This window comes from Synergistaceae bacterium (genome assembly GCA_031267575.1).
Taxonomy (GTDB): Bacteria; Synergistota; Synergistia; order Synergistales; family Aminobacteriaceae; genus JAIRYN01.
In genome coordinates, this window is the sequence record JAIRYN010000001.1 from 1 (window position 1) to 48,546 (window position 48,546).

Sequence of the window (48,546 nt, forward strand, 5' to 3'; positions counted from 1 at the left end):
TCGTTACTCATTGAAAATCGGTCATGGACACCTTTTTTACGAAAAGTCGGATAACGGGCACACCCGGTAAAAAAATTTCGAAATGCCGCGCCTAATTGCATGATAGCCATCTGCGGAGCGCACTTGGTGACCTCCAGCATCCATGGAAAGTCTGTTCGTTTGATACTGTTCAGTTTGCGCCGTAGTGCCATCTGGTTAGGTTTTGGGTTTGCAGAGTCGGCTTTCCACGCCTCGTACTGCCGCTTCCATTCAGCCAACGCCTCAGCCAATGCCCAATTGTACGCAAACCGGGCGCAACCTGCCGCACGGGCAAAATATGTTGCTTGCTTGTTATTCGGATTGAGGACTATCCGAGGACTATCCGAGGACTATCCTATGCGCTATCAACATGATGGCCGCCTACTATAATGTTCTGTTTTAATTCGTCCGATTTTTTCCCAACGCCGTAGCGCCGTAGCATTGTGATTGAAACCCCTAATGTTTCAAATGCTTCACCTATGCTTAACAATCTATTCATAATTACTATATTAACATAGATTTAATTATATTTCTATCGTACTGTTCACACCCTTTTCTCGAATCTGTATCCCTTCCATCTGTAAACCATAAAGCGAGTGCTCAAGATCGTTTTCTATCAGCGAGGAAACGCCCCGTAACTGTAATCTCAGCGTCACAAGGCGCATTTCGTCCCTAAAACTATCTTCCATGAGTTGTCTCGGGATCAAGAACGTTCCCGTCGATGCTTCTCCATCGATCTCCCAGATTCCGATTTGCCGATGATTGATAAAAACCTCAATGGACAGTTTGCGCGCCGCCTTTCCCGTCCTTTCTCTTTCCTCGTCGAACACGAGGCCCCTCAACAACACTTCCCAGTCGTTCACCGACTCTCGGTCCAAGGACATGTAAAACTTCACTTTGTTAGCATAAGTTCTCCAAACGATAAAACGGGAAAAATCTTTTGAAGAGGTCTCCTCAGCAGGAACCAGTCCCTCCGACATTCTGAGCCAGGGCAGCGCATCCTCTTGGGCAAAAATAAGGGGCGTCTCCGGCACGGGTAAAAGATCATCCGCAAAGGAGATGTTAACGCCCCCAGCGGTACGGGCTTTCGAGAGGCTGCCCAGCTCCGCGGCCGTTCTGCCGAAAAACGTTTCTTCTGGATTGGCGTATTTTTGTTTGAGGTCAAAACGGTCAAAAATACCATCCCATTCGAATACACTCTGGTCCAAAAGTACCATTTCCCCGACATGGGGAGCGCAGACTTGTTGTATTGTCTGTGTCATCACCCATTGATTCCCCGTAAAAAGGCAAAAAACACCTATGGTGTTGAGAAGAGCTACAGAAAAGGGAATCCAAAGGAGATATCCTCTTTGATCAGGAATGGGTAAAAGGAATGCCAGAGGGAGAATCCACAGAAACGGCGCGTAGCGCATTTGCCAGGCATAGGGTTGTATGAACAACAGAAGCAGCAACAGGAATAGAAGCCAAGCAATCTCGCGAAAGTAAAAAATAGGCAGCAACAAGAGGGAGATAACTAAGAAGAGAAAAAATAGCGGCCCCAATCCCGCCGCGTGCGTATTCGCGGCTACTACAAACGGTTCCCAATCCTTAAAAGGAGCGTCGAAAGGATTTTTGAGTCTGACGGGAGTCAATATCTCCGCGTTAGATTCCTGCGTGTGCGAGATGATCGACCACAACAATCTCGTATAGCGATTGTGTGCATTGGGGAAGATTGTTTGAGCTCTTCTCTCCAAAGTGTCACCAATGGCTCCCATCTCCTCGCTTTGGATCAGAGGATAAAAAATATGCCGGCCGTTCAAAAGATTTGTGACATAGGGAGCAAACCCCAAGATAAATACCACTAGGAAAACGGGTAATCCCAACTTCAAACTCAAACGAAACGCGGACCGTATTCCGGCAGCAAGGCGTCCCGCGAAAGTTGGCGTTCGTGTCTCTCGGCAAGTTCTGATAAAACGGTGAAGAACGACGCAAAACAAAATGATGCTACCATAAGCGAACCCCGTAGTTTTGACGCAAAACAACAAAGATATGGAGATAAGACAAAAAAAGTGTGTTAAGCGCGATATGGGCCTGCCGTCGAAAAAAAGGTAAGCATAAAAGATACCCACAAGGCAAAGAGTCCCCAACGCTCCATCCACGACGTAACCCGTAAACTGAGTCAGGGCAATGGGGTTCAAACAAGCGACAATCCATAAAAACCTCTTGGAAAACGACTCCCCTTTTGTAGCGTCCCAAAGGAAAAACATGACCGCAAAGAGTAGAAGCAGATGATAAACCGTCCCCAATTGAAGATCACCCCAGGCGGCGGTGACCGTGGCCGCGAAGTACCATGTTGCCTTAGGGAAATAGGTGGCTTGGTTGCTCCAGAGATCCGTCGGACGCCCAAAATCCATATAACCGTCGTAGATTGGGTTGAATCCTTGGACTATACGCGCAACGGCCGGCTGATGATAGGCCAATCCGTCGTAAAAGGAGTCGAAAATACTGTAGGCAACAACGTGACAAAAAACGAGCGACGTCAAAAGAAGGAGGATATCCCCCACGCCGAATTTCTTTCGGTTATAAAAAACGAAACCAGCCAATAAAAACAGTGAAGACCAGTACGCCAGCTCAGGAGAACCGATCCGCAAAAGGAGAAAAATGGAAAGGACAAACGAAGGCAAAAAAACGTAAAGCAGGAGAAACAGGGCGGAATAAGACAACGATTGCGGCCGAATTTTCAATATTTAAACACTCCTTTTTTTCGCGAAACTTGATTTTTGCCGATTCTCCGCTCATCGTCAATATAAAGCACAGTTATCCGGGCGTCACAAAACAAAGTTATACTTTTTTGCACAGTGCCATTGTCCAAGGCAAAGGTGTCAGAACTTCAAGCACCGTGTATCTTGCCCTTAGAAACGACAAAAAAGCGTTTTCACTCCAATGATTGACATGGCCGGGAGTGTTGCCCAGACTACGCCAATACTTTAGCCGGCAGAAGTTCAAAAAACACCATAAAGGCTCACGCGGAACGCTGAAAATGGCGTATTCAGCGGAGAGCTCGGCGAGACGCTTCAAAGCGGCCTCGGGACAATCGAGATGTTCTAAAACCTCGCAACAAATGAGAAGTTCTTGCTGGAAAGGTTCTAAAGGAAAAGTATAGAGATCCCCCACCTCAAAATGAAGGCGAGACTCCAGACGCGTTTCGCGCGCGTGTCGAGACGCTAAATCTATCGCGTTCGCCCTCACGTCGAGTCCATGTACAGAGTATCCTTCTTGAGCTAAGGCAAAAGCCAAATGGCCTTCGCCGCATCCAATTTCGAGAAGGCTACGAGGCGCGACTTTCCTCACCAAAGAGGACAATGACTTGATAAAATGAGAAATCAGGTAACGAGAGATTGGATTGTTAGAGGCGTATTTTTCGGCGAAAGGAAGTTTTTCCATTACAATCTCTCTCCTTTCCCATTTTTTCCCCCATTTTTTTGTCTTCTTTATCGTAAAAAAGCTGCCGTACACGATATTGTACATCTTCTATAATTTTCCGATTGGCAGCGATCAAGTCCGCCTGAAGTCCCAAAATCATTGTCTGAACGCCTATCAAAATAAGGGCGATCGCAAGCAACAAAGACTGCACATGGCCTGCCGAGTCATTGTACACGAACATCAATACTAGAAAGCGCAACCCGATTAAAAATCCCACTCCGAAAAAACAAAGTCCCAAGGACAGGAAAAAACGCAGAGGGCTGTACATAACGAAAACGCGCAAGATGGTAAAAATCGAACGCTTGATGTACTGTCCTATGCTCTTGAACAATCGAGACTCTCTCAAGCTGGGGTTGGTCCTGATCGGCACCGAGATTATCGCCATGTTTTTGCGCCCGGCCTGAATGATAGTTTCCAAAGTGTAGGTGTACTCCGACACCACGTTCATCTTCATGGCAGCTTCGCGGGAAAACGCTCGAAAACCGCTGGGGGCGTCGGGAATATCCGTGTTCGAGGCCACTCTTACGACCCAACTCCCTAGGCGCTGTAACTTTTTTTTGAGCCAAGAAAAATGCTCAATATTGTCGATGGGACGCTCTCCGATGACGATATCCGCTCTCCCCTCCAAGATGGGGCGCACCAGGACATCCACATCCGCCCCGCAATACTGGTTGTCCGCGTCGGTATTGACGATAATGTCGGCACCTAGTTTTAGACAGGCGTCGAGCCCCACCATGAAGCCTACAGCCAAGCCCTGATTTTTGGTCAAGTTGACAATATGGTGCGCGCCACACCGCCGAGCGACCTCCACCGTTTTGTCTCGGCTGCCGTCGTTGACGATAAGATATTCAACCGTCTCGATTTCTGAAATTGTTCTCGGCAAGGCGGTCAAGGCGATGGGAAGAGCGTTTTCTTCGTTATAACAAGGGATTTGGATGATCAATTTCATGAGATTCCTCCATAGAAATTCCTCAGAAATTCTTTTATAGAAATTCTTTTATAGAAATTCCTCTATAAAAATTCTTACATAAAAATTCTTACATCAGACAACCGTCATAGCGCTTGTTTTAGCGAAGCCCACAAAGAGCCTGATAAATTCATAAATCCCCTCGGCCTTCCAGAAGCCAACGCATCAATTTGGACTCTTGTTCCACTGTTCTGGGGTTGACAAGGTTCTCTGGAGGATAAGCGAGATACATTTTCCCTAAACACATTCTTGCCCTCATATAGTACGACGAAGAGAAAATACTTCGCGAGGGATCGTATAAATACGTTTTCAAACCAGCGATGTCCATAATGGAATAAATGATATCATCCAAACGGTAGGGCCTGTCCAAGTAGGTTTGATACAAGTCGGTTTCCCTCACGCGTTTGTATTCTTCTGAAAACCAGACGATAAAAGGAACATCCAACATATATTTATTGACTTTCTCCAGGTCACGGCCAGAGATTTCGTTATAATCGAAAACATCCTCCCCGTGGTCGCTGAAATATAAAACCCAGGATCGTTCCTTTCTGGATTCCAAGGATTTTATAACATAATCGATGATAAAATCCGTATAGCGAATTGAATTATCGTAATAATTGACGATCTCGACTTTGTTGGACTGAGATCGAATGTCGGAGCTCTCGATACCCAGCGCGGTATCAAAATAGTTAAAAGACGCGGGATAACGATATTGATAAAGACCATGACTTCCTTTCAAATGCAAAAAGATCGCTTTTTTCGTTATGTTTTCGTCAAGAGCCTCTTCCAACCAAGGCAATAGAACCGAGTCGTACTGCAGATCGTTTGGGTTTGTTATAAAACCACCTTGCATACTTCTCAAATCAACGTCTCGATTTTCTGAAAATTTTCGGGAAGAAGCGTTGCGCGAAAGGACCTGCAATAAAGTGTCGCACATTCCCATAACAGCGTTATTGGAAAACCAATACGTAGTGAACCCCGCTCCATTGAGGATATCGATAATTGAATAACGATAATATTCCCAACCCTTATTTTGATCCATAAAGCTCAAAGCGCATAATAGAGAATTCATTGTGCTGATCTCCGTGGCGTTTACGTTATTGAAACAAAATATTTCGTTTTTCGATAGGCGATCCATTATGAAGGGCGTGGTTTCCCTAGGATAACCATAGACTCTCCAATGATACCGCGACGCGCTTTCGCCGATAATCACGATGTAAGTTTCTTTGACGTCGGCCGGAGCGGACGCCTCGACATCTTCTTCCATAATTCGGGTTCTATTGGCGTCACTGATGCCGATAATGAGATTTCTTTCACTCCGATAACGAAAATAGCTCTTATAAAACTGGAATCCATAATTGAACAACCGTATGTTCGAGCAGAACAGGAAAGAGGCGCTAATAACCATAAAGATGCCCCACACGCTCCATCTGTATTTGATGGGAATTTTTTTCAGATTCCGAACTTCCCGCGACATTCCCCTCACAGCTGGCAACGGAACGAAGATGTAAGCGAGACACCATAGTGGGAGCGACGGGAAACGTTCGAGGCATTCCTGCAGAAACTCCCCTGACTCCGCTATATTGGTTCCCCAGATGAAATAGAAAGTATTAAAATTGAGAGGGTTTTTATAAATTTGGACGTAAGAGGCGACGATGATCGTGGGAACCCATAATATGAGACAGCACAGGAACAAATATAGCCGAGAGGGACCAGGGGCCGTCGAGATGGTGAAGATCAATAAAGAAAAAAACAACACGTTCACAAAAGGATAATAAAATTCCCAAACGTATTCCTTCGCTGAACAAAACATGGCGAGATAAAAGCAAAATAGATAGCTCGACGCGAGACAAACGCTCCAGAGGCAGCTTCGATAATAGCTTTTCATTAATAGCAACATTTTAGCGAATACCTTTCTGAAAATATAAAAATTTAAAATCAATGTGAGTTCACATTTGCCGGTACATAAGCTTTGTTAACAATACTTTTGTCAGGTCTGAAACCGTCGAAAGTCAAATCATAAAGATCAATCATTGTCCAAAAGAGGTCGTCTAGCACAAAATCTTTGTGCTGATTCGTCCTCGCCGTCTCCGCAATCTCTGGAAAACGTGTCTTGTATTCATCGGAAAGCCAAAGAATCAAAGGAATTTTCATAATCGAAGGTGTTTTCTCTACCCTTTTATCGACGCGTCCGAAAAAATCCTGGGTGTCGTAAACCTCTTCTCCATGATCAGAGAAATACAGAACGAAAGAAGCTCCGCCTCGATCCTTTATCGCTTCTATGAACTCGGCGATAATGTAGTCGGTATACAGTATCGAATTATCGTATTGGTCTATAAGGTTTTTCTTAGCCGGAGAGAGCCAAGGGCGTCGAGGATCGTCAGGGTAATCTCTGAAACGCGAAAATTCCGAGGGATAACGATTAACGTAATGCATGTGGCTACCGTTGAAGTGGACAAAAATTCCCTTATTGGAGCGCGAAGACGCTAAAATATCCCTGAATAAGGGCAGAGTGGCGCCATCCAGATATTTCCCTTTTTCATCAGCAATGTTCACGTCTTCGTATCGTTGTACATTGGAGTTTATTAGCCGGACAAAAGCGTCCGCTCCCGAAAAAGCGATGATGCTTTCTATAACAGAATTCGTCAACCAGAACGTTTTGAAATTCGCCTCGTTCAAAATATCGAAAATCGAACAAGTATAGTCTATTAAATAACCTCGCTGATTGTCCAGAAAACTGAAAGCTCCGAGTAAAGCGCGCGTAGTAGCCGACGCGACAGCTTCGGCTTTATCGAAGATCAGCAAGTCCGAGCTGATGGCCTGGAGCCTTGGCGTCGTATCGCGAAAATAACCATAAATTCCATGATGAATTCTCGTGGCGGACTCGCCCACCAGAACAAGCCCGACAATTTCTCCATCGAACTCTCTATCTGAGGTGCGTTTGAGGCCCGTCAAAGGGAAGTGTTCTTTGGGTTGCTGCGTCATGAGCCGCAACAGGGATTTTTCATAATCATCCATGTTTTTATATTTATAAAATTCTCTGGCGTAGTATCTAAAAAAATAAACGCGCACATTGTTATCCAGCCAAGTTCGCGTCTTTTCCTGCGGATGAAGCCGCATAAAATATCCCTCATAAAAAACGACGCCCAAAACCAGAGGAAGCAAACAGAACATCCGTTTTGCGGTGTTGGCTGGCTTTGGAGCGCGCAATACCCAAACCATGAGAACGAATGGGAAAAATACGACAAACAAAAGCGCTCCCCAGGCAAAAAAGGGGAGACGAGCCGCCAAAAATTCATAGGCCTCATTCCAGTTGGTATTCCAGACGAACTTGGAAACCTCGTAGTCGAAAAGCGACCTGAATGTGATCATGTATCCGCTGTAAATCAAGGTAGGAAGCACGACACCTCCATAAAGAAGAAGCATACAGGGGAGAATCAATATGGGAAGAATCATGCCGGGCAATAAAAATAGCGCGTTAATCGAGCCGCCTATCAATAAATCCTGAAACATATCTTTGTCAATAAGACCCGGAAGGCGGGGAAACGCCACGTAATTGCAGATGAAGACAACGATGGGAAAGAAAAAAGAGAACAAAAGACACCTACCGTAAAAAACGTTTTTTTTTGAAATATTGGACACTATAAATACATCCTCCTGGGTCTATTCGAGGTTTTTCATAATCCATTATAGTTTTTCACGTCGTTCAAGAGCAATAAAAAAGGCCCCCGAAGGAGCCAGGGCCTTTTTGAATTACTTTTTAACTAACGCGCCACTACCCAAATCATTTTATCAGACACTTCGAAAGCGCTGGTCAGCCCTGGAAGGCTCGATACCCCAGCACTCCCCAAAAGCCCCGTGGATTTCGCCTTACCCTGCAGTTTCTCCTTCAGCTCGCTCGTGGCGTTCGTCAGATCGAAACCCACAAACCATTTTTTCGCGCCGCCTGAAGTCCCTTGCTTAAACATATAAAGATCACTGATTTTTTCGGGATTATCCATGTACTTACCCAAAAGAGTCTTCGCACTGCCGGAGGCATTGATAACCGTGTCCGCGTCTCCCCTGTTCACAGCGTCCATACTATCTGCGAAAAACATCATCGTCGCTGCCTTCAAGTTACGAAGCTCACTGATGATATTGGCCGCTTCCGCAGAGGCCGTTGCTGAAGAGCTAGAGAGCAACATTGCAGCCGCCAAAATTCCAATAATAACGATAACGATTAATAACTCCACCAATGTAAAACCTTTACGCACTTTCATCATAATCTTATACCTCCCTTGATTTCTGCTCTCTATATTGGAGCTTGTACTAACAGTATAAGACTATCTTACCCTTATTCAATAGGTCTTTAGATCTAAACATATCCTCTTTATTGAACTTGCTTCTCAGTGATTTTCAACTGGGTATGTTCGGTGTGTTTTGCTAACGGGCTACCACCCATACGACCTTATCGCTCACTTTAAAAATGCCACTGCCACCAAGGTCTGTAGGGCATGAAGTACCACTTGTGCCATAAAGTCCCGTCGCCGCCGCCCGACCCTGTAGTTTTTCCTTGAGTTCGCTCGTAGCGTTTGTCAGATCAAAACCCACAAACCACTTGCTTCCAGTACTCACATTAGTTTGCCTGAATAAATAGAGCGTCGAAATTTTTTCGGGATTATCTATGTACTTTCCCAAAAGTATCTTTGCACTGTTGCCGGAATTGATAACCGAATTCGCCTCTCCTCTGTTCACCGCGTCCATGCTATCCGCGAAAAACATCATGGTTGCCGCCTTCAGGTTACGAAGCTCGCTGACGATGTTGGCCGCTTCCGCCGAAGCGGTAGCCGAGCTGCTGGAGAGCAACATCGACGAAGCCAAAATACCGATAATCACGATCACGATCAACAACTCCACCAACGTAAAACCCTTATGTTTCTTCACTGTAATCCCCTCTCTCTCTCTGTATTTAGTATGTACTATATATAGAAGTATAGTAGAAGTATAAAAGTATTGCTGCCTTGTTACAATAGGACTTATAGATTATCCCATCTGAGACATAGCGGAAGTAATAGGTCCAAAGATAGCCATAGCGATTAGAGCCACGATACCGCCCACAAAGATGATCATGATGGGTTCCATCAAGGAGGTCATGGCCTTGATTTGTTCGTCTAACTCCTGATCGTACCACGTGGCCACCTTCTCCAGCATCCCGTCCAAATGTCCCGTTTCCTCTCCAATGCGGATCATTTGACAGACCAGGATGGGGAATATCTTGGCGCCTCGGGCGGCGTCTCCCAGGTTGCTTCCCCGTTTAGCCGCCTCCAGAAGTTCCCCGAACCCTCTGGAGATCAGGATGTTTCCCGCCACTTCCTTTGCCATCTCCAAGCCGCGCAGGATAGGAACGCCGGCCGAGACCAATGAGGCCAGGGTCTGGGTCGATCGCGCCATAACGGATTTGAACACCAAGCCTTTAATGACAGGCATTTTCAGTTTGAAAGCGTCCATCATCGGCTTTGTCGTTTTGCTTGTGCACATCCAAATGAAGGAAATAATCACAATAAAAGTAAACCCCAAGATCATGGGCCATTCTTCTCCGCAGAAATCCCCGAAGTCGAACATCATCTGGGTCAGCATGGGTAGTTCGATCCCCATGCCACCGAAAACCTCTTTGAATTTGGGCAAAATGAAAGCGATGAACACCACCACGACGCTGACGGCGAAGGTCATTACGAAAGCGGGATAGAACATCGCCGATTTGATCTTGCTTGTCAACGCCGCCTGTTTCTCCAGCAACCCCGCCACCCGATCCAGGGCGCTGTCTAAAATACCACCTTCTTCCCCCGCCTGGACCAGAGAGACCATCATCTGGTTGAAAACCGGCTGCTGTCTCATCACCTGGCTCATTGGCAATCCCTGATCGATACCGTTTTTGACGGCGTTGACAGTGTCGCGGAAGATCAGGTTCTTCTCCTGTTCTGACACGATATCGAGGGCCATGGTCAAACTGAGTCCCGCTTGAATCATCGTCGCCAACTGGCGGAAGAAGACCATCTTCGTTTTGGACGGAACGGTGCCGATGCGCTGCATTTTGTCGAATAAGGTCATTGTCCGCTTGTTGGCGGTCACCGCCGCCCCCCCTCGCCCAGCCTGGTTGACGGACAAGGGCAGCATCCCTTTCTGTCTCAGGGAATCCAAGGCGACCCCTTGGTTGTCAGCTTCCAAAAGTCCCTCTACAATCTTACCGTCCGCAGCACGTGCTTTATATCTGAAATTCATAACAGCAGCCTCCTATCTCAAAAGTCGAAATTCACGGACGCCGGCAAAATCAACGTCCACCCTGCTGTTCTAGTAAAATGCGCTGTAAATCTTTTGGATCATAGGCATAGGTCAAGGCGGCATCCAAGGACAAAATCTTGTTCTTGACAAACACGGCCAAACTTTGTTCCATGGTGTGCATCCCTACATTGACCCCTGTTTGAATCAAAGTCTTGATCTGGTTGGTCTTGCCCTCCCGGATACAGTTTCGGACCGCCGGATTCGCGATCAGCAGTTCCGTGGAACAAATGCGCCCCCCTCCGCTTTCCTTTCCCTTCGGAATCAACTGTTGCGAACAAATCCCCGCCAGAACGGTGGATAATTGGATCCGAATCTGCGTTTGGTGGTGAGGAGGAAAAACATCGATGATACGGTCGATGGACTGGGCCGCGTCTTGGGTGTGCAGCGTGCCGAAAACCAAATGTCCCGTCTCCGAAGCGGTAATGGCGGCGCTGATGGTGTCCAAGTCGCGCAACTCCCCTATCAGAAGGACATCCGGGTCCTGGCGCAGCGCGCGCCTCAGACCCTCGGAGAAGCTTTCCGTGTCGGTGCCAATCTCCCTCTGGTGCACCAGACACTTCGCCGACCGGTATACGTATTCAATGGGGTCCTCTATGGTAATGATGTGATCGTAACGAGTATTGTTGATCTCGTTCAGGATCGCCGCCAAAGTTGTGCTCTTGCCATGTCCTGTGGGTCCCGTCACCAAAAAAAGCCCTCTGCGGCGCTTGCTGATCTCTTTTAAGACGGGAGGCAGGCTCAGATCGTCGATGGATCGAATGTTCAAGGGAATCAGACGAAAGGCCGCCGCCATATTGCGCGACTCGAAATAAGCGTTGCCTCTGAAACGGGCTTCAAGATCCCCCAACGCTTTGTAGGTAAAGCTGAAATCCAGCTCGTTAGATTCTCTATACTTCTCCATTTGTTCGCTGGTCAGGATCGTTTGTAAGGCTTGCTCTACGTCATAGGCCGTCAGAGGCCCTACTTCTTCCTCGTAGCGTAACCCCCCGTCCATGCGCATCGCGGGCGGCACTCCCACGCTAATATGCAAATCACTGGCGTTTCTTTTAATGACCTCACCCAACAAGGCTCTCAAATCCGCTGGCAAATTAGACCCCTCCCATATGCGACATGCGACTTTATAATTCAATTCTTTTTCATTTCACGGCTTCATTTCACGGCTTCATTTCACGGCCTCTAGAGAGTCGTCGCGAAGACCTCTTCTATGCTGGTCAAGCCAACCAAAGCGTTGTTGATGCCCGATCTTCGGAGCGTCTTCATTCCTTTGGCAATAGCCTCGGCGCGAATAGCGATATTGCTAGCCCCTTCCAAAATCATCTTTCTCAGGTCGTCATCTACCATCATAATCTCGTAAATACCCTTTCTCCCCTTATAACCTTGCCGGCATTCGTTGCATCCCTTGGCTTTCCAAGCGTGGGAACCGTGAGGAACCTCCAGAGCGTCGCACATGTTGAGGTCCATCTCATACTCCTCCTTACAGAATGGACAGAGCTTTCGGACCAACCTTTGAGCGACGACGCCGGAAAGCGAGGCCGAAACCAGGAAGTTAGCCACCCCCATATCCACCATACGCGTGGCGGCGCTGGGCGCGTCGTTCGTGTGCAGGGTGGAAAGAACGAAGTGTCCCGTGAGAGCTGCCCTGATGGCGATTTGGGCGGTCTTCTGGTCACGGATTTCCCCCACCATGACCTTGTCGGGGTCTTGACGCAAAATGGAACGCAACGCGGACTCGAAGGTCAAGCCCGCCTTCTCGTTGACGTGTACCTGGTTGATGCCGGCCACTGTGAACTCCACGGGGTCCTCCACCGTGACGATATTCACGTCGGGCTGATTGATTTTTTCGAGTATGGAATAGAGGGTCGTGGACTTGCCGCTCCCCGTCGGTCCCGTAACCAGCATGATTCCCCAAGGAGTCCCGCAGAAAATATCGATTTTCTCCATATCGTCGGGCTCCAGCCCCAACCTTTCGAGTCCCACCGCCGAGCTTTCCTGGTCCAGAATACGTAAAACCATTTTTTCGCCGTTCATCGTGGGCAGCGAACTGACGCGAAGGTCTATCCGCCGACCTGATACTTTTATCAAAATACGCCCATCCTGGGGTTTTCTTCTCTCGGCGATGTCCATGCCTGCCATGATTTTCATGCGGGCGGAAACGGCTGGGTGTAGTGCCACTGGATAATCGAAGGCTGTGTACAAAGCTCCGTCCACGCGATAACGTATACGGGCTGTTTTTTCATAGGGTTCTACGTGAATGTCCGAAGCTCCCTCCCGGACCGCCTGGTCCAGGACGTTGCTGACCAACTGAATGACCGGCGCGTCGTCGACGTTAGCCTCCGCCACGTTCTCCTGAGGCAGGTCGCTGTCACCGTAAATTTCCACAATGGCGTCTTCCAGGTTGCCCTGAAGGTTGTAGAGTCTGTCTAGGTTGTCGCGAATCTCCGTAGGTGTTGTGATGCCCACTTTCACGTCGCGTCCCGTGAGTATACGAACCTCGTCCTGGGCCAAAAGATCCAAAGGATTGGTCATAGCGACTAGCAATATATCCCCCTCAACGATGGAGAGCGGTATCAACTGCAAGCGCTCGGACACGTGACGGGGAACGGATTTGATGGCCTCCGGCATAGGACGATAACGCGTGAGGGTAAACATGGGCAGCTTGAGCTGCTTCGACAAGGCCTCCGCCAATTTGATCTCTGTGATGATGCCGTCAGTGATTAAAAGTTCCCCTAAACGCTTGCCTGTATATTTTTGCTTTTTAAGCGCTTCCATCAACTGGGACTCGGTGATGACCCCCGCTTGCAGCAAAATATCGCCTAGCTTGGGTTGAGAACGCATCATGTCCAAAATAGTTGTTTTTGGGGTTACCACTACAGGCACCGGAGGTGGAGATGACAATAGAGGTGAAGGTGAAGTCTGAACCGCTTCTGTTTTTTCTGGGTCCGCTGTCACGGAAGACACGGGAGGCGGTAACGAGGGCGTCTGCGCGATGGGAATCTCCGGATCCGGTGCAGGCGTCGGAAGGACTTCCACCACCGTATCTGACACCGTATCTGACACCGTATCTGAAAAAGAGGCGACAGGCAACTCCAGTGAAGTGGTTTCCGTAATCGACTCGGCGGCAAGCTTCGACTGCGATCCCACCCCCAATGCCTCCAACGAAGGAAGGGAAGAAGACGAAAACATTTGAAGTCCTGGGGCGTCCGGCGAAGGCGAAAAATTCGGAGGCTCCAAGACCGGCGAGTCAAGCGACTGAAGTGCGGTCGGAGGTTCTGGTTTCTTGACTTCCATTCCGTTTTCCTCTCTGTTTTCCTTTCTGTTTTCCTCCGAGGGCAACGGAACGATGGTTTCCATGTCTAAATTTTGCGCGTCCAGAGGTTGAAAAAAATTAGAGGACTCCGGTACTTGAGCTCCACTGCTGATCGCGGCTAGAGCCGCGCCGATATCCCGTTTCGTCGCGAGTGCAAATTTGATCTTGAGCGTCGTTGCCATGCGCAGCTCGTCTTGCACCACAAAGTTCAAGGGATCGGAGATGGCCACCAAAAGAGTGTTGCCGTTATTTTGCAGCTCCAAGGGGAAAATTCCCAGGCGTTCTATTAAGGACCTGGGCAGAGAATTGATGGCGGAGATATTGGAGAAGTACCCACCAACATTGACGACAGGTAACATAAACTGAAGCCCCAGCGCCTCCGTCACCTGCAGAGCCGTCAAAACACCCTTCTCGAGCAGCAATTCCCCTAATTTATTATTGGAACTCACCTGGTCCCTCAGAGCCTCATCCAACTGAGACTTGCTAATGCTCCCCGCGTCAAGAAGAATTTCCCCTATTTTTTTCCGTACATCCATACAAATTGCCTCCTGTCAAGGCACGTGCTTTCCGTCTTTACGTTTCTCAGCGATAATACACCATTACTTTTACAATATTTATGATATTTTACTGAATAATTTCGTAATACATAAAAGTAATAATAAAGTAATATCCTTCAGTTTCTCTTTTGCTCATCCTAGGGATTATACAAAGCATTGCTTGTTCTTTGACCAGTAAATTTTCCCTTTGCGCGGATCGTTTACTCACTGGAATCGAATGCTTGTAATTGCGCAAGCTCAGGGGAGCAGAGCTTGTTAGTAAAGAAACTAAGCGATCGACATGATTTACTTCGCTCGTCGGTCGCCTGCTTATTGACCAAAAGTGGCCTCGCTAACCCCTCTGAAATACCCAATGGAAACCCCTGCCAGACGGGAATCGAGTTGAATATACTTAAATTTTTACAAATACCTATTTCATATTAAATAGTGTTCGCCAAAATCTCTTCTATACTAGTTAAACCTGTAAAAACACTGTCGATACCCGATTGCCGAAGCGTTTTCATTCCCTTTCCAATCGCCGCGTCTCGAAGTTGGAGGTTATTTGCCCCCTCCAAAACCATTTGTCTCAAATCGGCATCCATAGTTAAAATCTCGAAAATACCACTTCTTCCTTTGTAGCCTTGGCGGCACTCGTTACACCCCTTGGCCTTCCATGCCCGAGAGCCTCGAGGAATTTGAAGCGCGTCGCAGACGTGGAGGTCCACCGTGTATTCTTCTCTGCAAAACGGGCATAACTTCCTGACAAGCCTCTGTGCAATGATCCCGGAAAAGGTCGCCGAAACCAGGTATGGAGGGACTCCCATATGAATCATACGCGTCAAGGCGCTGGGGGCGTCGTTCGTGTGAAGGGTCGAAAGAACAAAATGTCCTGTTAAAGCCGCCCTTATGGTGATTTGCGCGGTCTCGTGGTCCCGGATCTCCCCCACCATGATCTTATCTGGATCTTGTCGCAAAATGGAACGCAAAATGGTGTCGAAGCCCAGACCTGCCTTTTCGTTGACGTGAATCTGACTGACTCCGTCTAGAGAATACTCCACGGGATCCTCAACCGTGACGATATTGATCCCTGTCCGGTTTATTTTTTCGAGGATGGAGTATAGCGTCGTCGATTTGCCGCTTCCTGTAGGGCCAGTTACTAAAAGCACACCCCACGGGGACTCGCAGAGCCTGTTGATTTTTTCCATGTCGTCCGCTTCTAAACCCAAGTGCTCGATCCCTACGGCCGAGTTTTCTTGGTCCAGGATACGCAAAACGATTTTTTCTCCTCGAGTGGTGGGGACAGAACTGGCGCGGATATCGATGAAACGCCCTCCTATTTTGAGCGGAATACGTCCATCTTGAGGTTTCCTCCTTTCGGCGATATCCATACCCGCCATGATCTTGACCCGCGTGGAGACCGCTGGATGGAGCCGCAAGGGATAATCGAAAGATTCATAAAGGATGCCATCCACCCTAAAACGGACGCGAGCGCTGTTTTTGCAGGGTTCGATATGGACATCCGATGCCTCTTCCCGTACTGCTTGTTTTAGTACGCTACTGACCATCTGAATCACCGGTGCGTCGTTCGCCTGGTCCTCCGTAAAACGATCCGAGGACAAGTCCAGCTCCCGGGCCTCTACAATAGCCTCCTCTAGGCTGCTCTGAAGGTCGTAAAGCCTGTCCAAGTTATTTCGTATCTCCGTGAATGTCGTGACGCACAACTTGAGGTCGCGCCCCGTGAGTAAGTGCACTTCATCCTGAGCCAAAAGGTCTAGGGGATTGGCCATAGCCACAAGCAAAATGTTCTCGTTGAGAGAAAGCGGCACGAGACGCAGCCGTTCGGCAACGTACCGGGGAATCGTCTTGATAGCCTCCGGCATGGGGTTGTAGCGCGTCAATATTAAAAAGGGTATCCCTAGATGAGTCGACAGTGCCTCCGCCAATTTTATTTCCGTAATAACCCCTTCCGCCACAAGAGCGTCACCCAGGCTTTTACTCATATGGGTTTGTTTTTGCAGAAACTCCATAATCCGCTGTTTGTCGACAACCCCACTTTCTACGAGGATATCTCCCAGCTTGGGCATATGTACCCGCAATTTTCCAAAATCGGAAACAGGCTCGTCAGGTTGGTCCAAAATATCTACGACGGCTTCCTCTTCTGGAATCTTTTCCACTTCTTCTTCTTCCTGTTCTTCTTCCTGTTCTTCCTCCTGTTCTTCCGGTGGGAGCGTTGCGTCGAAAGGCAAGAACTTCTTGCTCGCCGGCTCGGCCTTGTCCGTTTTTTGGGGTCTGTCCTCTAGCGTTGCCAACGCGGAATCCATCTCTTCTTCAGTAACCAAGGCGAACCTGATTTCATAGGAAGTCAACGTTCGCAGCTCCTCCTGAACCACGTAGTTCAAGGGGTCCGCAATCGCGATCAAAAGCTCGTTGCCTCGCAGTTCCAAAGGGAAAACTCTCTGGCGTTTCATCAGGCTTCTGGATAACAACCTTATAGCGACCGGGTCGACGGGATAATCACCGATATTGACGATGGGGAGGTTGAATTGGACGCTTAAAGCATCCGTTACCTCTCGCTCCTCAAGGACACCTTTCGCGACAAGTATTTCGCCCAACAAACTAGAGGAATCAACCTGGCTCCTCAAGGCGTCCCGCAATTGCTCAGCCGTGATACGCCCCATTTCTAAAAGGATCGTGCCTATTCTTTTTTTCATCAACGACCTCCTTAGCAATTGCGGTGACCGCTTCTATAGCGTTCAAAATAAAAAGCCCAAGACATTATAAAGATCCTTTTATATTCAGTCCAGATAAGGATTCAAAGATTGACAAATTATCGGCCAATCGAGTTTTCGCGTTTTCCCTGACGACGGAAATGGGCACTTCTAGCTATCCAGGTCTGGAGCAGAATGAAAACGAAAAGCAGCGCGCCGATAATGATTTTGGTCCACCAGGAGTTGAGCGTGCCCTCGAAGCTGATAAAGGTCTGGATGACGCCCTGAATCAAAACTCCCAGAAGCGTCCCCGGCAGGTACCCCACGCCTCCGGAAAGCAAGGTGCCCCCGATCACCACGGAGGCGATGGCGTCCAACTCCAGCCCTATTCCAGACAAAGAGTACCCCGAAAACGTGTACAGCGTGTAGACGACTCCGCCCAATGTCGCGAAAAAACCCGAAAACGCATAGATCCCGATTTTTGTTCTACGCACCGGCAAGCCCATCATCGAGGCCGATTGCTCGTTGCCCCCGATGGCATAGATATTGCGACCGAACGGGGTGTATTGGGCGATCCACGTTCCCACCGCCACCACACCCACCAGGAGGATGGCGATGAAGGGGAAATCCACCCGGTTCGAGAGGGTAATCCCAAAGTTCGCTATCGAGGTCAAGAGGGGAGACCTCAGCGGAATCGACTCTAAGCTGATGATCTGACTTGTCCCTCGGGCAAGAAACATTCCCGCCAGAGTGACGATGAAAGGTGGGAGATCGTAAAATGCGATGAAAAAACCCATCGCCGCTCCAAAGGCCGTACCTGCCACCAGAACGAAGAGAATCACGAGAACGGGATGCCATCCGTGCTGGGTGATGAGCTTTGACATGACGATGCCCGTGCAAGCCACCACGGACCCCACAGAAAGGTCGATGCCCCCCGACAGGATAGCGAAGGTCATACCCACCGCCACGATTCCCAGAAAAGCGTTGTCGATGAAGAGGTTTACGAATACACGCAGGGTGAAGAAGTGCGGGAAGCAAAAAGACGCGGCGGCATAAAGCAATCCGAAAACCACGACTGTAGCCAGGATCGGAATGTGTCGCGCTTTCAGTCTCGATCTTGTCATGCCCGGATCTCCTTTCGTCCACGTCTACTAAAAATCTGCGCGCGGAAAGAAGGGGATTGGACAAGGCTGATCAAGATGACAACGAAAGCCTTGACCACCAGAGTGGCCGGGCGGGCCACCCCTCGGGCCAGAATTGTGGTGGTGAGAGTCTGGATAATGAGAGCCCCCACGACGGACCCCGCTAGGTAGAACCGACCTCCGCTCATGGCTGTGCCCCCCAGAACCGTAGCTAAAATAGCGTCTAACTCTAAGTTGAGTCCTACGTTATTAGCGTCGGCTCCCCGTATCTCCGTCGTCAGCACCAACCCCGCCATGCCCGCGCAAAAACCTGAGAACATATAAACTAGCAGCTTGATGCGGGTCTCGCTGATGCCCACGTAGCGGCTGGCTACGGGATTGACACCAATGGACTCGATAAAGAGCCCAAGAGCCGTCCGCCGCGTCAGAAACCACACCATTAGTAGCATTCCCGCGGCCAGATAGAGGCCGAAAGGTAAGCCCAAAATGAAGCCGGCGGACAAGAACTCGAAATTCGGACGGGAAAACTTGATGATCTGACCACCGCAGAGCAATTGGGCGATGCCGCGTCCGGACACCATCAAAATCAACGTCGCGACAAAGGGCTGAATCCCCACTTTCGCCACAAGAAAACCGTTCCAGAACCCAGCCGCCGTCGTAGCCAAAAGCGGTAAGACCACCGTAATGACAAGAGGCGCGTCACTTCGAGCCAAAAGAGCCGAGATCGCCCCGGCTACAGCGATCAACGCCCCCACGGACAAGTCTATTCCTCCCGTCGCGATGACCAGGGTCATGCCGGCGCTCAAAAGTATCGTGGGCACGGAGCGGCGCAGGATGTCGATCATGCTGCCGTAAAAGTGCCCGTCTTTGATTTCTATGACACCGAACCGCTCCGTAAAAGCGATGTTGAAGGCCAGCAGCAGCGCCAGAAAAGTCAAGGACCAGAAATAGGGACTGCGGACCACTCCTCGAACAAATTTTTTCATACTCTTCCCTCCGTTTGGCCTGTCTGGGCCGTTTGGGTCGTCTGAGCGGAGCAATCGCGCCCCTGAGCTATGGCGCTCATAATGTTTTCGACCCGAACCTCGCCTTCCGAGAGTTCGCCAATTTTGCGGCGATCACGCAGCACCGCGACTCGCTCGCAACATCGCACTACCTCGTCCAGCTCCGAGGAGATGAACAGTACCGCCAGTCCCTCGTCGGCCAGGGATAGGATCAGTTTTTGTATTTCCGTCTTCGCCGCCACGTCGATACCGCGGGTGGGTTCGTCCAGAATCAGGAGACGGAGGTTCGACGCCAACCACCGGGCGATGATGACCTTCTGTTGGTTCCCCCCCGAAAGGTTTCGGACTGGCTGCTCGCTCCCTGGTGTCTTGATCGAAAGGGACTCAATGAACTTCTCGGCGATACGTTCCTGCTCGGCCCGGCTCAACCTCTTGAAGACGCCTCGGTTTGCCTGAAGCGCTAAAATGATATTCTCCCGCACCGAAAGGCTACCAATGACCCCGTCCGTCTTCCGGTCCTCAGGGCAAAAGCCCATACCCGCCGCGATGGCGTCTTGAGGGGAGGAGGGTCTGAGGGAAGTCCCCTCTACCTTGATCTCTCCTTGATCGAAGCCGTCGATTCCAAAGAGCAGCCTTGCCACTTCGCTGCGTCCGGAGCCCAGTAGACCGGCGAGGCCCAACACCTCGCCCTGCCCCAGTCGCAGATCGAAGGGCTCTACGACGCCGAAGCGCGCTATTCCAGAGACCTCCAAAAGAGGCCTCACCTCTTGGGCCGCGCGAGTGGGACGGCGCTCGAACTTTTCCTCAGCTTTACGGGCACTGGTCTCCTCGCCTACCATAGCTGTGATTAAGTTAATTCGCGACAGGTTCGCCATCTCAAATTCTCCCACCAGCTCCCCGTTGCGTAAGATGGTGGCCCGGTCCGAGATATCGTACATCTGATCCAGAAAGTGGGTGACGAAAACAATGCCCAGCCCCTCGGACTTTAGTCCTCTCATGACGTGGAACAAACGGGCGACTTCCTCCTTGTCCAGGCTGGATGTGGGCTCGTCCAGAATCAGGATGTCAGCGGAAAAGAGGAGCGCTCTGGCGATGGCCACCAGTTGTTGTATGGCCACGGAGTAAGAGTTCAACTGTTCCGTGACGTCTATTTTCAAGTTCAGACGCTCCAGAATTTTCTCGGAGCCTTGACTCATCTTTTTCCAATTCAGTAGCCCCAGCCTGGTTCGTGGCTGAATCCCCAAAAACAGGTTTTCGGCCACCGACAGAGTCGGTATCAGGTTGAGTTCCTGGTGGACGGTGCTGATCCCCGCTCTCTGAGCCTCCGTGGAGGAGGCGAAACGCGTCTCTTGCCCCTTCAGATAGACACTGCCCTCGTCCTGTCTGTAGACGCCGCTCAAAATTTTGAGCAACGTGGATTTTCCCGCGCCGTTTTGTCCCATTAGCGCGTGGATCTCTCCCTTGCGCAATTTGAAATCAACGCTCGAAAGCGCCCTCACGCCGGGGAAGGAAATACCGACATTCCTGGTCTCCAATAGATATTCCAACTCTCCACCTCCCGAAAATTTACGGACCCTGGCGCTGAGGAGTTTTTTCCTGAAGCAACGCGAAGGGCCCGTAAAATAGTTTTTTCGTCCGAAACAAAGTAGCCTAAATCTGGCTTATCGGGTTTCGGCTTCCGTCAGTACTTGCGAGATCCAATAACGGTGGCCGCTTGGTCCTTGGTGAAGACTTCGTCCTTCTGAATAATCCATTTATCCAGTGTCTCGCCGGCGATGGCTTTCTTCAGGGTTTCGTAGGCCAAGGGTCCAAGCAGTGGGTTACACTCCACAACAGCGTCCACCTCGCCGGCCACCATAGCCTCGAAGGCCGCTTTCGTGGCGTCGACGGTGATGATCTTGATGTCCTCGCCGGGTTTGAGGCCAGCCTCTTTGATGGCCTGAACGGCGCCAAGCCCCATGTCGTCGTTATGGGCGTAAACTACATTGATGTCGCTGCCATATTTTTTCAGGAACGCCTCCATGACCTGCTTACCCAGTTCCATCGTGAAGTCGCCCGTCTGGGACTCTAGGATCTTCACGTCCGGGGTCTTCGCCAGCTCTTCTTCAAAGCCCTTCTGACGCTCGGTGGCCGCGGAGGCCCCTGGGGTTCCCTGGAGCTGCACCACGTTACCCTTGCCATCCAGCGTCTGGACGACCCATTTAGCGGCCTCGCATCCCTCAAAGACGAAATCCGACGTGATCTTGCAGACGTAGAGAGATTCATCATCGACGGTAATGCCCCGGTCCAGCAGGATAACGGGAATGTTCGCCTTTTTAACCTCGTTCAGGATAGGTTCCCAGCCGGTCTCCACCACGGGGGCCAGAAGGATACCGTCGACGCCCTGGGCGACAAAGGAGCGGATCGCCCGGATCTGGTTTTCCTGCTTCTGCTGGGCATCGTTGAACTTCAGCTCAATTCCCAGCTCTTTGGCCGCGCTGATGACGGATTCCGTTTCCGCCGTGCGCCAGCCGCTCTCCGCCCCGATCTGGGCGAATCCGACCACCAGGGGCCTGTCTGCCGCCAAGGCGGAACCCGCAAACACGAAAACCAGCAACGCCAAAAGCCACAATTTCTTCACCACAAAACACCTCCATTTTTTCCGCGCTTCAGCGCGGATATACATACCGATCTTTTGGACACTTCTTTTGGACACTTCTCTTGGACACTTTGATCACCTTCGTACTTTATTAAACAAGTTTATTATGGACTTACGTATAAAAGCAATACTATTATAATTAATTTTAACTAAAGAAGGGTTTTTTGCTATCACAGATACAGGGTAAACGCATCAGACTACAAGTTATTGCTATAACTAATTTTACCCAAACAATATGCCTGTGGAGAACTATACTAACTGAATATTACTGAATATTTGGGAAGGCATTCTTGAAAGTTCAGAGTTCTGGGAAGCAGGAAGTCTAATTTGCAAATATTTAGATACTAAAACATAGGAATTATAATGTTTTTTTGCATCGAAACAAAGTCATTCTGTCGCCTTGTAGTAATTCCCTTCGTTGACCTATAATGTCCTCGTCGACTATGACGACGGCTTCAAATCTCGAATAAGAGAGGGTACTTCCTTGGAATCTCAGGCGAAAATTGCGGGCAGCGAAACGCGGAATTTTTTGAGAGAAGGCTTCGGAATCGACGATTTAAAGGCACTGCCGCCCAACAGCCTGAAACCCTTAGCGGCGGAAGTGCGGAAGCTGATTGTGGAGGTGGTTGAGGAAAACGGCGGACACCTGGGATCGTCTCTGGGCTCCGTGGAGTTGTGTATTGCACTCTTGCGGAAGTTTGACCCCCTCCAAGACCGCATCGTGTTCGACGTGGGACATCAAAGCTATCCCTACAAGATTTTGACTGATCGCGCGGACCGCTTTCACACTCTTCGCACCATGAATGGAGTCTGCGGATTTCCGCGGCGCTCCGAAAGTCCCTTCGACCACTTTGACACGGGACACAGCAGCACCTCTATCTCCGCCTCCTTGGGATACGCGAAGGCGCGGGACCTGTTAGGGCAGAAGCACCACGTGGTGGCTGTCATCGGCGACGCGTCCCTGATCAACGGACTGGCTTTCGAGGCCCTGAACCACATCAAGGAGACACAAACCCGGCTGATCATTGTCCTAAACGACAACAAACACTCCATCGGCTCGCAAGTCGGGGGCTTCGCCACGATGTTGGCCCGCCTCTCCGCCAGCACCTCCTACAACAAGATCAAGTCAGCCATTAAAGATTGCTGCCGGGCGCTTCCCAAGGGCGACGCCCTGGAAAAAAGGCTGGAGGGCATCCGCGATCAGATCAAGGCCCTCATGAAGCCCCAGAACATCTTCGATGAGTTGGAAATCAACTACTGGGGTCCCTTCGACGGGCACAACATCGAGGAATCCGAGATGATCTTCGAACTGGCCAAGAGCTACGACCGGCCCGTACTGCTCCACTTCAGCACCATCAAGGGCAAAGACTTGCCGGAAGCGGAGTTGGACCCCACAAAATACCATCAGATGAGCCCTCGATTGGAGCGTGAAGCGCCCAAAACCCGAACCTGGAGTGACGCCGCCTCCGGGGTGATGAACCAACTGGCCCATGCTGACGAGCGCGTCGTTTGCTTGACCGCCGCTATGGCCACAGGGGTAAGACTTGAAAACTTTCGAACCCATTTTCCTGCCCGTTTTTTTGACGTGGGCATCGCCGAGAGCCACATGCTCACCTTGGCCGCGGGGATGGCCGCGGGGGGGTTGCGTCCTTGGGTGTTTATTTACTCGACGTTTTTGCAGCGGGCAATGGACCAATTGACCCACGACATCGCGCTTCAGAACTTGCCGGTGGTGCTGATGATCGACCGGGCCGGTCTGGTGGGGTCGGACGGGGAGACCCATCAGGGGCTTCTGGACGTGTCTTGGACTCGATCCATCCCCAACCTGGAGGTCTACTCTCCGGCCGACGAGGTCTCGCTGCGGCAGATGATGGCCTACGCCGCCGACCGCGGAGGCCCCACCGTTATCCGTTACCCACGGGGGTCGCTTCCCATCCGCAACAACCTGTTTAGCGGACAGGAAACCTTGGGCTCCGCGCTGATCCGTCAGGGCGAGGACTGGGCGTTGCTGGGACACGGGGTTACCGTCCATATCCTGCTTGAAGCGCGGGATCGGGCGGGGGAATCGGGTCTGCCCACGCCAGCCGTGGTGGACCTGCGCCGTTTGAAGCCTCTGGACCTGGATGTTCTCGACGGGGTTTTGAGAAACTACTCCACCGTAGTCGTGGCCGAGGAAAACTATCTGAACGGCGGCATAGGCGAAGCGATAGCCTGCCGCGCGGCGGAGCTGGGAACCTTGACCTGCGTCAAACGTTTGGGCGTTTCGGACCGGTTTATTCAGCATGCGACAATCGACCAACAGAGGTCGTTCTGCGACCTGACCGTGAAAAGCGTCCTAAGCGCGGCCGGGCCGAGAGCTTGCGCTTACACGGCATAAAATGGTGAGTCACACGGACGATCCAAGAAATATTCCCAAAAAATCTAAAATAGCAAAAGAACGCCTCGATAAACTTTTGGTGGATCGGAAGTTCGTGGAAAGCCGGACAAAAGCCCAGGCTTTGATTATGGCCGGCAAGGTCAAGGTGGATGGAGAGCGTGTGGAGAAAGCAGGCGCGCCCACGGCCGTCGATTGTGTTTTAGAGGTAGACCAAGGACCGCGGTGGGTCAGTCGCGGAGCGTTCAAGCTGTTGAAGGCGCTGGATGTCTTTGAAATCGACGCGTCGGGCCGCGTTTGTGTGGATATTGGGGCCTCGACGGGAGGCTTTACGGATGTATTGCTAAACGCCGGGGCGAAAAAAATCTACGCTGTGGACGTGGGGTATGGTCAGCTTCACTCTCGGCTCGCCGCCGATCCCCGAGTGCTGATTATGGACCGAACCAACGCCCGTTTTTTGACGCCCGACCGGTTTGACCAGAGGATAGAGCTCCTGGTCTGCGACGCTTCGTTCATTTCCTTGCGCCTTTTGCTTCCGGCGATGGACGCGATCTTGTTCCAAGAACCCGAAAATCCAGAGAAAGAGAAAGGGGACATTGTCCCTCTGAACGCCGTCCTTCTGATAAAACCTCAATTCGAGGCGGGGCGGGAACGCTTGGGGCGGGGCGGGGTGGTGCGCGACCCGAAAGTGCACGTGGCCGTCGTGGAGGAAGTGCTGGATTTTGTCGTCCGTGAGACCCGTTTGTGTCCAGCGGGACTGTCTTGGTCGCCGGTTCTGGGGCCAGAGGGAAATCTGGAGTTTTTGTGCCACTTGATTCGCGCCGCCCCCAACATCGATGTCAACATTGACGCCAGCTTCGACATAAACGCCGTGATAGACGCGGCTCACCAGGAACTACTGAGGAAAGAATAAAAGCAAAGAAGATGAATTTTATAATGAAGAACTTGGGAATGATCATTAACGCGCACAAACCTGAGGCCCTGGAGATGGGGCGCCGCCTCGTACACCGCTGCAAAGAGGAGGGGATCCCTCTTCTTTTGCCCCATCATGAGGCCTCGATGTTGACAATAGAGGGAACCTCCGACGAAGAATGGCTTAAAACCGTCGATATCGCTTTGGTAATAGGCGGCGACGGGACTTTCTTGCGGGCGAGCCGCTACATCATGGAGGCGGGAATCCCCCTTTATGGTATCAACCTGGGACACCTGGGCTTTTTGGCCTCCGGCAAACCGGAGGAAGCCGAGCGGGATCTGAAACGCATCGTAAACGGGGAATACGAATTGCTCGAACGGCCTCTTTTGCACTGTACGCTTTTCCGGGACGATAGGCCCCTCCATGAGATGTACGCTTTAAACGACGTGGTGTTGACCAAAAACGCCATCGCACGTCTCTTGCACATCGAAGTGCGTTTCAACGACAAATTCTTCGGAGTCCTGCCTGCGGATGGGGTTATTATTTCATCGCCAACTGGTTCTACGGCCTATGCTCTTTCAGCCGGAGGACCCATCATCCCTCCTCACATGAAGAGCATGTTATTGGTTCCAATCTGCGCCCACACTCTCTACTCCCGTCCTCTTCTGGCCGCCGCAGAGGACACGATCACCTTGACCCCTCGAGGGAGCGGGGTGCGGGAGATCACTTTGACTCAAGACGGACAGTTAGCCTATGAGATTCTTCCGGGCGAATACGTGGAGATTTCCCTGGCGCGAGACCGAACGCTTCGCACGGTCACCATGACCGACAGGACTTTCCTTGATCTGGTGCAAGAAAAATTGGGCTGGGGTCAGAGTATTGCCATGACGGACAAGGAGTGAAGCGCTCGCCGTGCTGAAGCGACTTTCCATCCGAAACGTGGGAGGCATCAGCCACTGCGAACTCTCCTTCGAGAAAGGCTTCACTGTTATCACCGGTGAAAGCGGCGCGGGGAAGAGCAGCATCGTCCGTGCTATCGAGCTGGCGTCGGGAAAACGCGGACAGTCCGCCCTCATTCGCGCCGGAGAAGAAGAGGCCGCGGTGGACGTGGTTTTTCAGACGGACTGTCGATTATCAGGCCTGGATGAAGAACAGCAGCCCGCCGAAGGAACGTTTTTCGCGAAACGCAACTTGTCACGCAGTGGTCGAGGACGCGCGATCCTCCAGGGAAGTCAGGTGCCCGTCGTTCTCTATGCGTCGTCGGTCGCCCAGTTGGTTCACATTCAAAGCCAGTTCGCACAACTGGAACTCCTGGACGCCGGGTGTCAGTTGACTATGGTGGATTCCTGCGGGCGCCAGGAACTGCGCGACGCTCTGAGCGAACTTCGAAACGTCTTTGAACAAGCCAGAATCAAAGAACGCGAGTTGAAAGACATCGCCACCCGCCGAGCGGAAATCGAGCAACGATACTCCAACGCCGCCGAAGTCGTTCCTCTGGTGAAAAAAGTCGATCCCACGACCGGACTGGAGGCCTCCTTAGAAAAAGACATTAGCGAACTCTCCAGCCGATTGACCGGCTTGGGCAAGATTGCCCAAGCTCTTGACCATCTGACCGGCGGCCGGTCCGAACAGGGGCTTCTGGACGCTATGAACAACGTGGGCGGAACCCTGATCGAGTGCTTGCCCTCCGAGGAGGGAGAGATGGCGGCGCGCCTCTTGCGGGAAGGGCTGCAAAGTTTTCAGGACATCGCCGACCTCGCGCGAAGCCAGGCAGGGTCCCCCGATGCCTTAAGGCGGGAGATCGAGGCTTTGGAACAACGATTGGGGGCGCTTCGCAAACTAAAGCGCCTAGCCGGGGCAAAGAGCGAAGAAGACCTGTTAGCCTACTGCCAGGGGTCCACAGAGGGTATGTCCTGGTTGGAAGAAAGTTATGACCGATTGGAGAAAGTCGCTCAGGAGGCTCGAGAGCTGCGTCGCCGCGCCAACCAAGCGGCTATGACTCTGCGCGAGGAACGCAAAAAAGCCGCTGAGACCTTGGAGGAACGGGTCAACGCGCTCTTTGAGGACTTGGCGATGGATGGCGTCGGCTTCGTGATACGTTTCGTCGAGCTGCCCAAGCTCCGGCGGGACGGAGCGGATGGAGTAGAGTTCACCCTCTTTACGGATAAACGCAGTGGAAAGGTGGACAAAATCGCCTCTGGAGGAGAATTGAGTCGCTTGCTTCTGGCCTTGCAACTTTCACTGCCCGACGAGTGGCTGCCTCCCACTCTGGTCTTCGACGAGGTGGAAGCAGGTTTGGGAGGGCGAGCTGCCGTGCTTTCCGGCCTCAAGCTCCAGGAGCTTTCACACCGGTGTCAGGTGCTGCTGGTAACCCACGAAGCCTCTATCGCCGCTTTAGGAGACCGGCATTTCGTCGTGCGCAAAGAGGACGGTGAGTCCCACTCCCATGAGGTAGAGGGCGAAGAGCGTGTCCGAGAGGTGGCCCGTATGCTCTCCGGCGACCCTGATCTTCCAGAGGCCCAAGAACACGCCCGTCGCCTACTGCGTTTGCCATAAATTTGAGACGTCTGAATTTTGCGCCAGCCGCTCTATAAATTACCCTCTCCCTTCATTGGCTGAACATCTAAACACGGCGGGTCGTGTCTTAGTGTCTTTCTTAGTGTCTTTCTTAGTGTCTTGCTTAGTGTCTTTCTTAGTGTCTTGCTTTGTGTCTTTCTTTGTGTCTTGCTTTGTGTCTTGCTTTTTTTTGACATACTCCCACGATTAAAGTTGTGGGATTCTAAGATCGACAAAAACAGCCCACTGAAACCGGTCTTACGTCTTCTCCTTTAAAAGTGGATGTCCCCACTCTGAGAATATTTACAGCCACATTAATATCCCGGTCGTGTTCCGCCCCGCATCTCACGTTGATAAGCCATAAAAGGAGTTTAATATGAAAAAGGAGGTTAATATGAAAGTAGACATATGACAAGAAACCAAATACAAAACAAACGCCGCCATTGGCGGCGTTGCGGTTTTCATCCAATCTCAGCCAACGGCTAAGCCGTTGGCTTTCTCATCACTTTATTGTAAGCTGTCTTTATTTTAACAAAAATCATTTCGGAGATACAGAAGATCGAAGGCGTTTAAAGCGCCGATATGTCCAATAAAATTGTCTTTCAAGAGTTTAAACGTATTTTTATGACACGAAATTTGAGTTATGATTGCACGAGTGCTTTGAAGTAGTTTGAGGAACTTGCGAGGGAGTAAAGTGGAAAAAATTTTAAAATATCTCGGCAATGCCACGGAAAAATTTTTGGCCGTGTTGGGTATGCGTTTAGGACTTCGGACAAGACTTATCGTCGTTTTTCTGGTCATTAAGGTCATTCCTCTCATTACCCTATCCATTATCGCGTGGCAGCAAATTATTACACTAGGACAGATGCTACGAACCAAGGCTATGAACGACTCTACTGTAGCTCTGAACGCCAACGCTATCGAAAATGTCGAACGCATGACGACAGATATGGCATCAAGGGTCGCCGAGTTTCTTTACGGGCGCGACGACGACATTCTTTTTCTCTCTGGCATGAAACCGTCGGAGGAACTCTACCGCCAATTCATCGACAGCAACACCAGGAGGCTCGTCAAAGAGAGCAAATGGAAACTCGCCCCCGATGGTATGTCCTGGGTTCCCGCCCTCTCGGTGTTTCCCCAAGAGGGCGGAGGCGTGTCCACCAACCCCGAAAACAACGATGTCGTGGACGGGGCGAGTTATCACTATCGCCCGCCAGAGAGCTTCGAATATAAAGACATTCCCCTTTACGACGAGATAACATTCGTCGCCCTCGACGGAATGGAGAAAATCAAACTGCTCTCATCGTCGCCGCGCAAAATTTCTTACCCTATGAGCCCGGAGCTGGGGAATATCGCCGAAAGCAAGAACACTTATGTGGGTGGAGAAGTCTATTTCGAGGAGTTGAAAAAGCTCAGACCCGGTGAGATATACGTGTCGGATGTGGTCGGCGCTTATGTGAGATCGCATTTTATCGGCATGTATACGCCCAAGCAGATGATCGTAAACCTGATCAACGTGGAAATCGCGGGGCTGAACGGCATGGAAGCTCCCAATCGCGCCACTGGCCTCATACAAAGCCTGACGAATCTGAAAAACAGTGAGATACCGGCATTGTCCATTCCAGAAAATGACTATCAAGAAGTGAATAATCTAACCCAAAAAGCCGTGAGGGATCGACTTGAGGCCATAAAAAACACCGCGAAGGCCAAAGGATTCGAGGACAGGCTAGAGGCGTTGATCCAGCGGGTGGAGGCGGTCCGCTTCTACCCCGAACAGGAAGCCTACGCCGGCAAGGAAAATCCGAACGGAAGGCGTTTCGAGGGCATCGTCCGCTGGGCTACTCCGGTGACGGACGACGGATCCAAGACGGGCAATATCATCGGCTATGTCACGTTTGCCCTGAATCACGACCACATCATGGAGATAACGGACCACGTTACCCCCATGAGCAATCGCTATACGGAACTGCCCAGCGCTTACGACGGAAATTACGCCTTCATCTGGGACTATCAATGCCGCAACATCTGCCATCCCAGACATCACTCGATCGTAGGGTTGGACCCGGAGACCGGGACTCCTGAAATTCCGTGGCTCGAATCTTCGATCTATGAGGATCTGCTCAAAAAAATCGGGGGAAATGATTTGAAGGACCTGGAGGAAAACTGGCCTACGCTCCTCAACCAGCGGCCCACCTCTGAACTCATCAAAGGGCAAAAAACCTTCGACGGGCAATCAAGAACAAAGAGGCCGGCTTTGCCTCTGACTCAGGCGGGACTGGTGGGACTCGATGGACGTTACCTCAATACGGCTCCTCAGTGCACGGGTTGGATGGACCTGACGAAAGATGGAGGGTCCGGTTCCTTTTACATCCTCTGGAGCGGTCTGTATAAGCTCACCACCGCTGCCGCGATTCCTTACTACACCGGACAGTACGCTCCGTCGGAGGCCAATGGATTCTCCAAACGCGGTTTCGCCATCGTGACCATTGGCGCGGGACTCGAAGACTTCCAGGCTCCGGTTAGGGCGACGGAAACGGCACTTGAATCGGTCGTCGAGGATAACCTCAAAAGTACGTTCGCGCGGCTCATGGCAACCACCTTGATTCTGATCGCTGCAGTGATGTTCGTGGCGATATGGATCGCGTCGTTCCTAACGGACAACATCACCCGGCTTATCGAAGGTATCTCCCGTTTCAGAGCTGGCGAAAGACAATTCCGTTTTAACACCACGATGAAAGACGAGTTCGACATCTTGGCAAACTCCTTCGACGATATGGCCGACAGCATTGTGGACAGCATGAACAGCCCTCTAACCATCACCGATATGAACCTCAAAATCATCTACATGAACGAATACGGGCTTACGTACCGGGAGAAGACCTTGGACCAGGTCGTGGGTTCTCCTTACATCGAGAACAACATCTATCCCTTCGGCTCAAAATACTGCCCACTGACGGCGCTCCAGGAAGGACGCGAGGCGGAAGTTTACTACCACGAAAATGCCAACCAATATATCCATGGCACTGCCTATTATTTATTGGATAAAAATGGTGAAAGGATTGGCTATATCGTGGTGACCACCGATGTTACCGAGATGCAACAGGCGAGGGAGAAAGCAGAACAAGCCAGCCGCGCGAAGAGCGATTTCCTTTCAAACATGAGCCATGAGATGAGGACCCCAATGAACGCCATCATCGGAATGACCTCCATCGGCAGGTCGGCGTCAAACATCGAGAAAAAGGATTACGCCTTCGCGAAAATCGGAGACGCCTCGGCACATCTTTTAGGGGTTATTAACGATATTCTCGACATGTCGAAAATAGAGGCAAACAAATTCGAGCTTTCTCTGGTGGAGTTTTCTTTTGAAAAGATGCTCCAAAAGGTGGTGAACGTCATCAACTTCCGCGTGGAGGAAAAGGGGCTGAACTTCTCCGCCCACCTAGATGGCGCCATTCCCCGCACACTGATTGGGGACGATCAGCGTTTGGCTCAGGTGCTGGCAAACCTGCTTTCCAACGCCGTAAAGTTCACACCGGAAGGAGGATCTATTCGACTCGACGCCTGCCTCCTCAAAGAGGAAAACGGCAAGTGCGCCATCCAAATGAAGGTCATAGATAGCGGCATAGGAATCAGCTCGGAACAACAGCGCCGATTATTCCGCTCCTTCGAGCAGGCCGAAAGCAGCACATCCCGCAAGTTCGGCGGAACGGGGCTCGGACTCGCGATTTCCAAGCGCATTGTCGATATGATGGGCGGCAGAATATGGGTAGAATCCAAGCAAGGAAAAGGTTCCACGTTTGCCTTCACCATGGAAGCCGCTCGAGGCGCCGAAAAATACGCCAGCCTATTGCGCCCAGGGGTGAACTGGGAAAATATCCGGGTATTGGTGGTCGATGACGACTTAGAGGTTTGCCAATACTTCTCCGAGATCGCGAATCAATTGGAGGTCGCTTGTGACACGGCCACCGGAGGCAAGGAAGCCCTTACCTTCATTGAAAAGAACGGTCCTTATGACATTTATTTCGTGGATTGGAAAATGCCCGACATGGACGGGATCGCTTTTTCCAGGCGAGTCAAGGAGAAATGGAAGGATAAGTCTGTGGTGGTGATGATCTCCGCCGCAGAGTGGAACGCTATAGAAGACGAGGCGAAAAGCGTAGGAGTGAATAAATTTTTACCGAAACCCATCTTTTCCTCAGACATCGCCGACTGTATCAACGAATGTTTGGAGGCGGTTGGCTCGGAAAGTACGCCGGCGGGGGAAAAAGGGGAAGACGGCGACGATTTTAAAAATCGCCGCGTTTTGCTGGTGGAGGATGTGGAGATTAATCGCGAGATCGTCTTGGCCCTCCTTGAACCGGTGAATTTGATGATCGACTGCGCGGAAAACGGTGTCGAAGCGGTGAAAATGTTTGCCGACGCGCCGGGAAAATACGAGATGATCTTCATGGACATGCAGATGCCAGAGATGAACGGTCTGGAGGCCACTCGGCGCATACGAGCTATGGACGCGCTCAACGCGAAGACAATCCCCGTCGTGGCCATGACCGCCAACGTTTTCCGCGAGGACATTGAAAATTGCATAGAGGCGGGCATGAACGATCACATCGGCAAACCCTTTAATCTGGAAGAAGTTTTGATCAAATTGCGCAAATATCTCTCTTGAGCGGGGTGTAAGATGGGATTTTTCGAGAAGGTGATCGACGCCGCGCATAAATGTGAAAACGCTTCGGTGTCGAAGTTGGTTTTAGGTTGGCACGCCAGCGTCGTCGTTGCCGACGACGGTCGATGGGGCGTTGGGTGCGTACCCAACTCTCTGAAAGAAGCCCACACGGCCCGGGAGTCTCATACGACCCAATTGCTCGAAGGCTCCCTTGTCCAACTGGCGGAATTGATCGTCTCTCCCTTCCCCCAAGAATTTGCGGCGGCCACGGCGGCTTGTTCGGCGCTTCTGCCGTTTCCCGACGGCGGGTTCCGTCTGGACGTCATTATGCCCTGCGCCCGGGGAGATAGAGTGGCCGTACTGGGGTACGAGCGGGAACTGGTTTCCCTGATGCGGGACTGGGGTTGGAAGCTGGCCATCTTCGACGACAACCGTCAGGGACCGGACTGTTTCCCGCAAAAGGATTTTCCATCGGCAATCCAGGAAGCGGAGTGGGTATGGCTTTCACCCGAGGCCATACGCGACCGTTGGTTAATCTCCACAGCGGACGTCTTGATGGGGAAAAAAGGCTGTTTTCTCCAGGGGCCCGGATTGCCCTGGTTGCGCGAGTGTTTCGCCTCTATGAACGTTACCCACCTCATTGCCCCTCAAGCGGCAGGTGACGTAGAAGCCATCTGCGCCCGTCTCTCCGCCGGAGGGGATCCTTGGCTTTGCCCCGACCTGGAATGGCGCGTTCATTTCACCTACACAAGCTGAATAGGAGACGCCCGTCAACCGAGCGCCCCCTGTCCTGAGAAGAGCTCTTTAGCTCTTTAAGGGCGAGAACTCCGCCTTGCAGACAGACTTGAACATATCAAGGGACATGCTGCCCAGGTCGCCTTTGACACGCTCGCGGACCGCGACCTGACGCGACTCCACTTCTTTGTCCCCGACCACGATCATGTAGGGTACTTTTTGCAGTTGAGCGTCTCGTATTCGCTTACCCAGTTTCTCGTCTCGACCGTCGATCTCCACCCGCAGACCCCAGCCTTTGAAGATCTCGGCCAGCTCTTGGACAAACTTTTCGTGGGATACGCAGTTCTCAGGGGAGGCGGACCCTGAGGTTTGGATGGGAATGAGCTTGACCTGCACTGGCGCGATCCAGAACGGGAATGCTCCTGCGTAGTGCTCGATCAGGATACCCAGGAACCGCTCGACGCTGCCCAAGACCGTCCGGTGCAGCATGACGGGACGGTGCTCTTTCCCATCCGCCCCCACGTAGGTCAGGTCGAAGCGCTCCGGCATTTGGAAATCGAGCTGGATGGTGCCGCACTGCCAGGTCCTGCCGATGCAGTCCTCCAGATGGAAGTCGATTTTTGGCCCGTAGAAGGCGCCATCGCCCTCGTTGACGCGATAGGGTATTTCGGAGGACTCCAGGGCCTCTCTCAGAGCATCCTCCGCCGCCTCCCATTGTGCGGCCTCCCCCATAGAATTTTCTGGGCGGGTGGAAAGCTCAACCCTGTAGTTGAAACCGAACACGTCCTTGTAAATGTAGTCGCACAGGGCCATGATTCCGATCACCCCTTGTTTGACCTGATCGGGCGTGCAGTACAGGTGAGCGTCGTCCTGGGTGAAACAACGCACGCGCATCAGTCCGTGCAAAGCACCGCTGCGCTCGTGGCGGTGCACAATGCCCAGCTCCGCCATCTTGAGGGGCAGGTCCCGGTAGCTATGGATCTGAGATTTGTAAACCAACATTCCGCCGGGGCAGTTCATCGGCTTTATGGCGAAGGGCTTTTCGTCGATCTCCGTGAAGTACATGTTTTCCTTGTAATGATCCCAGTGCCCAGATTGGAGCCAGAGGGAACGGTCTAGGATGAGAGGAGTGCGGATTTCATCGTAACCTCGTTTCGTGTGTTCGCGGCGCCAGAAGTCCAGCAAACAGTTGATGATGACCATTCCCTTGGGGTGGAAGAAGGGAAACCCCTGCCCTTCGTCGTGGAGGCTGAAGAGATCCAGTTCCTTACCCAGCTTCCGATGGTCGCGGAGCTTTGCCTCTTCCAGCCGCCGCAGATGTTCCTTCAATTCCTCCGGCGTGGCGAAGGCCGTCCCGTAAATTCGGGTCAACATGACGTTCTTTTCGTTGCCGCGCCAGTACGCGCCGGCCAGGGAGAGCAGTTTGAAGTTCCGAAGCCAGGACGTGTCCGGTACGTGGGGCCCTCGACAGAGGTCTACATAGTCTCCTTGTTTGTAGATCGACACGGTAGGGACATCCAGCTCCGAAATCAGCTCCACCTTATAAAGATCCCCGCGCTTCTGGAAAAATGTCAAGGCCTCGTCTTTTGCCATATCGACCCTTTCGATTTTCTCCCCTGAGCCGGCCAATTTGCGCATCTCCTCCTCGATCGCGGGCAAGTCCTGATCCGTCAAGGGAGTTGGAAGGTCGATGTCGTAGTAAAATCCATCTTTAACGCAGGGGCCGATTCCGAACTTGGCTCCTGGATGGAGCCTTTCGACCGCCTGAGCCATTAGGTGCGCCGTGGAGTGGCGCAAAATTTCGAGCCCTTCTTCCGAAGTCGCCAGTACGGGCTCGATAGCAAGAGCGGAATGAACGCCCTCGTTCTTCGGAAAAATCTCCCGACTGAGGTCCAACAACTCCCCTTCCACCTTACCCGCCAGAGCTTTTTTCAAGAGCCCCAACTCGGCCAAGATTTCGGACACCCTCACCGATTCCTTCCGCAACTCGCAGGACTTCCCCTTGTTCTCGAACTTCAACATCTCCATTATCCCCCAATCCAAATATGAAACAATCCAAATATGAAAGTATAAAAATATCCCCGCCGCCTCCACTTATGGAGACGACGGGGATACCCATCTGTCGCGGTTCCACTCCATTTCCATTCCCTCGGTCCCGTCAGAAACGACTTCACGGGGCAGGGAATAGCTCTCAAATCCGCTGTAAGGGGCGGATCCCCGGCGTTTTATCCGGTCTTATAATGTGAGATTCAACCTGGCCTCAACGTCCGCTCGGAGGGGGTCTTCGCTTCTTTTACGCGGCAAGAACTCTCAGCCTCTGGTTCTCGCCTCTCTGTGCGTAAATTTAAAATAACTTGCAAGCTACTCGTCCTCTTCATCGCGCCTATTTCAGATCATTCTCGATCATGCGAGACAGAATAACACCGAAACTTTTTTTGTCAATCACAAAAATCCACAACTTATTAAGAAAAAAATATTAAGAAAAAAACAGGATTAGAGGACGAGTCCCTTGTGGGTTTTTTAGGTTGAGGGGCAAAGCCTCATGGTTTTTCTTATGCCATAAACTCGTTTTTCGGCGGCTCCTTGGTGTCAGGTTTTTGTTCTGCTGGCGCTTCTCCTTCCGTTTCTTTTTTCTCAGATTTTTCTTGGGCCGGAAGTTCTTCTCCGTTCATCAGCGCCTCAAATTCCTTGCCGTCTAAGGTTTCTCGTTCCAGCAAAATGACCGCGATTCTATCGACCAACGGCCTGTTTTCCGACAAAATCTCCCGCGCTTTAGTGTAACAGGAGTCGATGATCGCCTTGACCTCTTGGTCGATGGCGTAGGCCACCTCTTCGCTATAATCACGGTCCTCGGAGATGTCGCGCCCCAAGAAAATCTCCTCTCGCTTACGTCCCAGTTTCACCAATCCCAGCCGATCACTCATACCCAGCTCCGTCACCATCTGGCGGGCCGTTTTTGTCGCGCGGTCCAGGTCGTTAGCTGCACCGCTGGTCACGTCGCCGAAGATTAACTCCTCCGTCACGCGTCCGCTGAGCAAAATGCTGATACGGTTCAACATCTCCGACCTGGACACCAAGAAACGGTCCTCTTCGGGTAGTTGCAACGTATATCCCAAAGCCGCGTGTCCTCGGGGAACGATGGAAATCTTATGGAGGGGATCGCTCTCAGGCAGTTTCTTCGCTACCAACGCGTGACCTACTTCATGGTAGGCGATAATCTTCTTTTCTTTGTCGCTGATTAATCGGCTCCTGCGTTCCGGGCCAGTCATGACGCGCTCAATACCCTCCTCGAACTCGTCCATGCCGATTTTATTCTTGTTGCGGCGCGCGGCTAGAAGTGCCGCCTCGTTGACCAAGTTCGCCAAGTCTGCCCCCACGAAACCAGGAGTCCGGCGGGCCAATATACCCAGTACCACGCTGTCGTCGATTTGTTTGCCCTTGCTGTGTACCTTGAGAATGGCCTCGCGCCCGTTGACGTCGGGGCGGTCCACCACAATATGACGATCAAAGCGACCGGGGCGCAACAGAGCCGGGTCCAAAATGTCCGGACGGTTTGTCGCCGCGATCAAAATCGTGCTGCTTGCGTCGTCAAAACCGTCTAGCTCCACCAGAAGCTGGTTCAAAGTCTGCTCACGCTCGTCATGACCGCCTCCGAGGCCCGCTCCTCTATGGCGCCCTACGGCATCTATCTCATCCACAAAGATGAGGCAAGGCTGATACCTCTTGGCCTGATCGAAAAGGTCGCGAACACGGGCGGCGCCCACACCCACAAACATTTCGACGAAATCGGATCCGCTGACGCTGAAAAACGGCACGTCCGCCTCTCCCGCCGCGGCGCGAGCCAAAAGCGTTTTCCCCGTGCCAGGAGGTCCCAGCAGCAAAACGCCCCTCGGCACCTTCGCCCCTAAACGGGTAAACTTCGCGGGATCTTTCAAGAAATGAATAACTTCCTGTAACTCTTCTTTCGACTCGTCGCAACCAGCCACGTCCGCGAAGGTGACTTTGGGTCGATTGTCCAGGAATAGCTTGGCCTTGCTCTTCGCGAAGGACATGACCTTTCCGCCGCCACCCTGCATATTGTAAAGAAAGAAGATCCACACCCCGATCAACAGGAGCGTCGGAAAGAGCGAAGACAGAATCGTCACCCACCATGAGGTCTTTTGTGGAGCCTCAATAGTGACCTCGGCACCTTTTTTCGCCGCCTGGGCCGCCAGATCGCTAGCTTCCACGCTATAGGTCAAAAACCTGTTTCCGTCTCTCAACTCACCACGTAACGTCGCGGAACTCGATTCGCCCGGCAACGTGTTGTTTCTAATTGAAAGCGCAACGACCCGTCCAGCCTCTAGTTCCGACAAAAACGTACTGTAGCTGATTTCAATATACTGTGGTTGAGTCTGAGCTGGCGTCAAAAACATGTTCACCAGGCTGACCACCAAAACAATAAGAATCAGGTACAGACCCAGATTCTTCACTACCCGCCCCAAAACATCGCCGCCTCTCCTACCTTATCTTAATCTTAAACCCCATCTTAATCTTAAACCTTATCTTACGCGTAAAATTCAACTTCGTGATTCTAACATAAACAGATGGAACATGAACAAGGAATTAGAACTCTACCGCGCAGATAGATGGTAAATGCCTCCATTTTCCGGCACAATCCAAGCCGTATCCCACCACGAAAACGTCGGGAATCGTAAACCCGCAGTAATCGACGTTCACTGCGACCTCGCGTTTTTCGCGCTTGTCCAACAACACGCAGGTTCTGAGGCTGGATGGCCTTCGCGCGCGTAGAATATCCAAAAGGTAAGATAACGTCAATCCCGTGTCGATAATGTCCTCCACGATTAAAACGTTTTTACCCTCAATGTCGCTACCCAGGTCCTTGAGAATGCGCACAACGCCGCTGCTTTTTGCCGCGTCCCCATAAGAGGAAACCGACATGAAGTCCATTCTCACATCCAAGTCCGGGGACATACAGCGTAGCAGGTCCGACAGAAAAATCACGGCCCCGTTCAAAATCCCCACGGCCAATAATTCCCCTCCTCGCGTCTCGGACACGATTTTCTTCGCCAAAATTCGGACTCGCTCGGTAATCGCTTCTTCGGAAAACAATACTTCGCTTCTCCTGTAGCCGGAAATTTCTTTAGAATTGCCCATCCCGTCACTCTCCGATCAATTCTTTGCCCTAACGCCACACCCAATTGATCCGGTCTCGGCTTCCCAGTACGGATAGCCTTCCATTCCATTGAAACTCGAAACGCTTCTTTCCTCCCATCAAAAACGCCAGCTTCTCGCCGCGCTCGCGGGAAAGCGTCGGAATTTCCAAGCGGCGTCCCATCGCCCGAACCAGAAGAACCCTCTCTCGCAGAGAGAGGGCCCGTACTTTTTCGCGATCAAGGTTACCGCTTTTTTCGTCATTTCCGGTCTTTTTATGGGTGTCGCAAACAATAACAGCCTCCAAAAGAGCGGTGCCGTAACTTTCCTCTTCTCGACGATAATACCCCATTTCCTCGGCGAACGCCACTAAATGATCGACGGCTTTCGCGTTGAGCTTTTTCTCAACGAGGGGGATCAGTTGGTTGCGGAGGAAATTTCGCGTGTGAACCTCGTTCGCGTTGGACTGGTCCTCACGCCAAGAGATTCCGCGGCAACGCAAAATGGCGCGCAGAAAATCCCTAGAACAATGTAATAGGGGGCGGAAGAAAATCCCCCTTTGCTCCGGTATCCCTGCGACGCCACGGACACCCGCCCCACGTAAAAGATTGAACAGCACGGTCTCGGCTACGTCTTCTTTGTTGTGTCCCAGAGCGACGCCCCAAGCACCGCGCTTTCGCGCGACGGATTCGAGAAAAGCGTGACGCAGACGCCGGGCCCCCATCTCCAGAGATTCGCCCCTCTCTAAGAGCCCCGGAACATCGACGTGCCGAACCTCCGACTCCAAGCCCCAACATTGAGCCGCTTCCTGGACGAAACTCGCGTCTTCCTGGGACGCTTCGCCGCGAATGCCATGCTCCAAGTGCGCGACGATGATTTTTCCCTCATAAAAAGTTCGGAACAACCATAAAAGGGCCATGGAGTCGCCGCCCCCGGAGACGGCCAAAACAACAGGGCCCTCTTGTCCCCCTCCGTCTTCGATCCATCCCTGGCGCGTTCCGGTCTCGAAGAAAATCCGACTCAGGGCGTTCAAAGAATACTCGTAAGGAATATCCCGGCTCCGTTCTCGTTCTCGTTCCTCTGGTGGTAGTCGCGACAAGGCTCGGCGGTAAAAGACTTTTTGAGCGAAAACTTCCACATTCTCACCCGAACGTTGTAATCCTAAGAGGTAAATTCTCGAAAGGCATGGAGCGCTTGGGCAGGTGAGATGTCGGCCAGGCAGTCGACTGGGCAACGGTAATTGCGGCAACCCGCCTGAGGGCAGCTCACCCGCGCCTCTCGGAACCAGGGCATACGAAAATCCATCCCGTAGGCGTCCGTAACCCCGAAAAAACCCAGCGTCGGCGTCCCAACCAACGCGGCGAGATGCAGGGGTCCCGTGTCATTGCCCACAGCAACGGAGCAGGTCGCCGCCACAGCGGCCATGAGAGGGAAAGGCGTTTGTCCCACCAAAGTCAGCACTGTGCGGCTCCGCAGAGCCTCCTCGATTTCCCGCGCCGTTCGAGCCTCTGTTTCGCCGTGACCGTTCAGGACCACGCCCCAGCCCTCGGCGACCAAAGGCGACAAGAACTTGATCCAGTGCTGGATAGGCCAGAATTTTTGTGGCTTGCTGGCTCCGATGACGGCGAAGATTTTTTTGTCGGGCAAACCTGAGAGCATCGACTCGGCTTTTTCCCTGTCCTCTGGAAGCACAAAAATCGCCGCTTCATCTCGATTTTTAAAGTCCACGCCCAGCTTATCCAAGCACTCCCAATGCGTGGTTTTGTAGCAGAGCTGCATCCCGCTGTTGTAGCCAAAACGTTGGCGCACCCCGCTAAAAAAAGCGATACTGGCGGCGGCGGCTCCCCGATGCAGGCTGAATAACCACTTGAAGTTCGACGCCCGGATTTCTCGTAGCACGCGGAAAAAATCCCACGGACGTTTCTTAACATCCCAAAAGAGCAAATCATCAATATAAGGCTGTATTTCCAATATCTTGGCATAGTTTAGATGGGTCAAAAACGTCAAATGAACCTCCGGATATTTCATTTTAAATCGATGCGCCGATGCCGCCGCTTGCAGGACGTCGCCGAAGGCGCTGAAACGTATCCACAAAACTTTTTCTCCTGGTTGGGGACGTAGCCCCGATGACTTCCCTTTCGGCATTTTGCGCTCCAACATGACGACTCCCCTCTCTTTCTTGGACACATTTCCATCGTCACATTATCATTCAGATTCGGTTACTCTCGAATCGTCAGGTCATCGAACAATCGTTCGTATTCTTTGACTGCGCGCAGTTGCGAAAAAAACGCGGCACGCTTTTTCAGCTTTTCGACGGGCAGAGGGTGTTTTAAAGCCTCCTCTATGGCCCGTGCTACATCGGAGGCATCTCCGGTCTTCGCCAAATAACCATATTTTCCATCGTCCAATATCTCGGCGGGCCCGCTTTTACAATCTGTGGAAACGACGGAACAGCCGCAGGCCAGAGCTTCGGCCGCGACGTTGCCGAACCCCTCGAAACGAGACGTCATGACGAAAAGCGCCGCGCGTTTCATATACGGAAAGGGGTTAGAAACGTATCCGGGCAACGAGACTCGGCTCGCGAGATTTTGTTTACGCACGAGCTTTTCCAGCATCGCCCTTTGTTTACCCTCGCCTAAAATCAAAAGCCGCAGCTCTGGGCGCCGAGGAGCCAATAGACCAAACGCCCGGATCAATGTCGCAAAATCCTTCTGGACGCCCAAGCGCCCAACGCCCAAAACAACCGTCACCTTTTCCTTAAACCAAGGGTGATCTAGAGGAGCTTCCATTTGGGCGCAGAGTTCATCTGTCAGAACGGGGTTGTAAATGACGCGGATTTTCTCCGACTTGATAAGCCTCAGAGTCCTCATTTCCTCCGCGACGCCCCGAGAAATACAGATGCAGGCTGAAGCGAGCGGATATAAAAGGCGGCAGCGCAGAAAGCGCAAACGCGTTTGCACAGGTCCGCGGTCCAGAGTGAACATGTTACGCTGTGACAGAATAACATGAAAGGAGGCGCGCAATACAAGCCTTGCCAAAAGCGCTCTCATGGAGGTGTAGACGGGAAGGAGAAAATCCGCACGAAAAGCACGGAGGTACATTAATAAGAGAAGAAATGAGCCCTTTAGATCTACAACTTCGACCTTGGGATCCACCTCACGCAGCAGAGGGCCTTTTTTCGCGAATAAAAGCATAATGATACTCTGACCATCTCGCGCTAAACCGTTGGCGAGGCGTAAAGCCGAGCGCGCCGCTCCTCCCTCCCCCAAATCCCGAAGGAGAAAAGCCAGCCGATACTTTCTCCGATTTTTATATTCGAGGCTTTCGTCTTCCCATTCATTCATGCTTCGAGCCATCCAATCATGAAAATTCTATCTTGAACATACCTTGCGTTCTATGTGTAATAGTACAGGTCTTTTATTAAAAATCCAATGATTTTCGCGACATCGTCGCAAAAAAGTTCCTCCCGAGGCGTGAAAATATCTTTTTATAACATAGCGAGGTTTTTCGATGCGTCAAAGGAGAGTCTCTCACCATATTCAAAGGAGAGTCTCTCACCATATTCAAAGGAAAGTCTCTCACCACATTCAAAGGAGGGTCTCTCACCACATCAAGCAAAACATTGACAATTTTATCGGCATTTCAACCTATAACGCCTTCAGATCGCTCATATTTTCTCTATCTTCCTTTGGATCAGCGAGGATTTTATTTTGTCATAAAGCTCTTGCATCATAAACCAAACGATGACCACGATATCATTAAGAAAAATGTCCTTCCGCCAGCGGAAAAAAATCCTTTTGTAACACTGATATGTCCGCCGGTGGGTGAGCGGTGATTTTTCGGCCACGTCGATCATAAGGTCCACTATTTTTTCCGGTTCCAAGCGGCCCCAGGGCGTTTTGAGAAAAGTTCTCCAATACAACCGGTCCATAGCAAATCCCTTCAGAGCTTCCCAAGGCTTGGGACTAAGGATAGCGTGAAGGATAGAATTTGCGATCCTTGGGTCGTTCAGGTCATCGCAGAAGTTGGCGTTTATGAAAACGTGACCATTGTTGAATCTGCCGTCGATGATTTTGATGTCCCCGCGAAAATATGAATTAATCAAGTCCTGGTCCACCGTGTCTATGTAACGTTTGTGGCGCGAAAACCATGGGACGATTTCTTGGGTCAGGTTGTATTTTTTTCTTATCCGATAAAGGTTTATCGATAAAACACCAGCGTTGATATAGGTCGCTTGGTCGCAACCTATATGTTTGAACCTAAACGCTTTGGCGGAAATCCGTCTGTAGGGTTTGTTTGCCGGCCGGTCCAACACTCCAGCCAAAGCGCAATTGTCCACGGCAATATCCCAGAGTTCTCGGATATTCATGTTGACCACCACATCGCAGTCCAGGTAGATCACTTTGTCCAAAAGAAGAACTTCCACGATCAGCAAGCGAAACAATGTCCCAATCGACCACTGCTGCGCCAGCTTTATGGCATCCTCTCCCAACTGCCCCATGTGGGGCATGACATCGTGAAATTCGACACTCTGTCCGTAGGATTCCGCGGTTTCGGTCAAAAGGACACGATTGTGCTCCGTCAGCGTTTGGTCATGCAGAATGTGAACGCGAACGGGGTTCCGTGTTCGTTCGAAAATGGAGGCCATGACGACCCCCGCGTGTCTCGCATACGTGCCCTTCGGGTCGTAGACGGCCAGGACGACGTGAATGACGTCGCCGGCGAGTTTGTTTTCTTCCGATATCTCCAGTCTCTCCATGGGTATTTCCTCCTAAAAAGTTTGTGTTTGCGCGGATTCTTTTTCGAGCATACGCAATATCCAACCGCTTTTAAGCGTATAGGGACACTTAAAGGAAAAGTATATCTTTCTCGCTTAGTCCGGTTATGTCAACGATATCGCTGACCGACATATTACGAGCGAGCATTCTCTGAGCAAGCTTCTCCATGCCTTTTGCCATGCCTTTTACCATGCCTTTTCCATGCCTTCTTTCATGCCCTGCTGTTTAATATCGTCTGCGGAGTCTCGCAACATTAACGGTATATACATAGCTTTCCCCTCGTATTGCATTATCAGCATTTTATCCTTCATATTAATAATGCGCTTAATGAAAAGCAGCAGATCTCGTTTTTCTTCCATGCTCCAGCTCCGTTCATTGAGGAGTTCTACTGTTTTTCGCAGAAAGTTGAATTTTGGGAGTTGTTTTTTATTTTCAGCGCAAACTTCGCGGCATAGAGAACGAGGTCCATGGGGTTATCGCTCGCGAGTAATTCGTCTTCGTCAAGCTCAAACAGTACAAGTAGACATATGGCAAGAAATCAAATACAAAACAAACGCGTTTGTTTTGCCCTTCGTTTTGCTCATGTCAAATGTTCCTTCCGTGATATGATTTTATTAACGTCGACATGGGATAAAATCCTGCGGCATTGCACCTTGAAAACTGGATATAGGCGGTTGTTCGGGGAAGTCCCGAACGTAAAATATCCAACGCCGAACGAAAATAAGAGCTTCATGCTCTTCATGCTCTTTTTGTAGAGTGGGGGTATCCACTCTTAAAGGAGAAGACGTAAGGCCGGTTTCAGTCGGCTGTCTTTGTCGATCTTAGAACCCCACAGGCTTTAGCCGTGGGAGTATGTCAAGTCTTATAAACTTCTCTCCGATGCGCAACCCGCACCACTAGTACAATCAAAACGTCGTCGTGAATCTCGTAGACTACCCGATAGTTGTCAACACGGATACGCCACGTCTCCATACCCTTCAGCTTCTTGCATCCGTGTGGATGGGGATTGTCGGTGAGTTTTTCGGTGGCCTTAATGATTCGGTCTGCATATGCCCTGGGTAGGCTTGCAATTTGTTTCCGAGCAGAGACCTTAAACTCTAGTGAATGAACCGTATTGCGCTTCGTAGTCCTTGATCACTTCGCTCAACGGGCCTGTAGGTTCATCCTTATGCGCTTCGATATAAGCAAGGTCCTCCTCGTCCTCCAGCTCTTCCATGCGGTCTTCGTAGCGTAGGAACTCGATATAATGCATTAATCTCTCAAGTGCGGAAGCGGACAGGTTTTCTATCGCCTGGTGCAGATTTTGACGTTCCGACGTTGCGTTTGGCCTCTCAACTTCTGCTGTCGCTGTGGTCATGGTGTTCCCTCCTTCGTCCCTTTGGCCTCGGCCAGGATCGCGGCCTTCTCGGCAGCTAGACGCTGCTTCTTGGGCTTGACCCCTGGCGGTAGTGGTTTGTGGTTTAACACGGCGGCACGCGGGATGATCCAGGAATTGCCGACTTTTACAGCGCCAGGGAAACGGGCCTCCCTGCAAAGTACACCTGTCCTCTAGACGCATGGTATCCCATCAAGTAAGGAACACATCACGAACCAGAACCAAGCACACTTTGACAACCAGAGGGTAGGCTCGAACCAGGGAATCGGGCCAGCGGGAGAAGGGACCGAACAGTCAAACACAAGAAACCCACGGGAAACGGCCAGCCAGAACAGCGGCGATGAAACTCAATGACTCGCTAGAAGTTGTTTAGGGTATGCTCCATTGTTATAGCTGTATCCACCCGCTCAGGTATTTGATTCACCCCTTAGCCTTCGCGTGTTCCTCCTCCTAAAATAAGCGGGACCGAAGCCCCGCATCTCATGTCTTGGTTGTAACAGTCCGCTTCTGCAAGGAGAAAGATTGTGGTCGATTCTTTCGCACGTCTTTCACACTCGATAAAATACTTACGGGCGGCTTCCGGTATTTAACAAAATTGTTAAAAGGTCCCAAGTCCACTGAAACCCAGTATCCGCCCTTTTTCCGGAAAAACGGAAAAAGTCTTCAACTCGTGCATTTTTTGCCCTAGTTCGAAAACGAAGACTATTCAACAATTTTGGTGAATAGAGTTGGCGACGGGGTTGGCAAACCCAGTATCTGACCTATTTCATAAATTTATGAAATAGGTCCATCACTCACCCCAATTTTGGGGTCAGCGTTTCTGAGGGCAAGGGCAAGTGGATTGGATTGGTTCCGACCCCGTGGCGCGTCCCGAAACAACTGAAACAAAACCTCCCCGTAACCTCCCCGTTGCGCGGGGTTCTTCCGAGCTGAGTGGGTCCTCATTTTGAGGTACCTGACTACCCCGACCGCGTGGATCGACGCGGGGCTCCTTTAGGCCCCCGTTTGCGAGCCTCCAAGACACCCGTTTAAATCCCAAGCAACCCAGAGGACTGCACGAAATGGTGCAGTCAACCTTTGCTGTCGAATGTTCTACTCAGCTTCGAGTAAAACCACGTGGCGTGGATTTAAGGCGCTTCATGCGTGGGGCTCCCTTCTGTGGTTATCCCAATCTCCTCAAAGTTGAGGAGATTGCAGCCAGGCAAACACCCCCCACTCTTGACCTGATACGAAAATTTTTCGTACCAGTCTCTCTTTATGGCGCCCCCAAACGGAAACAGAAAATTCCGCGTGTCATCCTTTGTCATACTTTCCGTTGGTGAGGCTTGGTTAGAATGATCAAAAGTGATATTTTTGAGCCAGTTGAGGATTGTTCCACCAGGGGTGTAGATTTTTTCTACATCCTTTTCATCCCGACTTCATCCCGACTCAGCTCAATCTGCCATTTTAAAAGTTCATAGAGGTATAAATCTGTTTAGCCTCCCTTGTGCCTTCTCAGACACTCTAGAAGTGTCTAATCGCCAAAGAGGCATCAGTTCCTCCCAAAGATTTAAAACACGTTCTGAGGCGTTTTGGAACGTCGGTACGGCATTGTGGGCTGGATTACCTCAAGGGGTCCATACAGAGTGGAGACCTTTGTCAGATGGTCGAGTTCGGGGTCTGGTTATGTATTTGGTGAAGGTTGATCGAATATCGGGCCTCGTCCCTGAGTTGAGCCAACTTGTCAAGGTGGTTTTCGAGCGTGAGTTGTGACGCTTCGATCACAGGCGCCCGGAGCTCAGCAATTCTTGCCGTAATCTTGCCGTCGTCCATCATCTCTTTTGCCTTACGGTTCACGGTCGCTGCTTTCATTCTTTATGCTTTTCCTTTATGCTTTTCGTGCGCTCGGCAAAGATTGCTTCGAGGTCCTCTGTTGGGGTAGAAATTGTCTGAATTGTCGTGCTCGATTTAATCGAGCCTATACGCTATCTGATAAATTTATCAAATAGTTCCACAGACGCCACACTGGCCTCAAATTTGAGGTCAGCTGTCCAAAATTGGCTACCCAAAATTGGGGAGCGAAAACTTGAAAAGTTGTCTGAAAATTCTCGCCACGCCAACTTTGGATTGGCTGTTTTTTGTTGATGGGGCGTTTCCCGAATTTCGCTCCTGAAAAATCAGGAGCGAAAAATCGAGTTGGTAACGGTTGTCACGCTACCAAGCGCAATCTGTCGCAATCCACGCCACGTTGACTTCCACAGAGAACTCGCAATGGGATAGGAGGACGCTCCAAAATTGGAGAGTCGAAAAAACTGGATCGGCTTCCACAGAAAGGAGGTGAATACGTTTCGACTCCTTTGGACTTTCTTGTGTTTGACCGTTCGGTCCCTTATCCCGCTGACCCGATTCCCTGGTTTGTGCCTACCCTCTGGTTGTCAAGGTTCGTTTTTTATTTGTTATTTCTTATTTGCAAAATAGTATATTCCTTTTTGGCAAATCACAATAGACAAAAGTCCCTATTTTAATTTGTCAAAAATGAATTATCATAAGTTTAGGAGGTGGTTCAAGTGCCGAGATGGACAGATAAAAATCGTAACCCCTTGGGAAAACTGCGTTCTGGAGCAGGTTTATCGCAAGCAGAGGTGTCTGTGAAACTAGGGATTGGAATACATTCAGTAGTAAGGTATGAATCAGGGATTAGTGATCTAACAATACGGCTTGCCGAACAAATGTCGGCGCTTTATGGTGTTCCTTTTGAGGAAATACGAAAGGCCGTTGCAGAAACTGAGAGGCCAAAAAGCAAACACAAGAATCGAATCTTGAACAAAAGCGACAGAGAAGAGGAGCCAGCATGACAACGGCGACAATGGAACGACAAAATTTGCATCAGGTAATAGACACGCTTTCAGACGATGCTGTAGCGGAAATCAGCCGTTATGTGGTTTCTCTTCGAGAAATTCCGAACGCGAGAACGCGAGAATCAATGCAAGAACTGTCAGAGGGGCGGCCCTTTTTTTAGGGCTCCCCAAATCCAATAATCATCATCTCTGTGGGTATTGATCGAGGAGTGGAGGAACGCCACCTGAGATGGTATCATTGGATAATGCCTACTGTCCCCAATTTTGGGTTGATGATTACCGGGTAATCTACGAGATTTATGACGATGTTTTGATTGTGTTAGTGGTACGAGTCGCGCATCGGAGAGAAGTTTACAAAACTTAAACACAGAAAGGAGCTCCTCGCATGAAGCGACTCAAGATCTACCTCAATATGTCGGTAATCAGCCATCTGGACGCACCGGATGTGCCGGACAGAGAAGTCGATACGAAGCGACTCTGGGAGGAAATACGGAAGGGTACGTTTGAAGTGTTTATTTAACCTGTGGTTATGGAGGAAATTGACGATTGCTCGGAGCCGAAATTGTCTTACCTCCAGGAGCAAATGGAGTTAATTGATTACGCACTTTTGGAAAAAACCGAGGAAGTCATAAAATTGGCGGAGCGATACGCGACAGAGGTATTGAAGAAAAAGAGTTTTGCCGCTTACGATAAAGCGATTCTCATCCAACGGCTGAAGCCGTTGGATGAGAATCGCTTTATCGTAACGCCTTTCACTGCAAATGCTTTGTCTGTTTGAGCAGTGACGGAAGCCATTGTTTCAAGAAAACGAATCGAACCTGCCGCTTTTAAGCGCATAGAGACATTTAAAGGGAAAGTATATCTTGCTCGCTTAGTCCGGTTATGTCAACGATCTCGCTGACCGACATATTACGAGCGAGCATTCTCTGAGCAACCTTCTCCATGCCTTTTTCCATACCTTCTTTCATACCCTGCTGCTTAATATCGTCTGCGGAGTCTCGCAACATCAACGGTATATACATAGCTTTTCCCTCCTTGTTCTCCTCTTCCAAAATTTCCTT

The 48,546-nt window shown here is 51.0% G+C and carries 38 protein-coding genes and 2 pseudogenes; 10 read left to right on the forward strand and 30 right to left on the reverse strand.

What is annotated here, in order from left to right; all coding sequences use genetic code 11:
* From LBJ36_00005 to LBJ36_00090, 18 genes and pseudogenes are all read right to left on the reverse strand, one after another.
* The coding region (locus tag LBJ36_00005) for a helix-turn-helix domain-containing protein (protein ID MDR1377425.1) at positions 1–350 on the reverse strand (350 nt) is incomplete at its 3' end.
* Between the two features lie 192 nt (positions 351–542).
* Positions 543–2,741, reverse strand: a complete 2,199-nt coding sequence (locus LBJ36_00010) for a hypothetical protein (protein MDR1377426.1) — start codon at positions 2,739–2,741, stop codon at positions 543–545.
* A 97-nt stretch (positions 2,742–2,838) separates the two neighbouring features.
* Positions 2,839–3,441 (reverse strand): class I SAM-dependent methyltransferase, encoded by a 603-nt coding sequence (locus LBJ36_00015; GenBank protein MDR1377427.1) that lies wholly within the window; start codon positions 3,439–3,441, stop codon positions 2,839–2,841.
* Complete coding sequence (locus LBJ36_00020; protein MDR1377428.1) at positions 3,404–4,429, reverse strand: glycosyltransferase family 2 protein; 1,026 nt, start codon at positions 4,427–4,429, stop codon at positions 3,404–3,406. The genes LBJ36_00015 and LBJ36_00020 overlap by 38 nt, the downstream gene beginning before the upstream one ends.
* Before the next feature lie 148 nt (positions 4,430–4,577).
* Entirely contained in the window at positions 4,578–6,212 is a 1,635-nt protein-coding gene (locus LBJ36_00025) for a phosphoethanolamine transferase (protein MDR1377429.1), read from the reverse strand.
* A gap of 173 nt (positions 6,213–6,385) precedes the next feature.
* Complete coding sequence (locus LBJ36_00030) at positions 6,386–8,089, reverse strand: phosphoethanolamine transferase (protein MDR1377430.1); 1,704 nt, start codon at positions 8,087–8,089, stop codon at positions 6,386–6,388.
* A 122-nt stretch (positions 8,090–8,211) separates the two neighbouring features.
* Complete coding sequence (locus tag LBJ36_00035) at positions 8,212–8,709, reverse strand: prepilin-type N-terminal cleavage/methylation domain-containing protein (protein MDR1377431.1); 498 nt, start codon at positions 8,707–8,709, stop codon at positions 8,212–8,214.
* Positions 8,710–8,869: 160 nt separating this feature from the next.
* Complete coding sequence (locus LBJ36_00040; GenBank protein MDR1377432.1) at positions 8,870–9,370, reverse strand: prepilin-type N-terminal cleavage/methylation domain-containing protein; 501 nt, start codon at positions 9,368–9,370, stop codon at positions 8,870–8,872.
* A 99-nt stretch (positions 9,371–9,469) separates the two neighbouring features.
* On the reverse strand, positions 9,470–10,705 hold the full coding sequence (locus LBJ36_00045) for a type II secretion system F family protein (protein ID MDR1377433.1): 1,236 nt from the start codon (positions 10,703–10,705) through the stop codon (positions 9,470–9,472).
* A gap of 49 nt (positions 10,706–10,754) precedes the next feature.
* The gene (locus tag LBJ36_00050) at positions 10,755–11,852 is read right to left on the reverse strand and encodes a type IV pilus twitching motility protein PilT (GenBank protein MDR1377434.1); all 1,098 of its coding nucleotides are present in this window, start codon (positions 11,850–11,852) and stop codon (positions 10,755–10,757) included.
* Between the two features lie 89 nt (positions 11,853–11,941).
* On the reverse strand, positions 11,942–13,600 hold the full coding sequence (tadA, locus tag LBJ36_00055) for a Flp pilus assembly complex ATPase component TadA (protein MDR1377435.1): 1,659 nt from the start codon (positions 13,598–13,600) through the stop codon (positions 11,942–11,944).
* A 582-nt stretch (positions 13,601–14,182) separates the two neighbouring features.
* Positions 14,183–14,608 (reverse strand): annotated as a pseudogene (locus tag LBJ36_00060) (type II secretion system protein GspE).
* A gap of 440 nt (positions 14,609–15,048) precedes the next feature.
* Positions 15,049–16,692: a GspE/PulE family protein gene (locus LBJ36_00065; GenBank protein ID MDR1377436.1), complete on the reverse strand. Its 1,644-nt coding sequence runs from the start codon at positions 16,690–16,692 to the stop codon at positions 15,049–15,051.
* Positions 16,693–16,893: 201 nt separating this feature from the next.
* Positions 16,894–17,286, reverse strand: a pseudogene (locus LBJ36_00070) (hypothetical protein).
* Positions 17,287–17,435: 149 nt separating this feature from the next.
* Complete coding sequence (gene yjfF, locus LBJ36_00075) at positions 17,436–18,440, reverse strand: sugar ABC transporter permease YjfF (protein ID MDR1377437.1); 1,005 nt, start codon at positions 18,438–18,440, stop codon at positions 17,436–17,438.
* On the reverse strand, positions 18,437–19,444 hold the full coding sequence (locus LBJ36_00080; GenBank protein MDR1377438.1) for an ABC transporter permease: 1,008 nt from the start codon (positions 19,442–19,444) through the stop codon (positions 18,437–18,439). Before LBJ36_00080 ends, yjfF begins: the two co-directional genes overlap by 4 nt.
* A complete protein-coding gene (locus tag LBJ36_00085; GenBank protein MDR1377439.1) occupies positions 19,441–21,009 on the reverse strand; it encodes a sugar ABC transporter ATP-binding protein in 1,569 nt (522 codons plus the stop codon). The genes LBJ36_00080 and LBJ36_00085 overlap by 4 nt, the downstream gene beginning before the upstream one ends.
* Positions 21,010–21,143: 134 nt before the next feature.
* Positions 21,144–22,082, reverse strand: a complete 939-nt coding sequence (locus LBJ36_00090) for an ABC transporter substrate-binding protein (GenBank protein MDR1377440.1) — start codon at positions 22,080–22,082, stop codon at positions 21,144–21,146.
* A 502-nt stretch (positions 22,083–22,584) separates the two neighbouring features.
* On the opposite strand from LBJ36_00090, the gene dxs reads away from it, so the two are divergent.
* From dxs to LBJ36_00120, 6 genes are all read left to right on the forward strand, one after another.
* Positions 22,585–24,477 (forward strand): 1-deoxy-D-xylulose-5-phosphate synthase, encoded by a 1,893-nt coding sequence (gene dxs / locus LBJ36_00095; protein MDR1377441.1) that lies wholly within the window; start codon positions 22,585–22,587, stop codon positions 24,475–24,477.
* A 1-nt stretch (position 24,478) separates the two neighbouring features.
* A complete protein-coding gene (locus LBJ36_00100) occupies positions 24,479–25,387 on the forward strand; it encodes a TlyA family RNA methyltransferase (GenBank protein ID MDR1377442.1) in 909 nt (302 codons plus the stop codon).
* Positions 25,388–25,410: 23 nt separating this feature from the next.
* Positions 25,411–26,289, forward strand: coding sequence for an NAD(+)/NADH kinase (locus tag LBJ36_00105; protein MDR1377443.1), 879 nt, complete (start codon positions 25,411–25,413; stop codon positions 26,287–26,289).
* A 10-nt stretch (positions 26,290–26,299) separates the two neighbouring features.
* Positions 26,300–27,943: an AAA family ATPase gene (locus LBJ36_00110; protein MDR1377444.1), complete on the forward strand. Its 1,644-nt coding sequence runs from the start codon at positions 26,300–26,302 to the stop codon at positions 27,941–27,943.
* Between the two features lie 694 nt (positions 27,944–28,637).
* The gene (locus LBJ36_00115) at positions 28,638–32,609 is read left to right on the forward strand and encodes a response regulator (protein MDR1377445.1); all 3,972 of its coding nucleotides are present in this window, start codon (positions 28,638–28,640) and stop codon (positions 32,607–32,609) included.
* 12 nt (positions 32,610–32,621) lie between these two features.
* Complete coding sequence (locus tag LBJ36_00120) at positions 32,622–33,362, forward strand: hypothetical protein (protein MDR1377446.1); 741 nt, start codon at positions 32,622–32,624, stop codon at positions 33,360–33,362.
* Positions 33,363–33,410: 48 nt separating this feature from the next.
* Here LBJ36_00120 and thrS read toward each other — a convergent pair whose 3' ends face one another.
* The 11 genes from thrS to LBJ36_00175 form a co-directional block, all read right to left on the reverse strand.
* The gene (gene thrS, locus LBJ36_00125; protein ID MDR1377447.1) at positions 33,411–35,363 is read right to left on the reverse strand and encodes a threonine--tRNA ligase; all 1,953 of its coding nucleotides are present in this window, start codon (positions 35,361–35,363) and stop codon (positions 33,411–33,413) included.
* 530 nt (positions 35,364–35,893) lie between these two features.
* Complete coding sequence (gene ftsH / locus LBJ36_00130) at positions 35,894–37,825, reverse strand: ATP-dependent zinc metalloprotease FtsH (protein ID MDR1377448.1); 1,932 nt, start codon at positions 37,823–37,825, stop codon at positions 35,894–35,896.
* Between the two features lie 121 nt (positions 37,826–37,946).
* Positions 37,947–38,498 (reverse strand): hypoxanthine phosphoribosyltransferase, encoded by a 552-nt coding sequence (hpt, locus tag LBJ36_00135; protein MDR1377449.1) that lies wholly within the window; start codon positions 38,496–38,498, stop codon positions 37,947–37,949.
* Positions 38,499–38,526: 28 nt separating this feature from the next.
* Entirely contained in the window at positions 38,527–39,594 is a 1,068-nt protein-coding gene (gene tilS / locus LBJ36_00140; protein MDR1377450.1) for a tRNA lysidine(34) synthetase TilS, read from the reverse strand.
* Positions 39,595–39,656: 62 nt separating this feature from the next.
* The gene (locus tag LBJ36_00145) at positions 39,657–40,655 is read right to left on the reverse strand and encodes a glycosyltransferase family 9 protein (GenBank protein MDR1377451.1); all 999 of its coding nucleotides are present in this window, start codon (positions 40,653–40,655) and stop codon (positions 39,657–39,659) included.
* Between the two features lie 59 nt (positions 40,656–40,714).
* Positions 40,715–41,839 carry a glycosyltransferase gene (locus tag LBJ36_00150; GenBank protein MDR1377452.1) on the reverse strand — a complete coding sequence of 375 codons (1,125 nt, stop codon included), beginning with the start codon at positions 41,837–41,839 and terminating at the stop codon, positions 40,715–40,717.
* 323 nt (positions 41,840–42,162) lie between these two features.
* Positions 42,163–43,254 carry a glycosyltransferase family 8 protein gene (locus tag LBJ36_00155; protein MDR1377453.1) on the reverse strand — a complete coding sequence of 364 codons (1,092 nt, stop codon included), beginning with the start codon at positions 43,252–43,254 and terminating at the stop codon, positions 42,163–42,165.
* 204 nt (positions 43,255–43,458) lie between these two features.
* Positions 43,459–43,632: a hypothetical protein gene (locus tag LBJ36_00160; GenBank protein MDR1377454.1), complete on the reverse strand. Its 174-nt coding sequence runs from the start codon at positions 43,630–43,632 to the stop codon at positions 43,459–43,461.
* A gap of 496 nt (positions 43,633–44,128) precedes the next feature.
* Complete coding sequence (locus LBJ36_00165) at positions 44,129–44,344, reverse strand: type II toxin-antitoxin system RelE/ParE family toxin (protein ID MDR1377455.1); 216 nt, start codon at positions 44,342–44,344, stop codon at positions 44,129–44,131.
* Between the two features lie 19 nt (positions 44,345–44,363).
* Positions 44,364–44,630, reverse strand: coding sequence for a hypothetical protein (locus LBJ36_00170; GenBank protein ID MDR1377456.1), 267 nt, complete (start codon positions 44,628–44,630; stop codon positions 44,364–44,366).
* 1,656 nt (positions 44,631–46,286) lie between these two features.
* Positions 46,287–46,499, reverse strand: coding sequence for a hypothetical protein (locus LBJ36_00175; GenBank protein MDR1377457.1), 213 nt, complete (start codon positions 46,497–46,499; stop codon positions 46,287–46,289).
* Positions 46,500–47,194: 695 nt separating this feature from the next.
* Between LBJ36_00175 and LBJ36_00180 the strand changes: the two genes are divergently transcribed.
* The 4 genes from LBJ36_00180 to LBJ36_00195 all read left to right on the forward strand — a co-directional run bounded on the left by LBJ36_00180 (position 47,195) and on the right by LBJ36_00195 (position 48,263).
* Positions 47,195–47,482, forward strand: coding sequence for a helix-turn-helix domain-containing protein (locus tag LBJ36_00180; GenBank protein MDR1377458.1), 288 nt, complete (start codon positions 47,195–47,197; stop codon positions 47,480–47,482).
* Positions 47,479–47,646 carry a hypothetical protein gene (locus LBJ36_00185; GenBank protein ID MDR1377459.1) on the forward strand — a complete coding sequence of 56 codons (168 nt, stop codon included), beginning with the start codon at positions 47,479–47,481 and terminating at the stop codon, positions 47,644–47,646. Before LBJ36_00180 ends, LBJ36_00185 begins: the two co-directional genes overlap by 4 nt.
* Before the next feature lie 68 nt (positions 47,647–47,714).
* Positions 47,715–47,849, forward strand: a complete 135-nt coding sequence (locus LBJ36_00190) for a type II toxin-antitoxin system RelE/ParE family toxin (protein ID MDR1377460.1) — start codon at positions 47,715–47,717, stop codon at positions 47,847–47,849.
* Between the two features lie 165 nt (positions 47,850–48,014).
* Entirely contained in the window at positions 48,015–48,263 is a 249-nt protein-coding gene (locus LBJ36_00195; GenBank protein ID MDR1377461.1) for a hypothetical protein, read from the forward strand.
* A gap of 67 nt (positions 48,264–48,330) precedes the next feature.
* Here the strand turns inward: LBJ36_00195 and LBJ36_00200 are convergent.
* Positions 48,331–48,546 (reverse strand): hypothetical protein (locus tag LBJ36_00200; GenBank protein MDR1377462.1); only part of this gene is annotated, 216 nt, incomplete at its 5' end.

Bases quoted from the DNA above. Each gene is read 5' to 3' on its own strand.
- LBJ36_00015 (MDR1377427.1), bottom strand. From the start codon at position 3,441: ATGGAAAAACTTCCTTTCGCCGAAAAATACGCCTCTAACAATCCAATC.
- LBJ36_00020 (MDR1377428.1), bottom strand. From the start codon at position 4,429: ATGAAATTGATCATCCAAATCCCTTGTTATAACGAAGAAAACGCTCTT.
- LBJ36_00035 (MDR1377431.1), bottom strand. From the start codon at position 8,709: ATGATGAAAGTGCGTAAAGGTTTTACATTGGTGGAGTTATTAATCGTT.
- LBJ36_00045 (MDR1377433.1), bottom strand. From the start codon at position 10,705: ATGAATTTCAGATATAAAGCACGTGCTGCGGACGGTAAGATTGTAGAG.
- tadA (MDR1377435.1), bottom strand. From the start codon at position 13,600: ATGCGTTCTCAACCCAAGCTAGGCGATATTTTGCTGCAAGCGGGGGTC.
- LBJ36_00065 (MDR1377436.1), bottom strand. From the start codon at position 16,692: ATGCCCAAGCTGGGAGATATCCTCGTAGAAAGTGGGGTTGTCGACAAA.
- yjfF (MDR1377437.1), bottom strand. From the start codon at position 18,440: ATGACAAGATCGAGACTGAAAGCGCGACACATTCCGATCCTGGCTACA.
- LBJ36_00080 (MDR1377438.1), bottom strand. From the start codon at position 19,444: ATGAAAAAATTTGTTCGAGGAGTGGTCCGCAGTCCCTATTTCTGGTCC.
- LBJ36_00100 (MDR1377442.1), top strand. From the start codon at position 24,479: ATGGTGAGTCACACGGACGATCCAAGAAATATTCCCAAAAAATCTAAA.
- LBJ36_00105 (MDR1377443.1), top strand. From the start codon at position 25,411: ATGAAGAACTTGGGAATGATCATTAACGCGCACAAACCTGAGGCCCTG.
- LBJ36_00120 (MDR1377446.1), top strand. From the start codon at position 32,622: ATGGGATTTTTCGAGAAGGTGATCGACGCCGCGCATAAATGTGAAAAC.
- thrS (MDR1377447.1), bottom strand. From the start codon at position 35,363: ATGTTGAAGTTCGAGAACAAGGGGAAGTCCTGCGAGTTGCGGAAGGAA.
- hpt (MDR1377449.1), bottom strand. From the start codon at position 38,498: ATGGGCAATTCTAAAGAAATTTCCGGCTACAGGAGAAGCGAAGTATTG.
- LBJ36_00145 (MDR1377451.1), bottom strand. From the start codon at position 40,655: ATGTTGGAGCGCAAAATGCCGAAAGGGAAGTCATCGGGGCTACGTCCC.
- LBJ36_00150 (MDR1377452.1), bottom strand. From the start codon at position 41,839: ATGAATGAATGGGAAGACGAAAGCCTCGAATATAAAAATCGGAGAAAG.
- LBJ36_00155 (MDR1377453.1), bottom strand. From the start codon at position 43,254: ATGGAGAGACTGGAGATATCGGAAGAAAACAAACTCGCCGGCGACGTC.
- LBJ36_00160 (MDR1377454.1), bottom strand. From the start codon at position 43,632: ATGGAAGAAAAACGAGATCTGCTGCTTTTCATTAAGCGCATTATTAAT.
- LBJ36_00170 (MDR1377456.1), bottom strand. From the start codon at position 44,630: ATGACCACAGCGACAGCAGAAGTTGAGAGGCCAAACGCAACGTCGGAA.
- LBJ36_00175 (MDR1377457.1), bottom strand. From the start codon at position 46,499: ATGAAAGCAGCGACCGTGAACCGTAAGGCAAAAGAGATGATGGACGAC.
- LBJ36_00185 (MDR1377459.1), top strand. From the start codon at position 47,479: ATGACAACGGCGACAATGGAACGACAAAATTTGCATCAGGTAATAGAC.
- LBJ36_00190 (MDR1377460.1), top strand. From the start codon at position 47,715: ATGGTATCATTGGATAATGCCTACTGTCCCCAATTTTGGGTTGATGAT.
- LBJ36_00195 (MDR1377461.1), top strand. From the start codon at position 48,015: ATGGAGGAAATTGACGATTGCTCGGAGCCGAAATTGTCTTACCTCCAG.